General features: G+C 52.6%; 56 protein-coding genes and 1 pseudogene (1 of these 57 only partly in view). 36 read left to right on the forward strand and 21 right to left on the reverse strand.

The window, feature by feature from the left end; genetic code table 11:
• Positions 1-178: 178 nt before the first annotated feature.
• Together WFP70_RS20965 and WFP70_RS20970 are read right to left on the reverse strand one after the other, a co-directional pair.
• On the reverse strand, positions 179-640 hold the full coding sequence (locus WFP70_RS20965; protein WP_097118777.1) for a helix-turn-helix domain-containing protein: 462 nt from the start codon (positions 638-640) through the stop codon (positions 179-181).
• Positions 641-747: 107 nt separating this feature from the next.
• Positions 748-1,206, reverse strand: a complete 459-nt coding sequence (locus WFP70_RS20970; RefSeq protein WP_097118776.1) for an acyltransferase — start codon at positions 1,204-1,206, stop codon at positions 748-750.
• Positions 1,207-1,570: 364 nt separating this feature from the next.
• Here WFP70_RS20970 and WFP70_RS20975 point away from each other — a divergent pair, with 364 nt between their 5' ends.
• From WFP70_RS20975 to WFP70_RS20985, 3 genes are read left to right on the forward strand one after another with little or no spacing between them, the layout of a single operon-like run.
• On the forward strand, positions 1,571-1,819 hold the full coding sequence (locus WFP70_RS20975) for a hypothetical protein (RefSeq protein WP_058961653.1): 249 nt from the start codon (positions 1,571-1,573) through the stop codon (positions 1,817-1,819).
• Entirely contained in the window at positions 1,779-2,153 is a 375-nt protein-coding gene (locus tag WFP70_RS20980) for a hypothetical protein (RefSeq protein ID WP_337024309.1), read from the forward strand. Before WFP70_RS20975 ends, WFP70_RS20980 begins: the two co-directional genes overlap by 41 nt.
• A gap of 59 nt (positions 2,154-2,212) precedes the next feature.
• Positions 2,213-2,914, forward strand: a complete 702-nt coding sequence (locus WFP70_RS20985; protein ID WP_337024310.1) for a GNAT family N-acetyltransferase — start codon at positions 2,213-2,215, stop codon at positions 2,912-2,914.
• A gap of 127 nt (positions 2,915-3,041) precedes the next feature.
• On the opposite strand, the gene WFP70_RS20990 is transcribed toward WFP70_RS20985, so the two are convergent.
• A complete protein-coding gene (locus WFP70_RS20990; RefSeq protein ID WP_337024311.1) occupies positions 3,042-4,211 on the reverse strand; it encodes an ROK family transcriptional regulator in 1,170 nt (389 codons plus the stop codon).
• A gap of 261 nt (positions 4,212-4,472) precedes the next feature.
• Here WFP70_RS20990 and WFP70_RS20995 point away from each other — a divergent pair, with 261 nt between their 5' ends.
• From WFP70_RS20995 to WFP70_RS21015, 5 genes are read left to right on the forward strand one after another with little or no spacing between them, the layout of a single operon-like run.
• A complete protein-coding gene (locus tag WFP70_RS20995) occupies positions 4,473-5,720 on the forward strand; it encodes an extracellular solute-binding protein (RefSeq protein WP_337024312.1) in 1,248 nt (415 codons plus the stop codon).
• Positions 5,721-5,729: 9 nt separating this feature from the next.
• Entirely contained in the window at positions 5,730-6,638 is a 909-nt protein-coding gene (locus tag WFP70_RS21000) for a carbohydrate ABC transporter permease (RefSeq protein WP_182057917.1), read from the forward strand.
• Positions 6,628-7,467, forward strand: coding sequence for a carbohydrate ABC transporter permease (locus tag WFP70_RS21005; protein ID WP_166932540.1), 840 nt, complete (start codon positions 6,628-6,630; stop codon positions 7,465-7,467). Before WFP70_RS21000 ends, WFP70_RS21005 begins: the two co-directional genes overlap by 11 nt.
• A 2-nt stretch (positions 7,468-7,469) precedes the next feature.
• Positions 7,470-8,417 (forward strand): carbohydrate kinase family protein, encoded by a 948-nt coding sequence (locus tag WFP70_RS21010; RefSeq protein ID WP_442956362.1) that lies wholly within the window; start codon positions 7,470-7,472, stop codon positions 8,415-8,417.
• A gap of 3 nt (positions 8,418-8,420) precedes the next feature.
• Positions 8,421-9,503, forward strand: coding sequence for an ABC transporter ATP-binding protein (locus WFP70_RS21015; protein ID WP_337024313.1), 1,083 nt, complete (start codon positions 8,421-8,423; stop codon positions 9,501-9,503).
• Positions 9,504-9,692: 189 nt separating this feature from the next.
• On the opposite strand, the gene bamA is transcribed toward WFP70_RS21015, so the two are convergent.
• Both bamA and WFP70_RS21025 read right to left on the reverse strand, forming a co-directional pair.
• Complete coding sequence (bamA, locus tag WFP70_RS21020) at positions 9,693-12,131, reverse strand: outer membrane protein assembly factor BamA (protein ID WP_337024314.1); 2,439 nt, start codon at positions 12,129-12,131, stop codon at positions 9,693-9,695.
• Positions 12,132-12,336: 205 nt separating this feature from the next.
• Positions 12,337-13,746 carry an MFS transporter gene (locus tag WFP70_RS21025; protein ID WP_337024315.1) on the reverse strand — a complete coding sequence of 470 codons (1,410 nt, stop codon included), beginning with the start codon at positions 13,744-13,746 and terminating at the stop codon, positions 12,337-12,339.
• A gap of 116 nt (positions 13,747-13,862) precedes the next feature.
• Here WFP70_RS21025 and WFP70_RS21030 point away from each other — a divergent pair, with 116 nt between their 5' ends.
• From WFP70_RS21030 to WFP70_RS21040, 3 genes are all read left to right on the forward strand, one after another.
• Complete coding sequence (locus WFP70_RS21030) at positions 13,863-14,717, forward strand: helix-turn-helix transcriptional regulator (RefSeq protein WP_337024316.1); 855 nt, start codon at positions 13,863-13,865, stop codon at positions 14,715-14,717.
• Between the two features lie 245 nt (positions 14,718-14,962).
• Positions 14,963-15,880: an arginase family protein gene (locus WFP70_RS21035; protein WP_034828959.1), complete on the forward strand. Its 918-nt coding sequence runs from the start codon at positions 14,963-14,965 to the stop codon at positions 15,878-15,880.
• Positions 15,881-16,360: 480 nt separating this feature from the next.
• On the forward strand, positions 16,361-16,816 hold the full coding sequence (locus WFP70_RS21040; RefSeq protein WP_337024317.1) for an NADPH-dependent FMN reductase: 456 nt from the start codon (positions 16,361-16,363) through the stop codon (positions 16,814-16,816).
• A 63-nt stretch (positions 16,817-16,879) separates the two neighbouring features.
• Here WFP70_RS21040 and WFP70_RS21045 read toward each other — a convergent pair whose 3' ends face one another.
• Positions 16,880-17,770: a LysR family transcriptional regulator gene (locus WFP70_RS21045; protein ID WP_160867025.1), complete on the reverse strand. Its 891-nt coding sequence runs from the start codon at positions 17,768-17,770 to the stop codon at positions 16,880-16,882.
• A 156-nt stretch (positions 17,771-17,926) separates the two neighbouring features.
• On the opposite strand from WFP70_RS21045, the gene pckA reads away from it, so the two are divergent.
• Positions 17,927-19,546: a phosphoenolpyruvate carboxykinase (ATP) gene (gene pckA / locus WFP70_RS21050; protein ID WP_337024318.1), complete on the forward strand. Its 1,620-nt coding sequence runs from the start codon at positions 17,927-17,929 to the stop codon at positions 19,544-19,546.
• 166 nt (positions 19,547-19,712) lie between these two features.
• Here pckA and WFP70_RS21055 read toward each other — a convergent pair whose 3' ends face one another.
• Together WFP70_RS21055 and ptsJ are read right to left on the reverse strand one after the other, a co-directional pair.
• Entirely contained in the window at positions 19,713-20,432 is a 720-nt protein-coding gene (locus tag WFP70_RS21055) for a type 1 glutamine amidotransferase (RefSeq protein WP_337024319.1), read from the reverse strand.
• 34 nt (positions 20,433-20,466) lie between these two features.
• A complete protein-coding gene (ptsJ, locus tag WFP70_RS21060) occupies positions 20,467-21,795 on the reverse strand; it encodes a MocR-like B6 salvage transcription factor PtsJ (protein WP_337024320.1) in 1,329 nt (442 codons plus the stop codon).
• Positions 21,796-21,864: 69 nt separating this feature from the next.
• Here ptsJ and WFP70_RS21065 point away from each other — a divergent pair, with 69 nt between their 5' ends.
• The 8 genes from WFP70_RS21065 to mazF all read left to right on the forward strand — a co-directional run bounded on the left by WFP70_RS21065 (position 21,865) and on the right by mazF (position 28,321).
• On the forward strand, positions 21,865-22,665 hold the full coding sequence (locus WFP70_RS21065; protein ID WP_337024321.1) for a YggS family pyridoxal phosphate-dependent enzyme: 801 nt from the start codon (positions 21,865-21,867) through the stop codon (positions 22,663-22,665).
• Between the two features lie 4 nt (positions 22,666-22,669).
• Positions 22,670-22,900, forward strand: a complete 231-nt coding sequence (locus WFP70_RS21070; protein ID WP_337024322.1) for a hypothetical protein — start codon at positions 22,670-22,672, stop codon at positions 22,898-22,900.
• Positions 22,901-22,985: 85 nt separating this feature from the next.
• A complete protein-coding gene (locus tag WFP70_RS21075) occupies positions 22,986-23,468 on the forward strand; it encodes a glutathione peroxidase (protein WP_337024323.1) in 483 nt (160 codons plus the stop codon).
• Positions 23,469-23,644: 176 nt separating this feature from the next.
• On the forward strand, positions 23,645-24,289 hold the full coding sequence (locus WFP70_RS21080; protein ID WP_337024324.1) for a Qnr family pentapeptide repeat protein: 645 nt from the start codon (positions 23,645-23,647) through the stop codon (positions 24,287-24,289).
• 461 nt (positions 24,290-24,750) lie between these two features.
• Complete coding sequence (gene proP, locus WFP70_RS21085; RefSeq protein ID WP_160834133.1) at positions 24,751-26,259, forward strand: glycine betaine/L-proline transporter ProP; 1,509 nt, start codon at positions 24,751-24,753, stop codon at positions 26,257-26,259.
• Positions 26,260-26,541: 282 nt separating this feature from the next.
• Entirely contained in the window at positions 26,542-27,630 is a 1,089-nt protein-coding gene (locus WFP70_RS21090) for a mechanosensitive ion channel family protein (RefSeq protein ID WP_097118754.1), read from the forward strand.
• Positions 27,631-27,743: 113 nt separating this feature from the next.
• Entirely contained in the window at positions 27,744-27,989 is a 246-nt protein-coding gene (locus WFP70_RS21095) for an AbrB/MazE/SpoVT family DNA-binding domain-containing protein (RefSeq protein ID WP_058961633.1), read from the forward strand.
• Positions 27,989-28,321 (forward strand): endoribonuclease MazF, encoded by a 333-nt coding sequence (gene mazF / locus WFP70_RS21100; RefSeq protein ID WP_337024325.1) that lies wholly within the window; start codon positions 27,989-27,991, stop codon positions 28,319-28,321. The genes WFP70_RS21095 and mazF overlap by 1 nt, the downstream gene beginning before the upstream one ends.
• A 37-nt stretch (positions 28,322-28,358) precedes the next feature.
• Here the strand turns inward: mazF and WFP70_RS21105 are convergent, their stop codons facing one another.
• The 5 genes from WFP70_RS21105 to WFP70_RS21125 form a co-directional block, all read right to left on the reverse strand.
• A complete protein-coding gene (locus WFP70_RS21105) occupies positions 28,359-28,577 on the reverse strand; it encodes a hypothetical protein (RefSeq protein WP_409566158.1) in 219 nt (72 codons plus the stop codon).
• A 101-nt stretch (positions 28,578-28,678) separates the two neighbouring features.
• On the reverse strand, positions 28,679-29,170 hold the full coding sequence (locus WFP70_RS21110) for a GNAT family N-acetyltransferase (RefSeq protein WP_337024326.1): 492 nt from the start codon (positions 29,168-29,170) through the stop codon (positions 28,679-28,681).
• A 100-nt stretch (positions 29,171-29,270) separates the two neighbouring features.
• Entirely contained in the window at positions 29,271-30,296 is a 1,026-nt protein-coding gene (locus tag WFP70_RS21115; RefSeq protein WP_337024327.1) for a Gfo/Idh/MocA family protein, read from the reverse strand.
• A 119-nt stretch (positions 30,297-30,415) separates the two neighbouring features.
• Positions 30,416-31,597, reverse strand: coding sequence for an NAD(P)/FAD-dependent oxidoreductase (locus WFP70_RS21120; protein WP_337024328.1), 1,182 nt, complete (start codon positions 31,595-31,597; stop codon positions 30,416-30,418).
• A gap of 117 nt (positions 31,598-31,714) precedes the next feature.
• On the reverse strand, positions 31,715-32,656 hold the full coding sequence (locus WFP70_RS21125; protein ID WP_337024329.1) for a 2-hydroxyacid dehydrogenase: 942 nt from the start codon (positions 32,654-32,656) through the stop codon (positions 31,715-31,717).
• A 241-nt stretch (positions 32,657-32,897) separates the two neighbouring features.
• Here WFP70_RS21125 and WFP70_RS21130 point away from each other — a divergent pair, with 241 nt between their 5' ends.
• Genes WFP70_RS21130 through crtB form a run of 5 tightly spaced genes read left to right on the forward strand, consistent with a single transcriptional unit; the run spans position 32,898 to position 38,662 of the window.
• Entirely contained in the window at positions 32,898-33,803 is a 906-nt protein-coding gene (locus tag WFP70_RS21130; RefSeq protein ID WP_337024330.1) for a polyprenyl synthetase family protein, read from the forward strand.
• 14 nt (positions 33,804-33,817) lie between these two features.
• On the forward strand, positions 33,818-35,089 hold the full coding sequence (locus tag WFP70_RS21135) for a glycosyltransferase (protein ID WP_337024331.1): 1,272 nt from the start codon (positions 33,818-33,820) through the stop codon (positions 35,087-35,089).
• The gene (gene crtY, locus WFP70_RS21140) at positions 35,089-36,255 is read left to right on the forward strand and encodes a lycopene beta-cyclase CrtY (RefSeq protein ID WP_337024332.1); all 1,167 of its coding nucleotides are present in this window, start codon (positions 35,089-35,091) and stop codon (positions 36,253-36,255) included. Before WFP70_RS21135 ends, crtY begins: the two co-directional genes overlap by 1 nt.
• Positions 36,255-37,736, forward strand: coding sequence for a phytoene desaturase (locus WFP70_RS21145; RefSeq protein WP_337024333.1), 1,482 nt, complete (start codon positions 36,255-36,257; stop codon positions 37,734-37,736). Before crtY ends, WFP70_RS21145 begins: the two co-directional genes overlap by 1 nt.
• Positions 37,733-38,662 (forward strand): 15-cis-phytoene synthase CrtB, encoded by a 930-nt coding sequence (gene crtB, locus WFP70_RS21150; protein ID WP_160867008.1) that lies wholly within the window; start codon positions 37,733-37,735, stop codon positions 38,660-38,662. Before WFP70_RS21145 ends, crtB begins: the two co-directional genes overlap by 4 nt.
• Here the strand turns inward: crtB and WFP70_RS21155 are convergent.
• Positions 38,601-39,131 (reverse strand): sterol desaturase family protein, encoded by a 531-nt coding sequence (locus WFP70_RS21155; RefSeq protein WP_337024334.1) that lies wholly within the window; start codon positions 39,129-39,131, stop codon positions 38,601-38,603. The two genes, crtB and WFP70_RS21155, sit on opposite strands and share 62 nt — an antisense overlap.
• A 154-nt stretch (positions 39,132-39,285) precedes the next feature.
• Between WFP70_RS21155 and WFP70_RS21160 the strand changes: the two genes are divergently transcribed.
• The 3 genes from WFP70_RS21160 (at position 39,286) to WFP70_RS21170 (ending at position 41,156) form a co-directional block, all read left to right on the forward strand.
• Positions 39,286-39,525, forward strand: coding sequence for a type II toxin-antitoxin system CcdA family antitoxin (locus WFP70_RS21160; protein WP_058962011.1), 240 nt, complete (start codon positions 39,286-39,288; stop codon positions 39,523-39,525).
• 2 nt (positions 39,526-39,527) lie between these two features.
• Positions 39,528-39,836 (forward strand): CcdB family protein, encoded by a 309-nt coding sequence (locus tag WFP70_RS21165; RefSeq protein WP_058962010.1) that lies wholly within the window; start codon positions 39,528-39,530, stop codon positions 39,834-39,836.
• 129 nt (positions 39,837-39,965) lie between these two features.
• The gene (locus WFP70_RS21170) at positions 39,966-41,156 is read left to right on the forward strand and encodes a CynX/NimT family MFS transporter (protein WP_337024335.1); all 1,191 of its coding nucleotides are present in this window, start codon (positions 39,966-39,968) and stop codon (positions 41,154-41,156) included.
• Positions 41,157-41,158: 2 nt separating this feature from the next.
• Here WFP70_RS21170 and sfnG read toward each other — a convergent pair whose 3' ends face one another.
• A complete protein-coding gene (gene sfnG, locus WFP70_RS21175) occupies positions 41,159-42,247 on the reverse strand; it encodes a dimethylsulfone monooxygenase SfnG (protein ID WP_337024336.1) in 1,089 nt (362 codons plus the stop codon).
• Between the two features lie 217 nt (positions 42,248-42,464).
• On the opposite strand from sfnG, the pseudogene WFP70_RS21180 reads away from it, so the two are divergent.
• Positions 42,465-42,893, forward strand: a pseudogene (locus WFP70_RS21180) (GNAT family N-acetyltransferase); the annotation flags it as partial.
• A 4-nt stretch (positions 42,894-42,897) separates the two neighbouring features.
• On the opposite strand, the gene WFP70_RS21185 reads toward WFP70_RS21180, so the two are convergent.
• Positions 42,898-43,791, reverse strand: coding sequence for a LysR family transcriptional regulator (locus WFP70_RS21185; RefSeq protein WP_337024337.1), 894 nt, complete (start codon positions 43,789-43,791; stop codon positions 42,898-42,900).
• A 129-nt stretch (positions 43,792-43,920) separates the two neighbouring features.
• Between WFP70_RS21185 and WFP70_RS21190 the strand changes: the two genes are divergently transcribed.
• Positions 43,921-44,766: an MBL fold metallo-hydrolase gene (locus WFP70_RS21190; protein ID WP_337024338.1), complete on the forward strand. Its 846-nt coding sequence runs from the start codon at positions 43,921-43,923 to the stop codon at positions 44,764-44,766.
• Here the strand turns inward: WFP70_RS21190 and WFP70_RS21195 are convergent.
• From WFP70_RS21195 to WFP70_RS21205, 3 genes are all read right to left on the reverse strand, one after another.
• Entirely contained in the window at positions 44,763-45,113 is a 351-nt protein-coding gene (locus WFP70_RS21195; protein WP_058962005.1) for an ArsR/SmtB family transcription factor, read from the reverse strand. The two genes, WFP70_RS21190 and WFP70_RS21195, sit on opposite strands and share 4 nt — an antisense overlap.
• 87 nt (positions 45,114-45,200) lie before the next feature.
• Complete coding sequence (locus tag WFP70_RS21200; protein ID WP_337024339.1) at positions 45,201-46,142, reverse strand: sugar phosphate isomerase/epimerase family protein; 942 nt, start codon at positions 46,140-46,142, stop codon at positions 45,201-45,203.
• A gap of 8 nt (positions 46,143-46,150) precedes the next feature.
• The gene (locus WFP70_RS21205; RefSeq protein ID WP_097118738.1) at positions 46,151-47,329 is read right to left on the reverse strand and encodes a Gfo/Idh/MocA family protein; all 1,179 of its coding nucleotides are present in this window, start codon (positions 47,327-47,329) and stop codon (positions 46,151-46,153) included.
• Positions 47,330-47,783: 454 nt separating this feature from the next.
• Here WFP70_RS21205 and WFP70_RS21210 point away from each other — a divergent pair, with 454 nt between their 5' ends.
• The 5 genes from WFP70_RS21210 to WFP70_RS21230 all read left to right on the forward strand — a co-directional run bounded on the left by WFP70_RS21210 (position 47,784) and on the right by WFP70_RS21230 (position 53,745).
• On the forward strand, positions 47,784-48,797 hold the full coding sequence (locus tag WFP70_RS21210; RefSeq protein WP_337024340.1) for a LacI family DNA-binding transcriptional regulator: 1,014 nt from the start codon (positions 47,784-47,786) through the stop codon (positions 48,795-48,797).
• Positions 48,798-48,814: 17 nt separating this feature from the next.
• Positions 48,815-49,639: a sugar phosphate isomerase/epimerase family protein gene (locus WFP70_RS21215; protein ID WP_337024341.1), complete on the forward strand. Its 825-nt coding sequence runs from the start codon at positions 48,815-48,817 to the stop codon at positions 49,637-49,639.
• 273 nt (positions 49,640-49,912) lie between these two features.
• Positions 49,913-50,641 carry a gluconate 2-dehydrogenase subunit 3 family protein gene (locus tag WFP70_RS21220; protein ID WP_182057999.1) on the forward strand — a complete coding sequence of 243 codons (729 nt, stop codon included), beginning with the start codon at positions 49,913-49,915 and terminating at the stop codon, positions 50,639-50,641.
• A gap of 18 nt (positions 50,642-50,659) precedes the next feature.
• Entirely contained in the window at positions 50,660-52,429 is a 1,770-nt protein-coding gene (locus WFP70_RS21225) for a GMC family oxidoreductase (protein WP_337024342.1), read from the forward strand.
• Positions 52,430-52,431: 2 nt separating this feature from the next.
• Positions 52,432-53,745 (forward strand): cytochrome c, encoded by a 1,314-nt coding sequence (locus tag WFP70_RS21230; RefSeq protein WP_337024343.1) that lies wholly within the window; start codon positions 52,432-52,434, stop codon positions 53,743-53,745.
• 220 nt (positions 53,746-53,965) lie between these two features.
• On the opposite strand, the gene WFP70_RS21235 is transcribed toward WFP70_RS21230, so the two are convergent.
• Positions 53,966-54,430, reverse strand: coding sequence for a heme-degrading domain-containing protein (locus tag WFP70_RS21235; RefSeq protein ID WP_034830236.1), 465 nt, complete (start codon positions 54,428-54,430; stop codon positions 53,966-53,968).
• Between the two features lie 93 nt (positions 54,431-54,523).
• The gene (locus WFP70_RS21240; protein ID WP_337024344.1) at positions 54,524-55,537 is read right to left on the reverse strand and encodes a LacI family DNA-binding transcriptional regulator; all 1,014 of its coding nucleotides are present in this window, start codon (positions 55,535-55,537) and stop codon (positions 54,524-54,526) included.
• 199 nt (positions 55,538-55,736) lie between these two features.
• Between WFP70_RS21240 and WFP70_RS21245 the strand changes: the two genes are divergently transcribed.
• On the forward strand, positions 55,737-56,811 hold the 5' portion of the coding sequence (locus tag WFP70_RS21245) for an L-talarate/galactarate dehydratase (protein ID WP_337024369.1). The gene runs 122 nt beyond the window's last position; the window shows 1,075 of its 1,197 coding nt (coding positions 1-1,075); the start codon lies at positions 55,737-55,739; its stop codon lies off the right edge, out of view.

Genomic DNA, 56,811 nt, shown 5'->3' on the forward strand with positions numbered 1-56,811 from the left:
CTACAATAACTGGCATCCCCATAAAGGGCTGAAAATGCAGTCACCAAGGGAATACAGAAGTTCGCTGCTGGCTATAAATTAACCGTGTCCGTTTTAGCGGGGGCAACTCCACAGACGCAACAGATATATCAATAATACTGCCCGTGTAACGCGGGCACCGGATAAGGCGAGTGAGTCATTAGTAAAGACCGAGTCCTTGGCTTAAGTCAGCCAACTCCTGCATAGCATTATTACTTTCACTTTCGCGCTGAGCTTTATAGCGCATCAGGTCTGCAAAAAGCACGCGGCGATGGCGGCCAGTTTTATGATATGGCAGCTTCCCCTCTTCCAATAGTTTCACCATATGAGGCCGTGAGACATTGAGGATATTGGCTGCTTCCTGTGTGGTTAATTCAGCATGAACCGGAACGACCTGCACCGCATTTCCAACGGCCAGTTCTCCCAACACCTTCATTAGCAACGTTAAAGCTGAGGTTGGCAACTCGATTTGGTGAGTTTCGTCGTTTGCATCCTGAATGGATATGACTTGTGTCTCCAGCTTTGTGGAGAGAAAAGTCGCCAGTTCTCTTTGTCCACGTAGAGCGGCCTCAATTTCCTTCTGAGCCGGAAGGCTGACATTGTCCAGAATTGAGTTTGTCATGAGTTTTCCAGTTTCTTAGTTCGTGAATTACAGCGCTCTAATACTAATCGAAACAAACGAAACAAACAACATCCGAAATAAACGAAACAACCAGTCTGTTCCTTGTACTATAGCAACCGCAGTAAACGCGCCGGGTTTCCGGCGTAAACGCCCTTCTGCGTGATGTCTTTCGTCACCACACTGCCCGCGCCGATGACCGCGCCATCGCAGATGCTGACCGCCAAAATACTCGCGCCACTGCCGATTGAGACGTTGTTACCCAGCGTGATGCGCGCCCAGCTTTCTCGATCGGCATTGGGTTTGCCATCCCGGAACATATCGTTGGCGAACATCACGCCGTGACCAATAAAGCAGTTTTCGCCCACGCTAACGTATTCGCAGATAAAGGTGTGCGACTGCACTTTTGTGCCTCTTCCAATCACCGTATGTGCCTGGATTTCGACAAACGGACCGATGAAGACATCGTCTTGCAGGGTGCAGCCATAAACGTTCGCAGGCTGGTAAATCGTAACGTTACTACCGATTTCAACGTTTTTGACTGCGACTTCGCGTAGATTTGGCTGCATTTTAGCTCCATTTGTTTTGTTCTGAAGATTCTCGTCCGAGATATATTTTTAATAATGTGACTGAATCTACTTACACGTTTTAACAACACATACTCTCGGTTTTGGAAACTGTAAAGCTAACAAGTTGAAAATTAAAAATCGAGACATATATGGCCATAAAACAGTATTAAATCTCGTTACCGAAACCATTAACAATATGATTTAAATAGAAATTATTTTAACACTTCGACCATTTAAATATTGCACATTGCTCAGCGGATGATAAACTCATCGCGAATTGTTTATCGGCTTGTCGCTAAAACTGCATAAAAGGTGTAATTTCTGTCATCTATAATCGAAGATAGTTTCTTGATTGGGAGTCTGTATGTTTAAATTTGACATGCAAATAGAGCAGAATTACGCCTCATTCTTTGATGCTGAGAGCGGCAACGCCGTCTTTGTCGATTCATTTGATAATGAAGAGTTTGATGTCCGGATGGGAACGCTAAGCTACAGCGCCCATGTTGCGACCGTTCATGCACTCTCAAATGAAGAGCTCAATCGCAAACTGAGCGAGGTTGCTGCGCAGCATTATGACCATAACGGAACAACAACTCCTGGATTTGGAAGCTGATATCAATGACATCCTCGCTGAAGACTGCGCCAGAATTCATTTTACTTTCCATGCCGCATTTGAACGACTAAACGATCCGCGTAATAAACCATCCATCACATTACATGAACTGGATAACGTATTTCAGACATTCATTCAAACACACCTTTCTACGATAATTGATTATGATGAAGGTACGCGTTTTGTATTAAAGTGCAATAAAACACATTTACATTTTCCGTGTGCAATTACCCATGACAGACAAGTCGGTAAGTTATGGGTGGTACAAAATGTCATTACGGTAATGCGTAAAAAAGATTTTAAATCGCCCGATAATTTTCTTGTTATAAACTGAGTGTATTATGGCGACACAGTGCCTTTGCACATAATGTGCAACTCAGCCAGGGAAAGACGATGACGCAACTAAATCAATATGGTCAGCCAGTGGGTGAAGCTTTGCCAGACTGGCAACCACTGCCCTCGCCAACTGCGATTCCGCTTAACGGCCGCTTTTGTACGCTTGAACCGTTAGATATTGCGCACAGTCACGCTTTGTTTGCCGCCTTCTCAAGCGCACCAGACGATCGGGACTGGACCTGGCTGGGCGCGACACAGCCCGCCTCGTTGGCAGAGATGGAAAGTTGGATCAATGGAAAATGCCAGGACAGCGGATTGGTGAGTTACGCGGTGATCGACCACCGCACTCAGCAAGCGGTTGGTGCGGTATGCTTCGCCAATATTGACGTTCAAAACGGTGCGATTGAAATCGGTCATGTTACCTGGTCACCGCTGATGCAACGCAACGTGCTGGGCTGTGAAGCGATCTACTTGTTATTGCAGCAAGCATTTGGATTGGGCTATCGCCGGGTGGCCTGGCGTTGCGACTCCACTAACCTCGCCTCACGTCGGGCAGCGGAACGTCTTGGCTTCACTTATGAAGGGCGTTTCCGCCAGGCAATGACACGTAAACAGCGCAATCGCGATACCGACTGGCTGTCGATAATTGATGGTGAATGGCCGCAGGTGAAGCATGCGATATCGGCCTGGCTGGCGGCGGATAATATGGATGAGCACGGCCGGGAGCAGCAAAAGTTGAGCGTATTTTTCGCAGGTTAAATCCTATCAAGTCACCTGCCTCAGCGCAGGCGCCAGGAACAGTATTCTGGCAGATGGCAAGTCAGGATTTCCGTCGTTTTAACGTCATTTAAGGGCAGGAATGGGTCTTGCCTGCGCATTGTTGTCCTTATTTCATCAACACCTGAAACTGCGGATTAAACTCGTCAAATATCGGCAACGCTGCGGCACCCAATGCCGCAGTATCACTGCCGGTCATGCCCGTTTTCAAACGTGAGCCGGTGAGATAACGCCCGCGCACCGACTGAAAGAGCGGCGGCAGGCGCTGAATGATCTTATCCAGCAGCGCGGCGGGCATCATGCCGCCGATGATCACGCTCTCCGCATCGAAAATGCACTCCAGCATATTGATGCCCTGACGCAATGGCGTCAGCACGGTATCAATCCAGCGATCAAATACTGCAGGATCGACGGCCAGCAGATCGTCCGGCAACGCGGTCATCGGGTCCAGCCCACAGAATTCATAGGCCGCCTGCAGTGATACATAGCGTTCGAGGCAACCGTGATTGCCGCAATAGCATTCACGTCCGCCCGGTTCCACCACCACATGCCCGATTTCTCCGGCGTTGTGCGCATGACCGCTGTAAACATGGCCATCCATGATGATGCCAGCGCCTAATCCAGTGCCGATGTAGAGATAAATAAACGAGTTGAGATGGCGCGCAACGCCGTGGAAACGCTCCCCAATCGCCGCGACCGTGGCATCGTTCTCCAGCGTGACCGGCACGCCGCTCATTTCGGCCAGCCTTGCTTCGATATCGACCGACTCCCAGCCGTGCAAGGTAGTGGGACCCACCGAGGAAATCCCCTCAACGCCAAACGGACCCGGCATCACTACGCCGATCCCCAGGACTTTCTGCCAGCGGTGACCGAGTTGTGTTTTGATCTCTGCCAGCACCTCCGCAATGCGCGCTAAAGTGGCATCGGGCTGGGGTTTTTGCACCAGAATAAGGCGGCGGAAATGAACTTCACCGGTGAGATCCACCAGCACAATCAGCAGGGTTTGGTGGTCGAGATGAATGCCGATGGAGAACGCACTGGCTGGATTGAGGATTACCGGAATCGCCGGTTGCCCACGCCCCTGCTTGCGCGGTTGGCGGCTGGTAAGCAGTTCGGCGGCTTCCAGTTCAGCCACGATATTGGAGACGGTTTGCGGGGTTAAGGCGGTGAGTCGCGCCAGCTCAGCCCGCGTCAATTCACCGTGCAAGCGGATCGCTTCAATGATCACACGACGGTTGTGCGCGCGCGCATGCTCCAGATTGGTTCCTGATGTTTTCATCCCGCTTCCCTCTTTTCACGCCCGCGACTGCCAGCGCATCAATATCTATGATCGGCGACACAATTTACAACCTGTTTACCTGACAGCAGCAAAAATCTGTGGAGAGTAGTGTCCAGCGGCAAACGAGATTTATGCCCTGGCACGTCACTTGCTTTAGTTCATTGATGTCAGCTGCAGCAACCTGACAACCTGTGCGCGTTATTAAATCAATCAAATTGATTTAATTAAACACCCTCTTCTTGCATCAAGGCGGAAAATGTTATGAAAATCCGGTTTTCGACCACATTGAAAGGCTGTGCCATCGCGGTCATGTTAGCCAGCGCCGGTAGCGCGGCAGCCGCAACCACCCTCAATGCGCTGTTTATGACTCAGGCGGCTTACAGCGAAAATGATATTCGCGCCATGACGCAGGAGTTCCAGAAAGCGCATCCGGATGTGCAGGTGAATCTGGAGTTTGTGCCGTACGAAGCGCTGCACGACAAAATTGTCGCGGCGCGTGGCGCAGGCGGTAACGGCTATGACGTGGTGCTGTTTGATGCCATCTGGCCTGCGGAATTCACCAAGTTTGATCTGCTGCAGGACGTCAGCAGCCGTATCGCCGCAGACGAAAAAGAGAAGATCTTCCCCGGCGCAATGAACACCGTGGTCTATAACGGCAAAACCCTTGGCATGCCGTGGATCCTGGATACCAAATATCTCTATTACAACAAAGCGATGCTGGAGAAAGCCGGGATCTCCACCCCGCCGCAAACCTGGCAACAGGTGATTGATGACTCACGCATCATCAAACAAAAGAACATCGTCAAATATCCACTGGTGTGGAGCTGGTCGCAGGCGGAAGCGCTGGTGTGTGATTACACCACATTGGTATCTGGCTTTGGCGGCAAATTCTATAACAACGGCAAGCTCGATTTCTCCAGCCCGGCCTCATTGCAGGCGGTCAAGCTGATGAAGAGTTCGCTGGATGAAGGGCTGAGTAACCCAGCATCACGCGAATATCTGGAAGAGGATGTGCGCAAAGCCTTCTCCAACGGCGACGCCGCGTTCGCGCTGAACTGGACCTATATGTACAACATGGCTAACGATCCGAAGCAGAGCAAAGTGGCCGGTCAGGTCGGGATCGTTCCGGCACCAGGCGATGCACCGGGTAAATTTGGTGCGGTGAACGGTTCTATGGGGCTCGGCATCGCCAAAGGCAGCACCCACGGTGACCAGGCGTGGCAATACATCAGCTACATGACTTCGCAACCGGTTCAAAACAAATACGCTACCCTGAGCCTGCCCATCTGGAAAAGCTCATATCAGGATCCGGCGGTATTGAAGAACCAGGAAAGCCTGATCGCAGCGGCTGACAAATCACTAAACGTGATGCTGTCGCGCCCGGAAACCGCTGATTATTCCCGTCTTTCCAACACCTTGCAGCAGCAATTGCAGCAAGTGCTGGTGGGCAGCGCCGCGCCAGACGCGGCCATGCAGGCCGTGGATAAAAGTGCGGCGCGTTTGCGTTAAGGGGTTAGCATGCTGAGTTTGCGTCAACGCGAACAGCGGCAGGCATGGGTGCTGTTAGCACCCATGTTGCTGGTGATGCTGTTGCTCACCGCCTGGCCGCTGCTGCGCACCATCTGGCTGAGTTTCACCGATGCTGCCCTCATTGGCAGCGGTGAAGCACCAGCCTGGGTGGGTGTGGAGAACTATTTGTTCGCCATCACCGATCCCGATTTCCAAACTTCGCTGTGGCGCACGCTCTACTTCACCGTGGTCTCGGTGGCGTTTGAGGGTGTGATTGGCGTGCTGGTGGCATTGTTACTGAATCAGAAATTTGCAGGACGCAACATTTTGCGCGTACTGGTGATTCTGCCCTGGGCGCTCCCGACGATCGTCAACGCCATGATGTGGCGTCTCAACTTTAACCCCGATTACGGCAGCATTAACGCCTTGCTTACACAACTCGGCATTATTGATGGCTATCGTAGCTGGCTGGGATCGCCGGATTCGGCGCTCAACGCGGTGATGTTTGCCGATATCTGGAAAAACTATCCGCTGGTGACGCTGCTGGTGCTGGCTGCGCTGCAATCCATCCCTGACGATCTGTTTGAAGCGGCGCGTCTGGATGGCGCATCCGCCTGGCGGCGCTTCCGTGCCATCACCTTTCCGGCGATTGTCGGTCCGCTGAGCGTTGCGCTGGTGTTGCGTACCATCGATGCCTTCAAGATTTTCGACATCATCTACGTGATGACGCGCGGTGGTCCGGTCGATAGCACTAAAACCCTGAGTTTCTACGTTTATCAGGAGTCGTTCAGCTATCTGCGCGCGGGCAGCGGTGCCGCCTATGCCATGTTAATGACATTGCTGTGCGCCGTGCTGATCACGCTTTACATGTTGTTATTGTGGCGTCAGCGCCGCAAAGGGAGCGCGTATGAAGGCTAAATTACGCAGCACGGCCAAATATGCCGCCGCGCTGCTGGTGGCGATTTCCGTACTCGCGCCGATGGGCTGGCTGTTTCTGATGAGCGTCAGCGCCACCAGCGATCTCACGCGAGTTCCGCTGGAATGGTTGCCGCGCCAGTGGGACTTCAGTCGCTACGGCCGATTGATCTCACTGGAACCCGGCCAACCCGGCACGCTGTTCCTTCATGCGTTGGGTAACAGCCTGTTAGTGGCAACCGGGGCGACGATTATCTGTCTGCTGCTGGCCATTCCAGCGGCATTCAGCTTCTCCCGCTACCGTGGTCGCGATGGCTGGCTGTTTGCCTCGCTCGCTATATATATGGTGCCGCCAGTGGCGTTTGTGCTGCCACTCTACTTCCTGCTGCAACAGTTTGATCTGCTTAACACGCGCCCCGGTTTGATCATCGTTTACTGCTCGCTGATCCTGCCGTTTCTGACGTGGATGCTGAAAAACCAGTTCGATGCCTTACCGCAGGATATTGAGCAAGCGGCGCGGCTGGATGGCTTGCGCGTCTGGCAGGTGCTGCTGCGCATTACCCTGCCACTGGCGAAACCAGTGCTGGGTGCAGCGGCGCTGTTTGGCTGGTTGCTGGCGTGGGATGAGTTTTTCTATGCGCTATTGTTCACCAGCAACATTGCGGCACAAACCTTGCCAGTGACGATTGCGGGCTTTACCGCCGGACGCGCCACCGATGATGGTTTGATCGCAGCGGTCGGCATTCTGGCATCCGTGCCACCGCTGTTTATTGCTATCTGGCTGCAGAAAACGCTGGTGAGCGGCCTGGCCAGTGGCGGGAGCAAAGGATGAAGATGAACATGGACACTACCGCCACGCTGTATGTGGTCGGCAATATTAACGTCGATTTGATTATGGGCACCCTCGACCACTGGCCGCAGCGTGGCACCGAAGTGATGATGAATCACAGCGAATTGCGTCCCGGCGGATCGGCGGGCAACTGTGCGTTAGCACTGGAAGCAATGCAGGTGCGCCATCGTGCAGTGGCAAATCAGGGCGATGACGGCCTGAGCGCCTGGCTGGGCAGTTACTTTCCACACAGCGTCGCCCACTGGACGCGCTATCACTGTGAAACCTCACTCACCGTGGGTGTGACGCACTCCGATCACGAGCGATCCTTCCTCAGTAATCTTGGCCATATCGTGCGGCTCACCGCCGAAGATGTGCTGAATCAACTGCCGCTGCGTGCCAATGAAGGCGATATCGTGCTGCTGTGTGGCACCTTCCTGTGCCTGCATCTTTACAACGAATACCCGCTGTTACTGAGTGAGTTGCAGCAACGCGGATTTACCACCGCCGTGGATACCGGATGGCCGCCGCAGGGTTGGACCGAAGAGGTTCGCCAGCAGATGACGCAGTGGTTGCCGCTGTGTGACTGGCTGCTGCTCAATGAGGTCGAAACGCTGGGCCTGATGGACGCGGAGGATCTCAACATGGCCGCCACCCAACTCGCACAACGACTCAGCGGGCGTGGTGGTTGCGTGGTCAAATGCGGTGCGCAAGGCGCAGGTTGCTGGCAATCACATCAGCACTTCAATCAACCCGCTAAGCCGGTCACGGTAGTGGATACCATTGGCGCAGGCGACAGTTTTAACGCCGGTTTTCTCACCGCACTGCTGCATCAGCAGAATATCACCACCGCGCTGCAATGGGGCATCGCGGTGGCGTCACTGGCAATCAGTACCCAGCCACGTCGCTATCCCGACTGGCATCAACTGCAACTTTCCGCACAGGAGCGCTAAATCATGGCCAGTGTTGAACTCGTAAAAGTGGCCAAGCGCTACGGCAAACAATCGGTTCTGCATCCGCTCGACCTTAACATTCCCGACGGCAGTTTTACCGTACTGGTCGGTCCGTCCGGCTGTGGTAAATCCACCTTATTGCGTCTGCTGGCGGGGCTGGAGAGCCTGTCGGATGGCGCAATCATGATGGATAAAGTGGCAATCAACGATCGCGATCCCGCCGATCGTGATATCGCTATGGTGTTTCAAAGCTATGCGCTTTATCCACATCTGACGGTGGCAGAGAACCTCGCGTTTCATATGCAGGTGAAGAAAGTGAAGCGCGAAGAGCAGCAGAGCAAAATCGAACGCATCGCCGGGATTCTCGGCATTGATAAACTGCTCGGGCGCTATCCGCGTGCGTTATCCGGTGGGCAGCGCCAGCGTGTGGCGATGGGCCGCGCGATGGTGCGCAATCCGCAAGTGTTCTTATTTGATGAGCCGTTGTCCAACCTCGATGCACAGCTGAGGATGGAGCTGCGTGCCGAGATCAAATCCCTGCATCAACGCTTCAAAACCACCATGGTGTATGTCACGCACGACCAGGTGGAAGCCATGACCCTGGCCGATCAGATTGTGGTAATGAAAGAAGGTCGCATTGTGCAGCAGGGTGCCCCGCTGGCGATTTATGACCGACCAGCGGACACGTTTGTGGCGCGTTTTATCGGATCACCGCCGATGAACCTGTTACCCGCACAGTTAATCACGCGCGAGGGCATTCCGGGTGTGCAGTGCCAGGATTTATGGCAACCGCTACCTCTGCGCTGGCAAGCGGCGGCACGTGAATGTGATGGAGCAAAGGTGACGCTGGGTGTGCGTCCTCACGATCTCATCGAGGCTGACACGCGCGCGCTCGCCACGGTAAAAGTGGTCGAAATCACCGGTGAATCCACGTTATTGCATCTCGAATGGCACGGCCATGCGATGCACATGCAGATCGCCGGTCGTCATGCTGCAGTGAGTGGTGATCAGATTCGTATTGGATTCAACGCCGAGAAGATTCATCTGTTTGATGCAGAAAGCGGATTACGCCTGAGCGAAGGTTAAATAATATAAAAAAGCCACCCAAATGGGTGGCGAAATATATTGATAGAAAATGCATAACAACGATGGTGGCAGGCACTCATTCCATAAGCACCGTACCCTGACTATTTTACGCAAACGGCTATTTTATTCTGTTCTCTCTGTTTAAAGATAACGTAAATCTTACTTCTTTCTTTAACAGAGAAATACCCACTACCAGGTTTTCCCGATATTAAACTGGAACTGTTCAGACTTATCGCCTTCATATTTTTTGATTGGCAAGGCATAGGAGAACACCAGTGGACCAAGCGGCGATTGCCATTGCAGCGCCAGACCGCTGGAAACACGGATTTCACTTGGATCACCATAATCCGGAATGCCTGCCGCGCGCGTTGCCGCGGTATTTTCCCATTTGGTATCCCACACGGTACCGGCATCGACAAAGAATGAAGTACGCAGTGAATCCGCATAGCGATCGCTGACAAACGGTGTTGGAACAATTAATTCCGCGCTCGCTACTGCCATGGCGTTGCCGCCCACTGCGTCATCTGATTTAGATACCGCGCAATTACCGTAGCTGCTTTCACTGCCAGCACAGCTGTAATAAGCCGCTTTTGGACCGATGGTATTGGATGAGAATCCGCGCACGGAGCTGGAGCCGCCGGCGTAGAAGTTGTCGTAGAACGGCACTTCTTTGCCACCGAACCCATCCGCATAGCCCGCTTTGGTGCGGCCCATCAACACCCAGCGATGGTCACTGCTAAGCGGTAAGTATGCGTTGGCACTCAGCGTACTTTTGTAATAGCTGTTGGTCGATCCCGGGATCGTCACTTTGGTGTTGAAACCCGCTGCAACCCCCGAGGTTGGGAAGAAGCCGCGATCTAACGAATTGTAGTTCCAGCCAATGTTCCAGAAGAAGTCATTAGCGACAAACTTCTCATCGCTGGTGGCGTAATCGTCATCATCATCTTCATTAGTGGTGATGACTTTCGGATGGATGCCCTGCGATCCCAGATAGCGCCACATCGAGACCTGTGGTGCCATATTACTGACGCGGTTGTAGGTGTAATCCAGCCCTGAACTCAGATTACTGTTTTCGCTGATCGGGAAGCTTAACGTACTGCTGGCACCAAAACTCTTCAGCGTGTATTCAGACAGGTCATTATCTTCGGCGCTGTAGTCGTTGTAGAACAGTTTACCGCCAAGACTCACGCCATCCACGGTGAAGTAAGGATTGGTGGCAGCAATCTCAACATAGGTTTGATAACTGTTTTTAGTGCCGCTAAAACTCACGGTATTACCGGTACCCATCCAGTTATCCTGGCTGACGCCAAGCTGGTAACTGATGCCGCTGTCGGTGCCGTACCCAAGACCCACGTTGAAAGTGCCGGTGTTACGCTCTTTCACCTTATACACCACATCGACCTGATCAGGGCTGCCGGGCACACGCTGGGTATCAACATCGACGCTTTCGAAATAGCCGGTACGATTGAGACGGGCCTTACCTTGATCAACCGCATCGCTGGCTAACCACGACCCTTCCATCTGGCGCATTTCGCGACGTAACACCGAATCCTTAGAGGTGTCATTGCCGCTGAACTTCACCTGACGCACGTAGAAACGATGCCCTGCTTCAACATTCACATGCAGTTTAACGGTTTTGTCTGCATCGTTAATTTCAGGCTGAGAACTGACTTGCGGGAAAGCATAGCCGTAGCGACCGAGCAGCGCTTTGATCGCGCCTTCGTTCTCAGTAATTTTGGCACCGCTGTATAAAGCCCCTGGCGGTATATGGGCCAGTTTCTCAATTTCGGCGGAGTGTCCCGCCATATCGCCGTTCAGGATAACATCGGAAATATGGTAAACATCGCCTTCATGAATATTGACTGTCAGATAAATACTTTTCTTATCGGGTGTTAAACTCACTTGCGTTGAATCAATATTAAAACGTGCAAAACCGCGATCGAGATAATAGCTACGCAGTGTTTCTAAATCGCCGGACAGTTTTTGTTTCTGATATTTCTGATCGGCAATAAAATTCCACCACGGCACATCATCACGTAACTGGAAATGAGAAATTAATTCATCAGAGGAGAAGGCGTGATTACCGACAATGTTGATCTGCTGAATTTTCGCCGAGACGCCTTCGGTAAACACGAACTTCAGATCGACACGATTGCGTGGCAACGGCGTGACCACGGCTTTGACGCTGGCAGTGTATTTGCCCGCGCTGTAGTAGAAATCTTCCAGCCCTTTTTCAATATCCGAAAGCGTGGTGCGATCCAGCGCTTCACCGACTCGCACACCGGTAGCATCGAGATTTTGCTTCAGCTGATCTTCTTTGATCGCCTTGTTGCCGGAGAAGGAAATGCTGGCAATGGCCGGACGTTCTTTCACACGAATGAGCAGCGCATCACCATCGCGCAGCACTTGCACATCTTCGAAGTTGCCAGTGGCAAATAGCGCACGAATGGTGTTGCGAATATCGTCATCCGAGACGCGATCGCCCACGCGTACGGGCATACTCAGCATTGCTGCACCCGGTGCGACGCGCTGCAAGCCGTCAAAGTGAATATCCCTGAGGGTGAAATCGTCTGCACCAAAGGCTGTGGTGGTTACCATGAAAAGTAACCCGGTTAACATCTTTTTCATCTGCTATGAGCCTGCCGTTTTTCCATTCAACGCATTTCTGCCGCACCACAAAAAAACGGGCTGAACACGCGGTTCAGCCCGTTAGTTGCGGCGATATGTTCCGGAAAAAAGACCACTGCGCCAAAGGTAAATTCAGCGCAATCAACGGATTTTCGCTTACCTTACAGTAAGCTGAAAAGCCGCTGCAGAAATCACAGCATAAGGATTACCCTTCCGCCGTCACCGGCTGGAAAGTGCGACGGTTCAGACTGGTCAAAATCACCAGCGTCACCATCATTAACAGCTCCACGCCCAGGGTGCCGGAGATGGCCGCCAGGTGATTACCATGCATGTTAATCTGAGTGAAAACGCCTCCGAGCAGCATCGGACCCAAACCGAGTGCCGATTGCTGTACGGTGGATAACACCGCACTGCCCGCGCCCGCCTGATGATGCGGTACACCGCTCATGCCAATGCGATAGAAGGTGCTGACGATAAACGACTGACCGAAGCCAATCAGGATGGTGGCGGGCATCAGGGTAAAGACGCCAACATCAGGCCAGGCAAACTGGAAAGTCCCGATCAGTGCAATCAAACCGATCATCTGGATGCCGCAACCGGTCAGTAACGTGGTGCGTTTACCAAAGCGTTCCACCATGCGCGTTGAACGCATCGCGCCGATGAAGTAGGCAGCGCCCAGTGCGATAAACGCGTTTCCCGACTGAAATGCAGTTAAGCCAATGCCTGACTGCAGCGTCAGCGCTACCGCGAACATAAAGCCGCTCCAGCAGGAGAAGAACAGCACCGCCAGGGTTAAACCAAAACGAACGCTTGGCAGACGCAGCAGCGAAGGGGGCAGCAACGGCGAACCACCTTCTGCTTCCAGACGCAGTGAACTCTGACGCAGGCGATGCAATAACACCGGGAACAGCACCAGCAGCAGAATGCACGGCCATGACCAGTGCAGCAGCGGACCGAGCGCCAGGGCCAGCATCAAACAGCCAATCGCGCCTGCAAGCAGCAAGGTGCCGCTGACATCCACCGGCACGCGCTGATGATTGTGGGTTTCAGGCACAAAACGTCGCGCGGTGATCAGCACAAACAGGCAAATCGGCAGGTTGATCAGGAACACGCTGCGCCAGCCGTAGCCGCCGATATCCGCTTTGATCAGGAATCCACCTAACACCTGGCCGATGATAAAGGCCAGCCCACCAATGCCGCCGTAGAGACCAATGGCGCGTGCGTGCTCCCTGCCCTTCATGGTGACATGCATAGTGGCGAGGATTTGCGGCACGATGAAAGCCGCGCCGACACCCTGTAGTGCGCGAGCAAACATCAACAGGCCGACGCTGTTGGCGATGCCGCATAATAAAGATGCAATACCGAAGATCCATACTCCCGCCAGGAATATCCGACGACGTCCGTAGTTATCCCCCAGGCGTCCGCCCATCGCCAGGCAGATGGCGAAAGCAATGCCGTACACGGCGACAATCAGCGCCAGCTCAATCGATGTGGCGCGCAACGTATGCGCCATGGCATCCAGCGCCACGTTGACAATGGAAAAATCGATCATGGGCAGCAGTTGCCCTGCCAGCATGACCACCAGTCCCGCGCGTTGAAGTTGCGATGTGTGCATCGGTTTTAACCTTGTTTTTAAGTGCAGTACGGCATAGCATCACCTAACTATTAAACGGGTACCAGTTCTTGTTTATCATGGTATAAATACTACCCGTCTCGTTTGGAGATCTGCTCATGAGCACGGCTACTGCCCCCGTCACGGCTGAACACAACAATCGAAAACTACTTGGCACTTTTTTACGCACGCGTCGTGAAAGTCTCGATCCTAACCGTCTGGGCTTGCCGCATATGCGTCAGCGTCGCACGCCCGGATTACGCCGTGAGGAAGTGGCGCAGTTAGCGGATGTGGGCGTGACCTGGTATACGTGGCTGGAACAGGGACGCGATATCAAAGCCTCGCCGAAAACCCTGACGGCCATTGCCACGGCATTGCAGTGCAACGATGTCGAGACGCAGCATCTGTTTTCCCTTGCCGGACACTCGTTGCCCTCGGTGCGGGTGGCCGCTGCCTGCTGCAAAATCGCGGCACATAATCAGCAGATGCTGGATGCGATTCAGTTACCGGCGATTATCGAAACACCGCGTTTCGATATTCTTGGCTATAACGCCGCCTGGTGTGCATTGATGGGCGTGGATCTTGCGGAGATCGCCGTGGAGGATCGCAACTGCATCTGGCTGGCGTTTAATCATCCCGGCTGGCGCAAAGCGATTAATGACTGGGAAGACGTGATGCCGCAGATGGTGGCGATGTTTCGTGGACAGATGGGCGAACACCTTGGCGATCCACACTGGGAGAGTTTTCTCGCTCGTTTGCTGAATAGCTCGGATGAATTTGCCCAAACCTGGCAACGCTACGAACTGGGCAAGGTGGAAAATCGGCTGAAGCGTTTTTACCGCGAGGAAGTCGGTGAAATGACGCTGCGCCAGAATAACTGGTGGTCTGCTTCACGCAACGGCGACCGCCTGCTGGTGTATGTACCGGATGATGAGCAGAGTGCGGCATCGCTGCAGCGATTGATGAAGTCGTAAAATTGACCACCTGCGCCGCAATGCTCGAGGTCTGGTGATGCAAACGGCTTGAGCGGGCTTCAGGCCGCTGCAGCCGCTTAACCACATCACTATGCCTAGGATTCCGACCTTACCAGCGCTTTTCCGCAAACCAGGCCACCAGCCATTCTGTCAGGGCACTCTTCCACTGCAACCTGTGTCAAATCATCTGTCTCTCAACAAGGTCAGCTAGAGTTAAGCTAATCCGTGTAACCCGAGGCGAAGTGATGAAGAAAATCATTCTTGTTCCGTCCAATCTCGGCCTTAATCCATTGTATGAAGGGCATATTCCAGGCACATTCCGTGCCCCTGAGATCCTGATGCAGCATGGGCTCAGGAACGTCTTCTCAGACTATGAGATTGTGACGGTTCCTTGCCCTCCCTATAGCCCTGAGGCTGAACCCGATACCGACATCCTAAATGGTCACAAGCTCAGACGGCTTAATTTGCAATTGGCGGACGAAGTCGAAGCATCACACCGATTGAACCTTAAACCGATTGTAGTTGGGGGTGATTGCGCTATTTTGCCGGGTGTCATTTTGGGCAGTCGGCGTCAACTGGGACCGCTGGCACTGGTACATATTGATGGCCATAGTGATTTCCGCCATCCTGGAAATTGGGCACGCCCTTACGCCGGGCGACCCGGTGCAGCAGCCGGAATGGATCTGGCGTTGGTCACGGGTCGAGGGGAAGCTTTACTCACTCAATGGCCTGATTTTGAAGGAGCGCTCATTGCAGATCACGCAGTGGTTCAAGTGGGTGAGCGTGAATCGCAGCTTGTCGATTACGAATGGCCAGATATTGCCGACACTGATATACGCCGTATCACTATTTTTGACGCGCTGAAGTTATCAAATCAGCAACTCATTGACAGAATATTCGAACGACTGAATCGCTTTCCTGAAATACCCTACTGGATTCATCTCGATCTGGATGTACTGGATAGTGCCGAAATGGCCGCCGTAGACTGCCCCGGCACACCAGGGTTGACTTCGCAAACCCTGGTGAGTATCTGTCAGGTGCTGTTCAACTCTACCCGCTGTTGCGGCATTACGGTGACTATTTATGATCCTGATTTAGATCCCGATGGGACCGAAGCTAAACGGGTTGTGCGCATTATTGGTGGGATCACTGGGGAAACTTAAAATTCAAAACGAAGATGCGAATTAATCGTTAACTTCATGAAAATTAAAGATTTAACAGGACATATTAAGTGACATTCAAAAGCATATCACTGACAATAGTTCGAATGTGGGCAACTGTTCAATAAGCCATACGCATCTTAAATCATAGGGTATGCAAGGGACGGCTATTTCCCTGGCCAATTTGTCTCCTTGCTGGAAAAATGCTATTTCACCTTGCTTTCGATGCGGGGAAGATGCCTTTAAGTAAAGTTGAGGTTGAAGCGGCGCTGGTATCGTTGCGTAATGAAACAGATGATGACAGGTATCGACTCTCGTAGAGTAAGTTAAGATTTTAAAGAAATAGGCAGTATTTTCTCATTTAGTGTTCTGGCTTATACAGAATAAATTTCAGAGGCGCAGTTTGATGAGTAATGGAAAGTATGTATTAGGCATTTCTGGCAGTCTTCGTGCTGCATCGTTGAACACTGTTTTTTACAGGCCATGTCTCTGCTTAGCCCAGTGGGAATCACATTTGAAATATATGACTCGCTGGATAAACTCCCTCTATTTAATGTTGATGATGAAAATACACAGAATTCAGCAGTTGAGCACTGGAGATATGCACTATCCAGGGCGGACATGGTGTTATTAGTCAGCCCGGAATATGCACATGGTGTCACCGGAGTAATAAAAAACGCCCTTGACTGGATTGTTAGCAGTGGCGAATTTATTGATAAGCCTGTCTCAATGCCTAACCTGTCTGTCAGGGCTCATCTGGCACATTTACAACTCACAGAGACATTGAAGGTTATGGGCGCGTCACTGCCAGAAGCATGTTGCCCGAGGGCAATACTTGAAGCACCTTATGTGTTTTCCGATGCTACCGAGTTTTCATTAATTGAAAATGCTGGAATTTGCTTAAGATTAAATGAGTTATGGGAAATATCGAAATGGTAATGGCACAATAAATAAAATGACTTAAATCTGCCTTTAACATCCTGTTTTAAGACCATACCACCATCAACCCTCAATATTCCGCCCTTTCACATAGCGCCAGAAGCGTTCCGCCGTCAGATTTAAGCGTGCACCTGAGCGATAAACATAAGCCGAAATCTTCAGCGAAAGGCTGTGATCCATGATCGCCAGCCTTCTCTCCTCCAATTCACGCTGAATCGAGTAATCCGGCAGCCAGCCAACGGCATCGCCTTTCAGGATCATTCTCTTCAGCAACTCGCTCATCGATGAAACGAAGGTCAGAATGAAGGTGGTATTGGGTATGCGATCAATAACCTGATTGACCTGACGCCCCATATAACTGTCATTGGCATACTTGACCAGCGGCAGTGTGTCGCCATTGATGGAGAAAATCGGCTTACCGTGCTGGTCACAGGGTGAAACCAGGTGCAGCGCGGAATCGAAAATTTTGTGATTGATAAACGGATAATTCATCAGCTCTTCATTATAAAAGGACAGGATAAAATCACTTTTCCCCTCTTTCAGGTTAAATACGGCATCGTTGACGTTAATCGATTCAACAAAGAAAACTTTATCAGGGCTGTCACGGTAATCCGCCAGTATATCGGGCAGCAGCAGGACGGAAAGCGAAGGCGCCGCATCGATCCGGATACTTTGCTTTAACTTATCTTCACCCTTAATGCGGCTGATCTGGAAGTCCATATCATCGAGCATATTTCTGGCATAGCCGACAAAGATTCTGCCTTGAGGCGTCAACTGCGGCGGATTCACTTCACGATTAAATACGCTGAAACCCAGGTTCGATTCGAGTGCCTGAATCCTTCTGCTAAACGAGGATTGCGAAATATTTCGTCTCTCTGCCGCAAGCGTAAAGCTGCGGCATTCTTCTAATGCAATCACATCATAGAACCACTTCACTTCGAGATTACTTAGCACGTCTTTGCTCCAATTGCAGCCCCCAACTCTATGCATTTTTTACATGACAAATGATTTATATGCAATTTCTGCATCAAAAAGCCAGTGCTACTATCCATCCCCTATTCGGGTCGGCCCTAGCCGCCTCGCCAATCATCCAATGAGTCAGGGTATTTTATGAGCGCAATTAAATCTGTCATGCAACATCTCTCAAGCCTTGGCATCAACGATGTCAGCGAGATCATCTACAACCCGAATTACGAATTGCTATTCGAGCATGAAACGTCAGCCGAGCTTAAAGGCCCGGCGCGCGGAATTGTGACGACGTCTGGTGCGGTGACGGTTGATACCGGCGAGTTCACGGGCCGCTCTCCACGCGATAAGTACATCGTTCGCGACGATGTGACGCGAGATACCCTGTGGTGGTCGGATGCTGGCCTGGGGCGCAACGATAACAAACCGATGTCGACTGACGTGTGGGCGCATCTGAAAACGCTGGTCGCCGATCACCTGTCTGCCAAAGCGCTGTATATCGTGGATGCCTGGTGTGGCGCGAGTGCCGATACCCGTCTGGCCGTGCGTTTTGTCACTGAGGTGGCCTGGCAGGCGCACTTTGTCAAAAATATGTTTATCGCCCCGACCGACGAAGAGCTGGCAAGCTTTAACCCGGACTTCACGGTGATTAATGGCGCCGGTTGCGTCAATCCGCAGTGGCAGGAGCAAGGGTTAAACTCGGAGAACTTTGTTGCCTTCAACCTGACAGAGAATATCCAGCTGATTGGCGGGACCTGGTACGGCGGCGAAATGAAAAAAGGGATGTTCTCAGTGATGAACTACCTGCTGCCGCTGAAGGGTATCGCGTCCATGCACTGCTCAGCAAACCGGGGTGAAAAAGACGATGTGGCGCTGTTCTTTGGCCTCTCCGGTACCGGAAAAACCACACTGTCGACCGATCCGCGTCGCCAGCTCATTGGTGATGATGAGCACGGCTGGGATGCTGACGGCGTATTCAATTTTGAAGGCGGCTGCTATGCCAAGACCATCAATCTGAAAGCGGAATCTGAACCGGAAATTTATGGTGCTATCCGCCGTAACGCGCTGCTGGAAAACGTTGTCGTTCGTAAAGATGGCAGTGTGGATTATGCCGATGGCAGCAAAACCGAGAACACACGCGTCTCTTATCCACTGTCGCACATCGAGAATATCGTGCAGCCGGTGTCTCGCGCGGATCACCCTTCACGCATTATCTTCCTTGCAGCGGACGGATTTGGCGTGCTCCCTCCGGTTTCACGTTTGACGCCAGAGCAGATGCAGTATCACTTCCTTTCTGGCTTCACCTCCAAGCTGGCGGGCACCGAGCGCGGCATTACCGCCCCGACGCCGACGTTCTCAGCTTGTTATGGCGCTGCTTTCCTGATGCTACACCCAACGCAGTACGCGGACGTGTTACAGGAGAAAGTTGCACAAAGCGGTGCTGAAGTGTGGCTGGTGAATACCGGCTGGAACGGTGCAGGCCAACGTTTGTCGCTGAAAGATACGCGCCAGATCGTCAACGCCATCCTCGAAGGGGAAACTGGCGCAATGCGTGAAGAAACACTGCCGATCTTTGGCCTCGCCATTCCGCAGGAGATTGCTGGCGTCGATGTGAACACACTCGATCCGCGTAACGGCTGGGCATCCCCGGCAGAGTGGCAGGAAGCGGCCGAGAAACTGGCACAGCTGTTTATCAATAACTTCAAACAGTACAGCAACAACGAGGCCGGTGCGCGTATTGCGCAGGCAGGTCCGCAGTTGTAATTTCGCTGACGTTTAGCAGAGTGCCATTCAATGGCACTCCTTCACCGCTAATTAAGTGCTGATATCTGACTGAAATAACGCTGCCCCGCGTAAAATCGCCGGGCAGCGTTATTAATTAATAGAGCAGAAAGAATGCCAGGCACAGTTAGCCTGAAGTATTCAGTGCTTATGCTGATTTATAACGAGCTTCTAACTTATCTAAAAAGCCAAATAGCACTTCATTCATCTCGCTGTAGTCGTGTGCACGAAGTTCTTCTGGCGTGTTAACAAAGCGGTATTCAGCTGCACGGCTCAGGTCATTCTCAGAATGCGCGATCAACATTTCAACGACCTCCCGCGTTAATTCCATATGACACTGGAAACCATAAACGCGATCGGAATAGGCAACGATCTGGCGCGGGCAACCTTGGCTATAAGCAATGATTTTTGCCTCTGCCGTCAATCCCGGCATGTCGTTGTGCCAGTGCCCTACTTCCAGCGTGCTGGCAAAGTGAGTGAACATCTCATCCTTGCTACCCTCTTCCGTCAGTGTGATTGGGTATTTACCAATCTCTTTTTCAGGGCTATGTGCGAACGGCGCGCCAAGCGCTTCACCAATCAGTTGTGATCCCAGGCAAATACCGATAACGGCTTTACCGGTTTGAATCGCCGAAACAATCAACGCCTGTTCACCTTTCGCATCAAAGTGCGGGCATTCAGCTAGTGTGGTGGAGGGATCTTGTGGCCCTCCCATCACAATCAGAAAATCGATACCTTCCGCGTCTCCTGGCAACTTATCACCGGCGTAAACCCGCGAGTAAGACACATCATGGCCGTGATTAATGGCCCATGTTTCGTAGGCGCCGGGTGTTTCAAAATCTTCATGTACGATGAAATGTACGCGCATTGCAGAGAACTCCATGAGTAATGTTCTGGCCTGTTCAGACCTTATTGGTAGCCTGAATCTGACCCTGCTGTGACAGAATCCCGGCCAGGGATTTTGCGATTAATTCAGTTTCGGGTGCATCAAGCTCAGAGACGGTGATCCGTAACCCTGAACGCGTGCTGTCCAGCATGAACCCTTCTCCGCCCCGAACCAGCCAGCCGCGTTGTGCCATTTGCATCACCGTTGCCGCACTGTTGTGCGCTAAAGGAACCCACACGTTTAAGCCGTCGTGATGTTCTGAAACAGTGACGCCGTGCTGTTTCAACGCGCTGACCAGCAATTCTCGTTGGCCCAAATAGCGCCCGCGTGCGGCCAGAATGGATTGCTGAAAGTCAGGCGAACGCATATGGCCCGCAGCCATATCCTGCAGAATATGGCTGACCCAGTTTGTCCCGGCATTCAGGCGTTGACGCAGACGTTGTGACGTTTCTTCATCGCTGGCAACAAAGGCCATGCGCATATCAGGACCAAGAAACTTCGACAGGGAGCGGATGAGCACCCAGTTACGGGTATTTGCCGGAACAATATGGTGATAATCCTGGGTTGAGAGCAGAGAAAAGTGGTCATCCACAATCACCAGTACCTGCGGATAACTTGCCAGCAAAGAGCGTATGCCCTCAGCCCTGCCAGCGCTCAGGCCAAAGCCAGTTGGATTTTGGGCGCGTGGGGTAATGATCACCGCTTGAACCCCTGCAGTCAGTTGGCGTGACAGCGCCTCAATCTGCATTCCTTCCGCATCCATGGCGACAGGCGCAGCCTGAAGCCGGTTGTGCCGCAAGGTACTGATGCTGCTGAGGAAGCAGGGATCTTCAACCGCCACGCGATCGCCCGCGATCAGGTAACTGGCAAGCACCCTCTCAACCGCATCAACCGCACCGTTGGTCAGATTTAATTCAAAGGGAACATTGAGATCGGGTTGTAGCCATTCGAGACCTGCCGCCTCAAGTTCAGGCCGGATTTCCGGTTCGCCGTACAAACCCGGTGTATTTTGAATATGCGTAACAAGTTGGTTAACAGAGGGAAGAACCGAAGCTGCAGGATTGCCACTGGCGAGATCGCGTATCGCCAGGCCCGGTGCGCTGCCTTCAATATCAATCGTCGCGAACAGTTCACGCACAATGGTGCCGTTTCTGCCTCTGGACAGGACAAAACCTGCATCCGTGAGGCGCTTATAAGCCAGAGCAACCGTGTTGCGATTAATGCCCAACTCACCGGCTAAATCACGTAGTGTAGGAAGCATCGTGCCGGGCGCGAGTTCACCCGCCTGAATCTTTGCGCGGATCTGATCGAAAATATCACCCGCTGTTTTTCCGTTTATCTTCATTGATCTGGTACAAATAAAAGTTTAGCCTAGGTCAATGTTAATTGACTGCTGAGCGCTTGTCTATACGCCATGAAAAACACCGAAATCAAAACCTTAAATCCTGACACTCAGCCCCGTCACGACATGCATAATCGTTGGCCGCGCGCAGAGAGTGTGCAGGATTTCATCGACAATTTGGCCGCCGTGCAATCCCGAATCGATGCAGCTTGCCTGCGCGCGGGGCGTGATGTATCTGACGTTCGCCTGCTACCCGTCAGTAAAACCATGGATGAAAACCATATCCGTCTGGCGCATCAAGCCGGATGTAAGTTGCTGGGTGAAAACAAAGTGCAGGAAGCATGGGGGAAATCGCAGGCCATGTCAGATCTCACTGACTTGAAATGGTCTGTGATTGGTCATCTTCAGTCCAACAAAGCCAAACTGGTTGCCAGATTTGCCAGTGAATTTCAGGCTCTGGACTCACTCAACACGGCAGTGATACTGGATCGGCGTTTACAGCTTGAAGGCCGCACGCTGGAGGTGTTTGTGCAGGTGAATACATCTGCTGAACCGAGCAAATATGGTTTGGTTCCTGAACAGGTGGCGAACTTCATGTCGCACATAAGTCCGCTCAAGAATCTGCATATTAAGGGGCTGATGACATTGGCAGAATTCACCTCAGATGCCGATCGTGTGCGGGCCTGCTTTATCCGTTTGAGGAAACTGCGCGATGGACTTGCTGATGTGTATGGCCATTTGCAGCTGTCGATGGGGATGTCGGGTGATTTCGAAATCGCTATCGAAGAAGGCGCCAATGTTGTGCGCGTAGGTCAGGCCATTTTTGGTACCCGCTCGCTCCCAGATGATCACTTCTGGCCAACAGGAAACTAAGGCAATGATCACGACACACCGCCTCAGCGTGTACCTCAATAACAACCTGGTCGGTAATCTTGACTGTGAAAGTCATCAGGCCGATGCACTCATCACAAAAATTCAGAACGCACTATCTGCCGAAGAGGGATGGTCTACTGTCAGATGGGTTTCGGATCAGGAAAAACGTATTCTTGAGAGTAGCCCTGCGGGTATCAAACTGATAAGCAGTGAAAAGCTTTTCCGCCAGGCATAAATCTATCGCGTCAATCGACACGCAGTGCCTTCAAGCAACGTGGTAATGTCGACGTCGAACTGTTTTCTGCTTTAAGGAAGCCAACATGACCACTTTCCATCAACTTACCGCCACCAGCCTGAGCGGCCAGCTTATCTCCATGGCTGATTACGCTGGCAAACTGGTTTTGGTAGTGAACACCGCCAGCCATTGCGGCTTCACGCCACAGTACGCAGGCCTTGAAGCGCTTTATAAGAAGTATGCCGCCCAGGGGCTGATGGTGCTGGGGTTCCCTTGCAATCAGTTCGGTAAGCAGGAGCCCGGCGATGCCGACGCGATCTCGCAAACCTGCCACATTAACTACGGTGTAAGCTTCCCGATGTTCGAGAAGGTGGAGGTCAACGGAGCGGCTACGCATCCGGTGTTTGGTTATCTGAAAGACGAATTACCCGGCTTGCTGGGCGGTTGGATAAAGTGGAACTTCACTAAATTTCTCATCGGACGTGACGGCAAACCTATTAAGCGTTTTGCACCGTTCACCACGCCAGAGAAAATGGAATCTGCGATTATAGCTGCACTTGAAATCTAATCATTCCTGAGCGTCATTCGCGCTGAAAAAGATTAATCTAAATAATATAGTTCCCTACTTCTTTCAGCGCAGACAATTCCAGTGTTGCTGCCGGTGAGTCAGATTTTGTCGTTTGACGCACGGCTATAAATCAGTTTAACATCCACACCACTGTATAAAAAAACAGGATCAGCATCATGACCCTAACTCTGGTTGGCGAGAAAATTAGCAAGAATCGGTTTACCGGTGAGAAAATTGAAAACAGTTCTTTTTTAAACTGTGATTTTTCTGCTTCAGATCTTAGCGGTACTGAGTTTTCCGGCTGCAGTTTTTACGATCGTGAAAACCAGAAAGGATGTAATTTCAGCCGAGCCACCTTAAAGGATGCCATCTTCAATAGTTGTGATCTGTCTATGGCGGATTTTAGAAACATCAGTGCTCTGGGTATCGAAATTCGCAGCTGTATGGCTCAGGGAGCGGATTTTCGCGGTGCCAGCTTTATGAATATGATCACAACCCGCACCTGGTTTTGCAGTGCATATATCACCAAAACCAACCTCAGCTACGCCAATTTATCCAAGGTGGTTTTAGAGAAGTGTGAACTCTGGGATAACCGCTGGATTGGCACTCATATTCTGGGTGCAACGTTCAGTGGATCAGATCTCTCAGGCGGTGAGTTTTCTTCATTTGACTGGCCTTCTGCCAATTTCACTTATTGCGATCTGACAAACTCGGAGCTAGGTGAAATCGATGTGCGTGAAGTTGATATGCAGGGCGTGAAGCTGGACAACTACCAGGCCTCATTAATATTGCAGCATCTTGGCATCTCGGTTGTTAATTAATAAGCTGCATGTTAACCACTCATTTTAAATTTATCGCAGTGCCTGAGTGAATGAATACGGACTGCCAGTAAACAACATATTATGGCAATACCGCTAGTCATCAGCACAAGGTCGATTATCTGGCATGCTCGACCAAATACTATTCACCCCATCGTGTTGCCTTCACTACTGTCACGGAATGAAGGCGCAGTGACGATGCCTAGGGGCCTGTGAGCTTAACCAGCATCAGTGAGTCCGTCTTGCCCACTGAGTACGCCCGTCCTTACGTCTTAAATCTTCGCGATCAAGCCCAAACGCCCAGCCTAAAAAACACCGCTAAATCGGGGTTTCTCCCGGCAAATTGTAAATTTATGTCTATGCTGTATCAGGATCATCAGCTTTTGCTGGGTTCACTATGACGTTTTACTGTTTGTTTATAACTAGATATCAATCAAAAGAAATTGATTTTTAAGGGAATGGTAATGCTTAGTTTAAGACGTAAAAAGGTTAAACCGATGCGGTTGAAGGACGTGACAATCATTGATGATGCTCGTCTCAAGAAGGCGATTACCGCCGCCGCTCTGGGTAATGCCATGGAGTGGTTCGATTTTGGGGTATACGGCTATGTCGCAGCCGTTTTAGGCAAAGTTTTTTTCCCGGGTGCCTCGCCTGGCATTCAGATCATCGCCGCTTTGGGCACATTCTCGGTTCCGTTCATCATTCGTCCGCTAGGGGGAATGTTCTTTGGCGTATTGGGTGATAAATACGGCCGTCAGAAGATTCTCGCCATCACCATCATATTGATGACCTTCAGCACCTTCAGTATCGGACTTATTCCTTCCTATGCCACCATCGGCTTCTGGGCACCGGTCTTGCTGCTGATTGCAAAAATGGTTCAGGGATTCTCGGTGGGAGGCGAATATACCGGTGCTTCAATCTTTGTGGCGGAATACTCACCCGATCGTAAACGCGGATTTTTAGGCAGCTGGCTTGATTTTGGTTCGCTGGTTGGCTTCGTCTGTGGCGCCGGTGTGGTTGTGCTGCTCACCACGATCCTGGGCCAGGAAACCTTCAATGACTGGGGCTGGCGCATTCCCTTCTTTATGGCATTGCCATTAGGTTTGGTCGGCCTCTACCTGCGTCATGCGCTCGAAGAGACCCCAGCATTCCAGAAACATGTGGATTCACTGGAAGAAGGTTCCAAACAAGGTTTGAGTGAAGGCCCTTCTGTTCCTTTCAAAGAGATTGCACGCAAACACTGGCGAAATCTTATCTCCTGCATCGGCATCGTTATCACCACCAACGTGGCTTATTACATGCTGCTGACTTATGTGCCGAGTTACCTGACCCACAATCTGCACTATTCAGAAGACCGTGGCGTTTTAATCATTGTCGTTATCATGCTGGCGATGCTGTTTGTGCAACCGGTGATGGGATTACTCAGTGATAAATTTGGACGTCGTCCCTTTATCATTATTGGTAGCGTGGCAATGGTGCTGTTATCCATTCCATCCTTTATGCTGATTACTCATCACAGTTTAGTCGCACTCTTTTTCGGACTCCTCATTCAGGCCGTTATACTCAACTGCCTGATAGGCGTAATGGCTTCCACTCTGCCCGCGCTATTCCCGACAGAAGTGCGTTACAGCGCGTTGGCCAGCACCTATAACATCTCCATTTTGGTTGCGGGTATTACCCCTACCCTTACCGCCTGGTTAGTGGAAGTGACAGGCAACCTTTATATGCCGGCATGGTATCTGATGGTAGTGGGTGCGATCGGTGTGGTGACCGGTTTTACCGTGAGGGAAACCGCTAACAAACCGCTCTATGGTGACACCCCAGCTGCCTCCTCGCTTGAAGAAGCCAAAGAGTTGCTGCAGGAGCATCATGATGGCATTGAGCAGCGCATCGAGGATATTGATGAACAAATTGAGGAGTTGAAAAATAAACGCCGCAATTTAGTCGCTCAACACCCCGAAATAACGCAATAAATATTAACCGCTGCCTAAGGGCAGCGGATTTCCCCCTCAATCGCCCTTCCTGACACAGAACACTTATTATCGTCTATACTTTCAGTGAGTTGGTTTATTCACTATTTTTAATTAAAACTCGATAATGATGATGAAATTGTTTTCATCAGAATCAATGATGGGCATTAAATTAATCTCATTATTAGCGAATAGATAGTTAGCAGATAATCGGACAGACAACGGTTACTGAATATTTAATTTACCTGACAATGATATATTGTCAGCTGAAAATGAGGGAAAATAATGCCATCGATATTTGATGAGTTATCTGACGCCCCTTCATGGGTGCCTGCTGTGTTACTTGTCACCCTTTCGCTTGTAGCAGGTTTTCTGGCTCGTTTTTTACTGCTTAGATTTATACGTTACTGGCAGGATCGCGACAGGAAATTATTCAAATCACTTGAGAAGCATCTTCGTGGTTCAATGTTTCTGTTTATTCCACTGATGTTAATCAACGTCGGAGCCGAGTATGTAAATATTCACCCCGATTCGCTTTCGTTCATTACCCCCACGCTGAATGTTTTCATAATATTGTCATTGTGCTCGATTTTAATAAGATTGACCAACGTCGCGCAGGACATGCTATTTATTCGCTATGATATTAATCTGTCAAACAACCTGCGCGCCAGGAAGATTCGCACCCAGATCATTTATGTCAAAAAGGTCGCGATCGTCCTCCTTGTGTCATTCTGCCTTTCACTGATTCTTATCAGCATTCCCGGCGTGAGAAAATTCGGTACCACTATCCTTGCCGGAGCTGGGGTGGCGGGCATCATTATTGGTTTTGCATTGCAGAAATCACTGGTTAATTTGTTTGCTGGCATTCAGATCGCCTTCACACAACCGATCAAAATTGATGACGCTGTTGTGGTTGAAAATGAATGGGGCTGGATTGAGGAGATCAACCTGACCTATGTTGTAGTGCGTATCTGGGACCTGCGCCGACTGGTGCTGCCAATTACCTACTTTACCGAGAACGCCTTCCAGAACTGGACGCGCAATAATGCCCAAATATTGGGTTCAGTATTTCTATATCTTGATTACTCGATGCCACTCGAACCGCTGCGTCAGCATTTTGAAAAAGTCCTGAGTGAAACCAAACTTTGGGATCAACAAACGCAGGTGCTTCAGGTGACTGATACTACGGACAAAACCATGACGATTCGTTTATTAATGACCGCACAAAACTCCCCAACCGCCTGGGATTTACGCTGCTATGTGCGTGAGAAGATGATTGAGTTTATTCAACAGAATTACCCGCAAAGTCTTCCTCATGTGCGGGCGACGTTGACCGAGACTGGAGTATCTAATAGCACGAAAACGTTATCTTAGATGATAAGCTTTCCTGCGTTTAAAGGTGGTAGCTCAAGCGGTAATGACGTATCTACGTTGTATCAACCTTAACGATGATATACAGTGTATCGACATTTCGCAGGAGGTTGGTTATGACCACGGTGACGTTAAAAAAATGGGGCAATAGTCCTTCAATCCGCATCCCTGCCAGCGTAATGCAATCTGCTGCGCTCAGTGTTGACGACAAACTGGAACTCAGCGTGGAAGATGGCAAATTGATACTTGTCCCGGTGAGAGAAAAGGAGTATTCCCTTGATGCTCTGCTGGACGGCATCACTGAAGATAACGTCCATGAAAAAATTGATTTTGGACCTTCAGTTGGCAAGGAATTGCTCTAATGGTTTCACGTTTTGTACCCGATGCCGGAGACCTGATCTGGCTGGATTTTGACCCTACACTGGGGCACGAGCAGGGTGGACATCACCCTGCTGTCGTCCTCAGTCCTTTTGCCTATAACAACAAAGTGGGCATGCTGCTTTGCGTACCCTGCACCACTCAGGCCAAGGGTTATCCCTTTGAAGTCATCCTGTCAGGCGCACGGGAGAGTGTCGCGCTGGCTGATCAGGTGACCAGCATTGACTGGCGCGTCCGAAAAGCGGTGAAAAAAAGCCATGTCACATCGAATGAACTGGCTGAGATTCGCGCCAAGGCGAAAGCGCTGATTGGATAAGCACGAAAACTGGCAGCCTGAAGCCGCCAGTTGTTCTTCAGTGCCCACGCCGCGCCCGCATCATCGCCAGCCTGAACTGGCGGACATCTTGTGGCGTCCAGCAGCGGCAGGACAACGGCGCGGTATCGTCAACCGCGGCGGGTAGCGGGACTTTCTCTAGCGTGCCACGATTGCAAATCGCACAGGCTAAAGTGGCGGAGGGCACGCCAAGATAGCGCGCAACCTCCGGCAAGGTCATCAGTGTAGTACGCATCATAACCTCCTCGTTGCATGTGATTTAACTGACATGGTTGAGCAGTTTTCAGCGTAATTTTATGATCGCGATCAGGTGATGAATTATTTTTGGTTAAAAAATAATCACAGCGTCATCAGCATCTCGTGCCACGCCATGCCGCCGTGATCGGACGCCGAAGGTTTGATGTACTGATAGCCGAACTTCTTATACAGATCAACGTGATGGGTTTTGCACATCAAATGGATGGTCTGTTTATCCATCTGCTTCATAAGCTTGATGAACTGTTGCATCATCAGTGTGCTGTACCCTTTGCCCTGATAGGCCGGATCGAGCACCACTGACATAATCACCACGTTAGGTGCTGCAGGATCGTGCCCGATTAACTCCTTAAATTCCTCATCTGACATCACCACATCCCAGGCGCAACCTGCATTGATAAAGCCAATGACTTGACCCTCATTTTCAAGGCACATAAACCCTTGAGGATACTGTGCGATACGGGTTGCGATTTTTTCGCGCGTGGCAGCCTCATCGCCTTCGTAGGCATTAATTTCAATGGCATAGCAGCGATCAACATCGGCTAAAGTGGCACTTCGGAATTTCAGATTCGACACAACAGACCTCTAAACATAACATCTCGTGAGCGCCATATTAGCAGGGTGTCATGGGGAAAGGTTGAGAGAATGGAGCGCTGCATTGCTGCAGCGCTACCGTTTAAATCACTTCCACAACCCGATTTTCACGTGCGCTAACAAAAGCAGCATCCAGTACCGCCAGGACTTCAATCGCCTGCTCTGGCGTCACCGGAGGCTCACTGCCATCGCGCACCGCTTGAGCAAAAGCTTCGTAATAGGCGTGATAGGCACCTTGTTCAGAAGGCACCCGTTCTGAGCCTTGCGGCGTATTGAGTGTGCCCCAGCGCTCAGGCTGCTCATAACCCCATGCATCCCGATCGTCCGCCGGACGCTGGCCCGCAAAAATGGCCTGCGCCTGCACATCCGTCCCTTGTGAAACAAAGCTACCGGCATCGCCATACAGACGAAACTCACGGCAAACAAAGCGATTCAGTTTGGTGGCGGAAAGATAGGATTTAGTCCCGTTTTGATGAGTTAGCGTCAGCACAAAACTGGCGTCGGTCGGCCCTTCCGGCAGGTCGATGATGTCCAATTGAGCATAAACCGATTTTACCGGCCCCAACAGGAACAGCGCCTGATCGACAATATGACTGCCTAAATCACGCAGCAAACCGCCGGTTTCGCCGCCTTCGAGGGTATTGGCATCGTCAAAATCCATACGATTATGCATACGCCACACTTTTCCCACGCGATTTTGCTCAATCAGTTTTTTTAGCGTGCGCACATCATGGTCAAAACGACGGTTGTGATACACGCTCAATACGACGCCTTTCGCTTTTGCGGCATTGGCCAACTCACGCCCCGTTTTCGCGTCGGGTGCAAAGGGTTTGTCGGCAATCACCGCCACACCCGCAGCAATCGCTTCCAGCACCAGTTCGCGGCGTGTTTGCGGTGGTGTCGTGATCGTGACGGCATCGACCCCTGCCGCCAGCATGTCGGTCAGGCTGGCATAGATCGGAATGTCAGGAAAATCCGTTCTCACGCGTGCAATAGTGGCTGGCGCACGCGCCACGATGCCCGCTAACTCCACGCCCTCAGCCGCATTAATGAATGGCGCGTGAAAGTGTTTGCCGCCCGTTCCATAGCCCACGATACCGATTTTCATGCTGCCTCCTTGTGATAGAGAAGAGTTGTTAGGCAATCAGTAATAACATAATCGCAACAACTAAAACTGCTCGCTCACGCAAAAATGGCACAAAAATATCATTTTTAGGAAAAATGGCTTTACTGTGCCGCAGGGAAGTTGCGCTTAATCGGCGCAAAGTCACTGGCGTTTTTGCCTAACAATCGCTGAGGGCGGAAATCTGCCAGTAACTCACTGGCCTGATCCTGCACCAGTTCCTGCGCCACCAGCTTGCCAATCAACGGTGACAATGTGATTCCACTGTGTGTCACTGCCACATACACACGCTGATGAGGCGTGACGTAGCCAATGGCAGGTAATCCATCCGCCGGTCTGGCGCGTTGACCAATCACAATGTTCTCAATCTGCAATTCGCCCGCATCTGCAAACAACGCGTGGTAGCGATCGCGGAACGCCTGCGCAATATCGCCATGGCACGAAGGTGGGGCAGCAGGGTCGGCAAGGTCATCCAGCGCCAGTGCCTGCAACAGCAATCGCCCGCCGCCGTCCGGGCGTACATTAAGCTGAGGAGAGATTAAATTGGTTGCCAGCGAGAGCGGCTGTGGCGCCGTGCGTGCCAGGAAACTACAGGCCACCGCGTTGGGTTTGCGGGTATCGAGCAGCGCCAAATCAAGATTAAGGGTGTTAAGCAGTTGATTGGCCCAGCGCCCGGTGGCAATCACCACGTGATCACCCTGCCACTGTTCACCGTTTACCAGATGCAGCGTGACGCCATCAGCTTGTTCGCTAAGACGTTCAATCGCATGTTGTTGATGCAATACCGCCCCATTGGCACGCGCTTCAGACCAGAGTCGCGAGAGATACAGCGCCGGATGCAATACCGATTCCGTTGGGAAATGCCAGACGCTGCCACTTACCGCCTGTGAACGCAGATCCGGCACTTCACGCTGCAACGCATCCGGTGTCACCTCATGCGCGGGATAACCCAGCGATTGCAGGGAGGTAACACGCTGAAGTAGCCTCTGCTGCGCCTCGCCTTCTGACGCCCACTCCCAGGTACCACAGGTTTCCAGCCAGCGCAGACCATTGGTTTGCGAAAGCTGCAAACGAGTATGTTCTTCCATAGCGAGGGCATTGAGCTGGTGATAACTGAGGGGTTGTTTACCATTGGAGTTGACCCAGGCGAAGGTGGTGCTGCTGGTGCCGGCACCAATATGCTGCTGCTCAAAAATCGTAACCTGTACGCCCTGCAAGGCTAATGCGCGCGCCACCGCTAAACCGATGACGCCGCCGCCCACTATCGCAATCTTTTGAGTTGTCATGAATGGCTCCTGAATGAATAGCCCTATCATAACAACGTTCATCGGCAGAGATTGCAATTGCTATATAACGCTTACTGCGCAGGATATAAGAAAATCCTCTGATGCCAGAGAATAAATTTATATCGTTGTCAGCATTTTCCCATTTGAGAAATAGGCCAGCAAATTCTCCAGCACATTATTCGCCATGCCTTCACGAGTTTCATGGGTGGCACTCGCAATATGTGGGGTTAATAACACATTATCTAATTCACGCAGCGCAGGATGAATAACCGGCTCTTGCGGGAAAACATCCAGCGCGGCGCCTTTTATCACACCCTGCTGCAATGCCTGGATAAGATCGTTTTCATTCACCACCGTGCCGCGTGCAATGTTGATCAGCACACCCGATTTCCCCAACGCCGCCAGCACTTTTGCGTCCACCAGCTGGATATTTTCCGGGCTACCCGGCAGCGCCAGCACCAGGAAATCACTGAACGCCGCCAGCTGTTCAATGTTCTCACAGCGTTGGTAAGGCACATCTTTTTGACTGCGCGCGGTGTAAGCGATCTCCATACCGAATGCCTCAGCACGCCGGGCAATCGCAAGACCAATCGCGCCTAAACCCGCGATGCCCATGCGTTTTCCGCTGGCTTTACTGGAAAGCGAAGTGCCGGTATTTTCCCACGCGCCAGAGCGAGCGAACTGATGATTGGCCACCAGGTTGCGTGAAAAAGCTAAGGTCAGCGTCATGGCTAAATCGGCGACATCATCGGTAAGAATATCGCTGGTGATGCTCACCTGAATATCATGTGCAGCGGTGTAATTCAGGTCGATACGATCGGTTCCCACCCCAAACACCGCAATCGCTTTACAGGCCGGCACCTGTTCCAGAATCGACGTTTCTACACCCACGTCACCGCGCGTCACTATGCCTTGAATCTCTTTGCCCTGGCGCTGAAGAAATAGCGCAGGGTCCTGCTCCTTATATAAACGATGACAATGAAAATGTTGCGAAAGTTTTTCGTCCAGCTGCGGCATCAGTGGCTGAATAATCAGAATATGAGGTTGCGAAGACATCATTATTTTCCCGGATGGATAAGCGTGTCGTTTCAGACTACCGGATGAATTTATGTTACGGCACCCTTGTTACTTTTTTCGCTAATACGATCACGGGGAAAGTGCAATGAATCCTGGTGGAGAATCAGGTTTTATTTCGGATCTGTCTTTACCGTAATGCGTTGAGCGCGCTGGCGAACTCACCTTACGCAGTCTACGGTTAATAAAAAAACCATAACAATTCAACTTACCATGGAAAGCCGCTATGACCGCCCATGTCGACATCACAGCAAGCCAGGAACACGAACTTCACTCTTTGCAGCAATTATTGCAGACGCATCTTGAGCAACTGCTGCCTGCGGGTCAACCGAGCGATCAGGTTCGTGCCGCCATGCGCGCCGGAGCACTGGCACCGGGTAAACGTATTCGTCCACTGTTGCTGCTGTTGGCTGCGCGAGATATGGGCAGCAAAGCATCGCAACAGGGCATTCTTGATCTCGCCTGCGCAGTTGAAATGGTGCATGCCGCGTCGCTGATCCTCGATGATATTCCATGCATGGACAATGCTCAGATGCGACGCGGGCGCCCAACGGTGCATCGCGAATTTGGCGAAAGCGTGGCGATTCTGGCGGCGATTGCCCTGCTGAGCCGCGCCTTTGAAGTGATTGCCGTTGCGCCAGGTTTAGCCGCCCTGCAGAAATCAGAGGCGATTGCCGAACTCTCTTCTGCCGTGGGTTTACAAGGTTTGGTGCAGGGTCAATTCCAGGATCTGCATCAGGGCGCGCAATCGCGTAGCCCGGAAGCCGTCGCATTAACCAATGAACTCAAAACCAGCGTGCTGTTCCGAGCCACCTTGCAAATAGCGGCGATTGCCGCGGAAGCAACACCCGCTATGCGCCAGAAACTCAGCTATTTTGCGCAGGATTTGGGTCAGGCTTTCCAATTGCTCGATGATCTCGCCGACGGCAGTAAACACACCGGCAAGGACATTAATCAGGATCAGGGTAAATCGACGCTGGTACAGATGTTGGGGGCCGAAGGTGCTGAGCGCCGCTTGCGTGAACATCTGCGCAGTGCCGATGCGCACCTCGCCTGCGCCTGCCATCGTGGCATAGCGACCCGCCAATATATGCACGCCCTGTTTAATCAACAGCTGGCGATGTTTCACTGATCGCGGGACTGCCGATGGGGCACTTTGCCGTGATTGCGCCGCCACTGTATAGCCATTTTCACGCGCTGCAGGCGTTGTCACAGACGCTGATTGCGCGCGGTCATCGCATCACCTTTGTGCAACAGGATGATGCACGTCTCCTGCTAACGGATGAATGTATAGGATTCAGCACCGTAGGTGAGCGCAGCCATCCCGCCGGTTCTTTGGCACGGGTGTTACAGCATCTGGCCTCGCCCCTTTCGTTATGGCGGGTAATCAGTGATATCGCCGCCAGCACCGATATGTTGTGTCGTGAACTGCCTGCGCGTTTAACCTCGTTGCAAGTCGATGGTGTGATTGCCGATCAGATGGAAGCGGCGGGTGGCTTAGTGGCAGAAGCGTTGCACCTTCCCTTTGTATCAGTGGCCTGCGCGCTGCCGGTGAATCGCGAGCCTGGCATACCGCTGGCGGTGATGCCGTTTCGCTTTGGTCAGGATGAAAAATCACTGCAACGTTTTCAGGCCAGTCAGGATATTTATGATCGCCTGATGCAGCGCCATGGCGCGGTGATCAGCCACCATGCGCAACGATGGGGTTTACCCGATCGCCACAGCCTGCATCAATGTTTGTCACCGCTGGCGCAGATTAGCCAACTCGTTCCGGCATTTGATTTTCCGCGCCAGCATCTGCCCAGCCATTTTCACGCTGTGGGTCTGCTGCAGGCATCGAATCCTCCCCGCAGTGCCAGCGCGCCCTGGCCAGAATTGCGACAGCCGGTGGTTTATGCCTCTTTTGGCACCTTGCAAGGTCATCGTTTTCGCTTGTTCCTGCATCTGGCAAAAGCGTGCCGCAACCAGCAGCTCTCGTTGGTGATTGCCCATTGTGGCGGTTTGGACGCCAATCAGGTGCAGCAGCTTGAGCGCGCCGGTGCGGCGTGGGTGACGGATTTTCTCGATCAGCCAGCCGCGCTGCAACATGCGCAGCTGTTTATCACCCATGCCGGACTCAACAGCACGTTAGAGTCACTGGAATGGAGCACCCCGATGCTGGCGCTGCCGCTGGCCTTTGACCAACCCGGCGTGGCGTCACGTATTGCCTGGCACGGTGTCGGTCATCGCGCGTCTCGCTTTAGCCGCGTGCATCAGCTGGAGCAGCACCTGCAGCAACTGTTGACGGATGACGGCTATCGGCTGCGTATCTCGCCGATTCAGGCGCAGCTGCAGCGCTCAGGCGGTTGCGAGCGCGCCGCTGATATCGTTGAGCAGGCATTGGGGCAACACCGTGTTGTGCTGGCGGAGGCGACCTGATGCCCGAGAATTATGACGTGATTTTAGTGGGTGCCGGACTGGCTAATGGCTTGATTGCGCTGAAGCTGCGTCAGCGCCAACCCCAGTTGCGCATTCTGATGCTGGAAAGTCACACGCATCCGGCCGGTAATCATACCTGGTCCTTTCATCAGGACGATCTCAGCCCCCATCAGCTTCAGTGGCTGCAACCGTTGATTGCCTATCGCTGGCACGGCTATCAGGTGCGTTTCCCTACACTGCGCCGCAATCTCAGCGGGGAATATTGCTCAATCACCTCTGCAGATTTTGCCCAACGGCTTTATGAGGTCATGGCGGATGATCTCTGGATCAATACCCCGGTGAATGAGGTGCGCCCCACTCAGGTCACCCTGGCCGACCATCGCGTACTGCATGCTGCGGTGGTGATTGATGGTCGCGGCCTGCAACACACGCCACATCTGCAACTCGGCTATCAAGCCTTTATCGGTCAGGAGTGGCATCTGGCGAGGCCTCACGGTTTAACACAACCGATCTTGATGGATGCGACAGTGGATCAACAACAGGGCTACCGCTTTGTTTATACCTTACCGCTGAGTACAGATCGTCTTTTAATTGAAGATACGCACTACATTAATCAGCCCACGCTGACAGAGCACACCGCGCGGCTGAATATCGCCGATTACGCCAAAGCACATCACTGGAGCTTGAGCCTTCTGCTGCGTGAGGAGCAAGGTTCACTGCCAATAACATTGAGTGGCGATATTGATGCCTTCTGGCAACAACAGCGTGATCAGCCGTGCAGCGGGTTGCGTGCGGGCTTGTTTCACGCCACCACGGGCTACTCGTTGCCCACAGCACTGGCGCTGGCTGAACGCATTGCCCAACTGTTGCCCTGTGATGCGACAACGCTCAGTCGCGCCATCGAACAGTTTGCACGCGAGCAGTGGCGAACACAGCGTTTTTTCCGGCTGCTCAATCGAATGCTGTTCTTGGCCGGGCACCCGGACCAGCGCTGGCGTGTCATGCAGCGCTTTTATCGGCTGAATGCCGGATTAATCAGCCGCTTTTACGCCGGGCAACTCCAGCTCGGCGATAAAGCGCGCATTTTATGTGGCAAACCGCCGGTGCCGATTGGCGAAGCGGTGCGCGCACTGATGACGACCTCTTCTAAACCAGGGAAGAAATAATGACACGTACTTATGTGATTGGCGCCGGTTTCGGCGGCCTGGCGCTGGCTATCCGGCTGCAGGCAGCTGGCATTCCTACCACGCTACTTGAGCAGCGCGATAAACCCGGCGGACGCGCCTACGCATGGCAGGAACAGGGCTTTACTTTTGATGCCGGACCGACAGTGATCACCGACCCGACAGCGATTGAAGCGCTGTTTACGCTGGCCGGTAAATCGCTCAGTGATTATGTTGAATTGATGCCGGTTACGCCTTTCTATCGCTTATGCTGGGAAGACGGCAAACAGCTCGACTATGACAATAATCAATCGTTGCTGGAGCAGCAAATTGCCCGCTTCAACCCGGCCGATGTCGCAGGCTATCGGCAGTTTCTCGCCTATTCACGCGAGGTGTTCAAAGAGGGTTATCTTAAATTGGGGACTGTGCCTTTTTTGCATTTCCGTGACATGCTGCATGCTGGCCCTCAGTTAGGCCGCTTGCAGGCCTGGCGCAGCGTTTACAGTATGGTGGCAAAATTTATACAGGACGATCACCTGCGTCAGGCATTCTCTTTTCACTCGCTGCTGGTTGGCGGTAATCCTTTTGCAACGTCCTCGATCTATACCTTGATTCATGCGCTGGAACGCGAATGGGGCGTATGGTTCCCACGTGGCGGCACGGGAGCGCTGGTGCAAGGCCTGGCTAAGCTGTTTACCGACCTGGGTGGCGAATTGTTGCTCAACGCCGAAGTGAGCCAGCTGGAAACCCAGAGTAACCGCATAACTGGCGTACAGTTGAAAGATGGTCGCCGGTTTGCAGCTAATGCGGTGGCGTCGAATGCCGATGTGGTGCATACCTATGATCGGTTGCTGCGTGGGCATCCTGCCGCCAGCAAACGTGCGGCCTCGCTGAAACGTAAACGCATGAGCAATTCGCTGTTTGTACTCTATTTCGGTCTGAATCACCCGCATTCACAGCTGGCGCATCATAGCGTGTGCTTTGGCCCGCGCTATCGTGAGCTGATCGATGAGATTTTTAACAGCAGCCAGCTTTCAGACGATTTTTCGCTTTATCTGCATGCACCCTGCTCCAGCGATCCATCACTGGCTCCGGCAGGCTGTGGCAGTTTTTATGTATTGGCACCGGTGCCGCATCTCGGCACGGCGGCGATCGACTGGCAACAGGAAGGACCGCGTTTACGCGATCGCATTTTTGCTTATCTGGAGGAGCACTATATGCCGGGACTACGTCAGCAACTGGTGACGCACCGCATGTTTACGCCGTTTGATTTTCGCGACACGCTGCATGCCCATCAGGGTTCAGCGTTTTCGCTGGAACCGATTTTGACGCAGAGCGCATGGTTCCGCCCACATAACCGCGATGCGGATATCGCCAACCTCTATCTGGTTGGTGCTGGCACACATCCCGGCGCCGGGGTACCCGGTGTGATTGGCTCGGCGAAAGCCACTGCGCAACTGATGCAGGAGGATCTCGCTGGATGAATCGCCAACCCCTGCTAGAGCAAGTGACTCAGACCATGGCGGTGGGCTCAAAGAGTTTTGCCACCGCCGCGAAACTGTTCGATGCGCCCACGCGGCGCAGCACGTTGATGCTATACGCGTGGTGTCGCCACTGCGATGACGTGATTGATGGACAAACGCTGGGCGAAGGCGGCACACAACATGTGGTGGAAGATGCCGAAGCGCGCATGCTGCATCTGCAAATTGAAACCCGCCGTGCTTACAGCGGTGCGCACATGGATGAACCCGCGTTCAAAGCATTCCAGGAGGTGGCGTTAATTCACCAGTTGCCGCCACAGTTGGCGTTTGATCACCTGGAAGGCTTTGCGATGGATGCGCGTGAGGCGCGCTACGTGACGTTCGACGATACTCTGCGCTACTGCTATCACGTCGCGGGGGTGGTGGGCCTGATGATGGCTCGTGTAATGGGCGTTCGCGATGAAGCGGTGCTGGATCGCGCCTGCGATTTGGGGCTGGCCTTTCAGCTCACCAACATTGCGCGTGACATCGTTGAGGATGCGCAGAATGGGCGCTGCTATCTGCCGCAAAGCTGGCTGGATCAAGCGGGCTTAACCGGCCAGAATCTGGCCGATCCGCAACATCGCGCTGCCCTGGCACCACTGGCCGCGCGACTGGTGAGCGAAGCAGAACCCTATTATCACTCTGCTCGTTCCGGCTTACCCGGATTGCCGCTGCGCTCCGCATGGGCTATCGCCACCGCACGCGGCGTCTATCGTGAGATTGGGGTGAAAGTGCAACATGCGGGTGAGCACGCCTGGGATGCGCGACAACGCACCAGCAGCGGCGAAAAACTGGCGCTGCTGGTGAAAGGTGCTGGCTTGGCGCTTACTTCACGTTTGACTCGTCCGGAGTCGCGTCCTGAGGGGTTGTGGCAGCGTCCGCGTTAACGGATTTATGCCGCTGTCGCAGCGCCGCCTGCAACTTAGGTAACGGCGGCGCATAGAGAAAGCCGAAAGAAACACATCCTTCCCGTCCTCGCACCGCATGATGCATGCGGTGCGCCATATACAGACGCTTGAGATAGCCTTTGCGCGGGATATAGCGGAACGGCCAGCGTTGATGCACCAGCCCGTCATGTACCATGAAATAGAGTGCGCCGTACAAGGTTACGCCCGCACCAATCCATTGCAGCGGCCAGTAGCCGTTTACGCCGATGTAGATCAGCGCAATCGCCATCAACATAAACACCACGGCATAGAGATCGTTGAGTTCAAATTTGCCGTCGTGCGGTTCATGGTGTGATAAATGCCAGCCCCAGCCCCAACCGTGCATGATGTACTTATGCGACAACGCCGCCACCACTTCCATCACCACCACTGACGCCAGCAGGATCAGCGTATTCCATAACCAAAGCATCGTGCATCCATTTGTGTTGAACAGAGGCTTTAAAAGTGGACGCGGATAGGTCGAGAGGCAAGTCAATAACGTTTATTTTTGTTGGATTGATGGCAGTTGAGTTTTCATCCATACTCATCGACATTACTACACGTGTAGTCCACACGGGGGATTTATGCCTAATACCAGTGTAAACCAGAAGAAAACCGTCAGCGTCACCGTCGAACCCATGCTATTGCAACAAGCCAGAGAGGCCGGTTTAAACTTATCCGCGATTCTTGCTGAGGCTTTGCGACAAGAAATACGGGTAGCCGCTGCAGAAAAATGGAAACAAGAAAATAGTGCCGGTTTACAGGAACTGAACCGCATAACTGAAGAGCATGGTTTATTGTCGGATGAACACAGGACGTTCTAAATATGCAGTACATGATTTATAACAACACCAGTAAAAACAGTGCTTACCCTTATCTGGTCGATGTTCAAAGCGATATCATTGATCAGCTCACAACGCGTATTGTCATTCCTTTGTACCCTATGAATCGACTTAAGGCTGGTCAGGTAAAACGGCTTAACCCCGTCATCGAAATTGAGGGAGAAGGCTATCTCGTCATGACCCATGAAATGGCAAGTGTGCCCGCATCTCTGTTAGGAAAACAAGTGATGGATGCGCGCCCTTATCGCCAGCAAATCAAAGATTCTATTGATTTTATCTTTGATGGATTTTGAAACTTTACATGTCAAACGTCCCTCGTTAGTATTCCCCTCCTCAGCGGAAATGAACTGCTGCGTAAGCGTTAACGTCAATCAACGCACCATATGCAGAATCGTTCTGCCTCAACTCTATGGTGCGCAAATATGTCCCATACCACTATTGCCCAAAATCCAGCCCTGCGACGCGCGGGTTTTTTCTTGTTTCTGTTGCTGCTTACTGCTGCTAACCTGCGCACGCCGATCACCGCCACCGGCCCCATACTGGAGAATATCCGCGCCAGTTTTGGTCTGAGCGTTAGTGCCGCAGGCGTAATCAACTTTTTACCGCTGCTGATGTTTGCCACGCTGGCACCGCCTGCCGCCTGGTTTGGTAATCGCTTTGGCCTGGAACGCAGTTTGTGGGGCTCGCTGCTGCTGATCACGCTGGGGTCGTTGCTGCGCATTACCGGCAGTGAAAATGCCATGTGGGCGGGCACGCTAATTCTGAGCTCCGGTATTGCCGCCGCTAACGTGCTGTTGCCACCGCTGATCAAACGTGACTTTACTGAGCACACGGCACGCTATATCGGGTTGTATGCCATGGTGATGGGGATTTCAGCCAGTATTGCATCAGGCATCGCGGTGCCGCTGGCTGAAATCAGCTCCGCAGGTTGGCGTCTTTCGCTCGCGGTGTGGCTGGTGCCCGCGTTTGTCGCGCTGTTCGCCTGGCTGCCTTACCTGAAAAAGTCGGGGCCGCAGGTGCACGCAGCAGCAACACACAGCGTGACGCGATCGCCCTGGCGATCAGCATTGGGCTGGCAAGTTTCGCTGTTTATGGCCAGTCAGTCACTGCTGTTTTATACCCTGATTGGCTGGTTCACCCCGTTTGCGCAAGACAACGGTATTAGCCAGATTGAGGCAGGCGGCATGCTGTTCGTCTATCAGATCGTCGCCATCGTCTCTAATCTCGCCTGCATGAGCGCCCTTAAACGACTGCGCGATCAGCGCGCTATTGGCTTTGTCGCTTCATTCCTGATTTTTGTTGCGGTGGGCGGCTTGCTGCTGCTGCCTTCATGGTCACTTTTGTGGCTGATTCTGGCTGGATTGGGCGCGGGCGCATCGCTGGTGATCAGTCTTTCACTGTTTAATCTGCGCACTCAGGATCATCGCCAGGCATCAAAACTCTCCGGCATGGCGCAGTGTGTCGGTTACGGGCTGGCGGCACTTGGCCCGCTGTGTTTCGGTATGCTACATGATGCCAGCGGTAACTGGCTGGTGCCGCTTATCATGTTACTGGCGGTTACCGTGGTTCAGATGGTGATGGCGTTACTGGCGGGCCGCGCCCGCCATATTTGATATCAGGCGGAGACCCGACTTTCCTGACGTTCCAGTTCACGCACTCGCGGCATCACCTCGCGGCCAAAGAACTCAACGTCCTCATGGAAGTGCAAAAAGGCCAGCAGCAATAAATCGACGCCTGCCTGCTTCAACGCCATGATGCGCTCAGCGATCTGTTGTGGGGTGCCAATTAAATTGGTCTTAAAGCCGTCGTTATACTGCACCAGATCTTCAAACGACGATTTTGCCCAGTTGCCCTCACCTTCCGGTGACGCACTTCCCGCGTTTCTTACTTCATGCTGGAAACCTTTAACGGCATCCGGATTGGCTTTTGCGATGATTTCCTGCAGGACGGACTGTGCTTCCTGTTCTGTATCACGGGCGATGACAAAACCGTTTATACCAATTTTAACCTGATGTCCGTGCGTGATGGCTTTCACCTGAATGTCTTCAATTTGCTGCTGAACGCCCTCCGGCGTATTGCCGTTGGTGAAGTACCAATCCGACACGCGTGCCGCCATATCACGCGCTGCACGGGAACTGCCGCCCTGGAAGATTTCAGGTAAAGGTAAAAGAGGTTTGGGTTTTAATGCGTAATCGCGGAAGCGATAGAAGTCTCCGGCAAAGGTGAAGCTGTCTTCACGCCAGATACCTTTAAGGCAGCGGATAAATTCTTCAGACCGTAGGTAACGCTCTTCATGATCGAGCCAGGGTTCGCCAATCGCTTTAAATTCGCCCCGAAACCAGCCGCTGACAATATTTACGGCGATACGTGGACCGTAAAGATGGCTGATGGTAGCGATCTGCTTGGCGGCCAGCACGGGATTCCATGGGCCGGGCAGCAGCGCGGCAATCACTTTGAGCGTTGAGGTATGGCTCAGCAAGTCCTGTGAGAAGGTCACCGATTCATGCTGGTTATCTGCACCGTATCCGGCAGTAAATCGAATCTGCGTCAGGGCATAGTCGAATCCTGCCTTTTCAGCGATTTTTGCCAGTTCGCGATTATACTCCGCGTCCCAACGGGTGCGCTGTTCAATTTGACTGATCACCAATCCACCGGACACATTGGGCACCCAGTAAGCAAATTGCAGGGGTTTCTTATCTGACATCGGCTTCTCCTGTCGATATATAGCTTAAAAATATGAATTTCAATCAAGTTCAATCTTTTCGATATATAAAGGGTAATGCAGCAGCTGTGCCAGATTTTCATGAATTTAAGCAGTTGATTTTATTGAGATGGGAGCGTTACTTAACGGGTGAGAAGTTGCAAATACAACAGCCTTTGTAAAACGCCCGTCGCCATTGCAACAGTGAGAGGAGAAGAGATTGAATCTGCGCGTTGAAACCATCACCCCGTATGTCCCCGGATTTTCGTCACTCAAAGCGGAGAGCATCGACCTGGGTTTCAATATGCTTCGCAGGCTCGATGATAATTGGCGCAACGGCACCAATTGTTTCGATCTCCCTGGCGAAAAGCTATTGGGGCTGTTTTCATGCCATCAACTGATTGGTGTTGGCGGGCTGAATCAGGACCCATTCATGACAAATTGTCGGGCTGGCAGGGTACGTCATCTCTATTTAGGTCAATGTTATCGCGGCATGGGGCTGGGAACGTTGTTACTGCAACAGATCATTCAGGATGCGGTCATCCATTTTGCTCTGATCAATACCCATGCACCGCACGCAGCGTATTCCTTCTATGAACGGTTGGGTTTTCATTGCTTAGCGGATCAGGAGATCAGCACGCATCGGCTACAACTCATTGCCGTGAATGAGTGGGCGTCTGCCTCTTCTGTAACGCGCAGATCAAATCCTGAATCAGCGGCCTGTTATCGTCCTTCCGCCACACGGCATACAAGGTGATCTCCAGCGGTAACCACGGCAGCATCACCAGTGAAACGGTATCTGCGACCCGACTCGCCAGGCTTTGTTGAATGAAGGTAAACCCCAGCCCCGCTTCCACGCAGGCCAGGGCAGCCAGCGGCCCGTTCACCTCAAAGGTAATATCCGGCTGGAAACCCGCTTGCTCACATGCAGCCAGTAAGCGGGCGCGCGCAGCTGGATTGAGGTGCGCATGATCGGCGATCCAGCGCTGTTTTTGTAAATCTGCCGGTGTGGGTGTAGCGATGGTTTGTGCTTTTGGCATGACTAACAGAATCGGTTCCGTCAGCACTTTTTTCTGCAAAAACCAGTCGCCCTTTTCGGGAGGGGTATGCAGTAGCGCTACATCCAGCGCCCTTTCCTCAAGTAATTCGCGTTGTTGCTGGGATCGCATCGCGTGCAGATGGATAGCGGTGCCGCTTTGCTGATCAATCCGGGCAATGGCATCTGGCAGTATGCGCGAATGTATCGCCGCCTCAACATAACCAATATCCAGACGCCCCCTGGCCGTCTGCGTCAGGCTGCGGCCATAATCGGTGAGACGCGCATGATGTTGCAGAAAAGGCGTGACCTCATCCAGAAATTTTCGCCCTGCTTCCGTCAATCGCAGACGCTTTTTCTCACGATGAAACAGCGTGACGCCGAGTTCACTCTCAAGTTGTTGAATTTGCCTGCTCAGCGGGGATGCCGAGATATGCAGCTTTTCCGCCGCCTGACCGACATGTTCCAGCAGCGCCACAGTAGCAAAAGATCGCAATAATTTAATGTCCACAGCTTTTTCGGTCTCAACTCAGTCGAAAAGGATGATAGTCACACCCGCCGGTTCCCTGCAATATTTCATTGCTGATGCAGCTTAATGATTAAACAGCGTTTTCTCTTTCGGTGAAGAACAAAGGCGGTAATGATGGTCAAACATTTCTCCTCACAACGCGTGGGTCACTATCTGGTCACGGCTATCAGTGATGGCACCATGAAAGCCAGCCTTACGCTGCTCTCCGGCATTGATATCCCCAGCGCAGAGTCAATTCAAGCGCAATCGGGTATCGATGTGCCGGGTGATATTCATATTTACTGTTATCTGATTCGCGGTGAAGGACGCACGATCTTGATTGATAGCGGCATGGGCGCCGTCAATCATATTGGCGGGGAATTGCAGCCTAATCTGTTAGCGCTGGGTGTTAACCCCGACGCCATTGATACTCTGTTGCTCACGCATTGCCATCCCGATCATATTGGCGGCTTACTAACAGCCAACGGTCAACCCGCCTTTGTTAATGCGCAACTTTATCTCTCTACGGCTGAAGCGGCATTTTGGCGGGATGATGAAAAGCTTGTGACAGCCAACGAACGCACTCAGAGAAATGCCTTGCTGGTGCGTCGTACGCTCGAGGCCTATCGGCCCAGCCTGCACCTGATTGAGCAGAATAATATCACTGCGGATATCCAGGCTATCAGTCTGCCAGGCCATACGCCGGGGCATACCGGATATCTGATTGATTCCGACAATGAACGTCTACTGATCTGGGGCGATATTGTGCATTACCCGCATATCCAGTTAGCCCGACCAGACGTTTCCATTTCCTTTGATAACGATCCGGCACTGGCTGAAACCACGCGCAAAGCGATTATCGAACAGGTTTCAAGGGACAAAACGCGGGTAGCAGGCATGCACTTTGGCGCATCCGCATTTGGCTATATTGAGGGTGATGTGCGCTCCGGCTATCTGTTGCGGCCAAAAACGGATTAAGACGCTGAGCTGTGAAAGTCGTTGACGGTACCACGCGTCAGACCATCCTGCGTGGTCGCCGTAAGAAATGCGTCCAGCAGCCCGGGGAAGCGTGCGTCCAGGTCGTCACGACGCAGTGACAAGAGGTTTTCACGGCCTGAAGGTTTCTGCCAGATGACGCCACTGTCGCGCAGCACGCGCCAGTGATGCGTTAGAGTGGATTTGGACACGCCCTTCAGCAGCGATCCGCACGTGTGCTCACCCCCCTCAGCCAGGATAGCGACCACACTCATGCGCAGGGGATTGCCGAGCGCGGCCAATACATTTTCCAGACGGATTTCATCGCGCTGCGGGTGATTTTCCAGCATAGGCTGCCTCATGATAGTTCGTATAAACACGAAGTATCGGGCAGCGGATGCGGGATGTACAGCGCGGCAGCACACCGCGCTCAACGCCTACTGACTGATGGTCTGTTTCAACGCGGCAATCGATGAGGTGATGCCCGCTTCCACCGACATGGTGAGATCTTCCATTTCCAGTGAGACCCAGTCGTTGTAGCCCATCATACGGACCACCGAGAAGAACTCCTTCCACCACTGCAAATCCTGGCCGCAGCCCACAGCAACGTAGTTCCAGGCGCGGTTTGCCACATCCTCCACCGGTTTGGTTTCCAGCAGACCGTTGATATTGACCAGACCCCGTTCCATCCGCACATCTTTACCATGGCAGTGATGAATCGCCGGCCCCAGCGCCCGAGCTGCGGCAATCGGATCGGCGCCCATCCACAGTAAATGGCTGGGATCAAGGTTCAGCCCTACCATGTCCCCCACCGCATTGCGTAGCCGGAACAGGGTCTCTGGATTCCACACCAGCATGGAGCTGAAGTTCTCCAGCGCAAACTTCTCGACCCCACTTTGCTTCGCACGCGCCACCAGCCCTTGCCAGTAAGGGATCGCCACTTCATTCCATTGATAGTCGAGGCAGTTTTTCAATGTTGGCGGCCAGCTCACGGTATAGGTGATCCAGTTGGGAATGGTGTCATGCGGGCTGGCAGGCGGTAACCCACTCATCATGACGATTTTCTTCACCCCCAACTCACCCGCTAACGTCAGGGCATTTTCGGTATCGCGTTGATGCTTTTGACCAAGTTCACCGGGATCCAACGGATTACCCGATACATTCAGAGCGGCAATTGACATCCCGCGGCTTTCCAGTGCTTTCAACAGGTTCTGACGCTGTGTGGCACTGCCCAGTAACGCTTCTGTCGGCAAATGTGGCGCAGAGGACCAGCCACCCGTCGTCATTTCAACGCCGTAAACACCCAGTTCCAGCAGTTTGTCCAGCATTTGCTCAAACGGCAGATGCCCCAGGCTGTCGGTACAAAAAGAGAGTTTCATGGCAGTCCTTATTGGTAGTTGACCCAGGTCGCGCCGTTGTCGGCAGAACGAACACAGTTTTCAATCCAGCGCACGCCTTCCAGCCCGGCATTAATGTCGGGATAGATCAGGTTATCAAGCGTGTGCTGATCGCCACGCTGGGTGGCACTGATAGCGATGGCGAATTTCAGGTAGATGTTGGCCCAGGACTCGGCCAGGCCTTCAGTATGCAATGCACCCAGACGCTCATCCGCCAGTGCACTTTCATGCAAATACGGCATACCGTGATGCATCAGTTGATTTGGCTGGCCCTGGACTTCGTATTTCAATTCGCCCGGGTTGTAATCACTCCACTCCAGACTGGCGCGTGAACCGATAATGCGGATACTTTGGCTGTCCATTGAACCGGCGTTGATCGATGACGCCCACATGCGCCCAACCGCCCCGTTGTCGTAATGCATCAGCACCATCGCGTTGTCTTCCAGCGGTGCGCGTGAGGGAATAAAGCTTTGGCGATCGCACAGCAGCGATTTGACTTTCATCTGCGGCAGCACCAGCTGCGAGATGTAGAAGGTGTGAGTGGAGATATCGCCCAGTACAAACGAGGGACCAGCGATTTTTGGATCGACACGCCATTTCTGTGCTTCGCTAAATTTATCGGCACTGTCATTGGCGCTGAAGCCGTGGGTATATTGCAGCTCCACCATACGCACTTCGCCGATCTCGCCGTTGGCGATCATGGCTCGCATCTGCATCAACAATGGATGGCCGGAGAAGCCGTATGTCACGCCGACGATGAGCTTTTTCGCCTCTGCCAGTGCTTTAATCTCCTGCGCTTCCGCGCTGGTGAAGAACAGCGGTTTTTCACAAATCACATGAATACCGGCATTCAGCGCCGCTTTCGTGATCTCATAATGGGTGCCATTGGGGGTGGCGATTGATACCACTTCCACCCCATCGTCACGCTTTGCCTCTTCCTCAAGCAATTGCTGGTAGTTGTCATAACAACGTTCCGGCGCAAGTCCAAGATTGACGCCAAATTCGCGCCCACGTGTAGCATCAATATCAAAGGCGCTGGCGACCATCTGGTAGGCGGTATTGTCACGCAAGGCACCGGACCGATGTTTATAACCCACCTGACTCAGGCGGCCGCCACCGATCATTGCCCAGCGGAGCGGGCGTGGAATGTGTTTTTCACCATTTAACATAGTCACTCCTGTTTTTGCACCCGGGTGCAAATTAGGTTGAGGGTAGATGTTCTTATCTGTTACTGCTGATTCTTGTTATTTATTCACGCACTGGAATCCATTGCACTGCACGTACTGCCGTACTTCACGAGATGCTACCGAGTGCAAATCGCATCAGAATCGGGCATAAAAAGGATGATTCTTGTGCTTACAAGCGCTGAATGTCAGCGATGCCGACTTTTTAGTCAATCTGGCAACATGCAATTCAGCGAAGAAGATCACAAAAACCATTAAATTTGCACCCGAATGCAAAACCCATTGCAATCGGGTGCAAAGATCAAACATAATCGTAACATCATAAAAACAGGGTTATTCGATGTCATTTGCCTCATTTGCCTGCGCTTAGGTGTTTATTTTCAGTTGGCTTTCACGTTCAATGCAGGGGACTCCGCCTTTTTATCCCTACGCAGGTGCTATGAATAAACCAACAAAGAAGCCCCACAAAGCCACAGCAAGTGATGTCGCACGACTTGCCGGCGTCTCAAAATGGACCGTATCCCGCGCTTTCACGCCCGGTGCATCCATCTCTGACAAGGCGCGTGAACAGATATTGAAAATCGCGGTGGAGCTGGGCTATCGCCCTAACCTGCTGGCGCGCAGCCTGTCGCAGAAGAAAACGCACATTATCGGCGTGGTGATCGATGAGATGAAGAATCCTCACTCGATGCTGATGCTCGACATGGTCACGCGTCAGTTGCAACAACGCGGCTATATGGCGTTGTTGCTAAATATTGGTAGCGGAAAAAATTACAGCGCCGTGCTGACGCTCGCCGATCAGTTGCAAGTGGATGGCCTGCTGTTTCTCGGCACCGTGTTAACCGACGAACTGATTAGCGTGGCGCGCGAGATGCATCAGATTCCGCTGGTGCAGGTGTGCCGAAACAATGACGAGCCCGATATCGATGTGGTGAACGTTGACGGTTTACGCGCGGGTAAACAGCTGGGCGAACTGTTGCTGGCACAGGGCTACACCCGTATCGGCTATATGATGGGACCGGAAACCAGCAGCCATCATACCCAGCGCCTGGATGGCCTAAACCTGGCACTCCAGGAGGCTGGATTGACGCTGGAATTACTGCTCACTGCAGGCGAGTACTCTCGTGAGCGGAGTTATGAAGTGCTGAGTGATTATCTCAACTCGCACGCCCCTCAGCAGCGGGTTGACGCCCTGTTTTGCGAGAACGACATTTTGGCACTCGGCGCATTGACGGCGCTTAAAGAGCATGCAGGCAACCGTTTTATGGCGGTGGTGGGTTTTGATGATATCGATGAAGCCAGTTTGTCCAGCTGGCAACTGACCACGTTTAGCCAGCGATTGGATTTAATTGTCAATGAAGCCCTCAACCGCTTGATTGACGGAAAGGCCACTCCAGGTGGTGTTTGGTCTCAGGGAGAATTGCGCTTACGACGCTCTCACCTGAAACCCTGAGGTAACAAGGAGGAGAGATGAAGTTGTCACTGCATGGTGTTTCTGTCTGGTACAGCAATGCCGTCACTCAGTTACGCATCGCCCACGAAACAGGTTACAGCGGACTGGAGATTCTGCCTGAACATCTGTATCGCTATCTGGATAACGGCGGCAGTTACGCAAAATATCGTGATCTGCTGGCGAAGTATCAGATTGAGATCACCTGCATTAATGCTTTGAAGCGGATGGGTCGTTTCCAGCCAGAAGAACGTGCCGCCCTGCTGCGTGAAGCGGAGAAAGTGGTGCAGGCGGCCGTGGAACTGCGCTGCCCGGTGGTGCAAATTATGGCGTTAACCGAATTAGATCATCTGCCAGACGCCGCACGTGACGCCATCTTGCTGGAAAACCTCTGCGCCATCGCCGATATCGGCAAGCCACATGGCATTAAATTCCAGATAGAAGTGGTGGCCTTCACTGCCTTCAATTCACTGCAACACGCGCTGGATCTGATTAAACAGAGTGGCAAAGATAACCTTGGCGTGGTGGTCGATTTCTGGCACCTGCACGCCGGCGGTGGCACCACACCGGATGAAGTGGCGCGCATGGACAAGGATTTGATCTACGGTGTGCATTTCTGTGATGGTCGCGCCGCCTATCCGGGCGAAGCCTGGGACGAATGGGTCCAGCGCAATTACGCGCTCGGTGAGGGAGATGTTGATATTCCAGCCTGGGTGGCGGCAGTGAAAGCCACGGGATACAACGGCGTATGGTCACCGGAATTATTGAGCCCGCGCAAGTGGGAAGATGATCTCTGGGATATTGCCCGTCACAGCATCGACGACATGAAAAAATATATTTATTAAAAATAAAGGAGGCCCGAATAACGGGTTTTCCGTGAAGACATTTGGCAATGGCGGGAAAAATCCAGCCTACGGAATCGCGTGTTGATTAACAACACGCGCATAACGTCTTTCAATACTTTCTGAGAAATCATAATAACGAACACGGATTCGTCGTGGACGGCTGCGCGCTAATTAACGTGTGGCCGGTCTATGTCTGAATGTCCGGAACGTCGTGCTCTGTCAATATTAATCTGCCGTGTCCATCAGACGATGGAATGATTAAGGGAAAGAAGTATGAACCGAAGAGAAGCGCTCTTTTCGCTGAGCGGTATTGTCGCCTCACTTGCCGTGGCACCGCAACTGCGCGCCAAAGAGTTGCACAATGTGCCGCTGGAAACACAGCTCAGTGCCGACCATTTGCCACAGCCAGCGTGGCAAGACGGTTACCAGGTGCTCACCAACCCACTGGATCGCCAGAATCTACAAGCCATTTTTGATCGTTTAATCCCGGCCGATAAGCTAGGGCCTTCAGCTACTGAAGCGGGCTGTATTGAGTTCCTCGATAATCAGTTAGCGGGGGATTACGGTTCAGGAGCAGCGCTTTATTTGCAGGCTCCACTGCATCCTGAAAACGAAGAGAAAATTATGGGCAGCCCTCAATTTCTCTCCGCACCAAAGGAACGTTATTTAACGGGTTTAAAAGCGCTGGAAAACTGGGCACAAAAAAAATATCAATCCTCCTTCCATGCGTTAAATGCTGAGCAGGTTGATGATTTCCTCACAAAAATGGAAGACGGAAAAATCGATTTGGGGGCAGAGGTGAATAGCCAGGCCTTCTTTGAATTAATGCTACAGAACGCCCGGGAAGGTTATTTAGCCGATCCGATTTACGGCGGTAATAAAAACATGGTGGGCTGGAAGATGATTGGTTTTCCTGGTGCCCGCTATGACTACCGCCCTTATATCGAACGCCGCAATGAAAACCTGGCGCTTATTCCTGTCAGTCTGATCCCCAACGATTAATACCCCGGAGCTGAGTCAATGTCATTAGAGAGAAATAAGGCTGACGTGGTGATCGTTGGTATGGGTTGGGCCGGTTCGGTGATGGCGGAAGAGTTAACCCGCGCCGGGCTAAATGTGGTCGGTATCGAACGTGGCGCGTGGCGAGACACTTCTACCGATTTCCCCGTGGCGATTGATGCCGATGAACTGCGTTTCCACACCCGCCGCAAAATTTTACAGCCGATGAGTGTCGAAACCACCACGTTCCGCAACCGCAGCGACCAACTTGCCGCACCGGTGCGCAACTGGTCCGCGTATCAGTTTGGCTGGAACGTGGGCGGAGCAGGCACGCACTGGGCAGGCATGTCCTGGCGCTTCACACCGTGGGATTTTGAAGTCGCGACACAGACGCGTGAGCGTTACGGCGCGAAAAAGATGGCTGGCTTACAGTTGCAGGACTGGGGCGTGACCTATGACGAAATGGAACCTTTCTACGATCGCTTCGAGCGCATCGCTGGCACCTCGGGCTACGCCGGAAATCTGAACGGTGAAAAACGCACGGGCGGCAACGTCTTTGAGGGCGCACGCAAACGGGATTACCCAACGCCACCGCTCAAAGATACCCATTGGATGAGCAAGTATCGTAAAACCACCGAGAACATGGGTTATCACCCCTTCACGGTACCCGCTGGCAACCTGTCTCAAGCTTATGTTAACCCACTAGGCGTTAGCATGGGGCCATGCACCTATTGCGGTTTCTGCGATTTCCACGGCTGCGGTAACTTCTCCAAATCGTCGCCACAGGCCTGCATTTTGCCGGTGTTAATGCGCCGTCCAAACTTCACCTTGCTGACGGAGACAGAAGTCCTGCATGCCGTGAAGCATGAAGATGGCAAAACCGTGAAAGGCGTGAAATTTGTCACTCAGGATGGCGTGGAAGGTTTCCAGCCTGCCGATGTCGTCTGCTTCACCGCTTACCAGATGGATAACGTGCGCCTGATGCTGCTCTCCGGCGTCGGTGAGAAATACGATCCGCTCACCGGCCGCGGCACCATCGGACGCAACTACAACTATCAGACGTGTTCAAGCGTGACCGGTTTCTTCGATAACGAATACATGAACCCGTTTATCGGCGGCGGTGCTTTAGCCGTGCAGATCGATGATTTTAACGGTGACAACTTCGATCATAGCGACCTCGATTTTATTGGTGGCGCGGGAATTATGGGCTTCTCCACCAATGGCCGTCCGATTCAAAACATGAACGGCCTGCGTCCTGGCACCAAACGCTGGGGCAGTGAATGGAAGGCGGGTTATGCGCGTGATTACCAAACGGCGGGCACCATCTTCTGTCAGGGCACGTCGATGCCCATGCGCGAAGCCTATCTCGACCTTGATCCCAACTATAAAGACCGCCACGGCCAACCCCTCCTCCGCCTGACATTCGACTGGAACCAAAATGATCAGCGTATGGCGAAATTTGTTACCGATCGCGCGATCAACATCATGAAAGAAGTCGGCGGTCAGCACATTGTGGTCGATAACCAAGCCGAGAAAAGCTGGAACCCTTACATGCAGCACAGCTCGCACACCATTGGCGGCGCAGTCATGGGTGCCGATCCGAGTACTTCCGCGCTCAACACTTACTTGCAAAGCTGGGATGCGCATAATTTGTTTGTGGTCGGTGCCTCGGCCTTCCCCAACAATGGCGGCTACAACCCAACAGTCACCGTGGGGGCGTTGGCGGTGCGTGCGGCGCAAGCTATCCACCAGAAGTACATCAATAATCCGGCACCGCTGGTGGGAGCATAATCATGGCGAAGGCAAAGAAAATTACCTATACCCTCGCGGCGTTGGCCGTGGTCGCCGCCATTGGCGTGACCGGCAGAATGTGGGTGGTGATGGACAGCTCACGTTCAAATGTGGCTGATGATAAGGTCAGGTTAGCCGATTTCCACAGCAGTGATGCAGATGCCATTAAGCGTGGCGAGTATGTGATGCGCCTGGCGGATTGCGCGGCGTGCCACAACGCGGACTTTTCCGGCGGCTACAAGATCGACACCCCCTTTGGTGCACTGCAAACCTCCAACATTTCACCCGATCGTGAAACCGGCATCGGCAACATGACGGAGCACGATTTCTTTAATGCGGTCCGTCAGGGACGCGGCGAACACGGCTTCCTTTATCCTGCGATGCCTTACACCGCTTATACGCAGATGAGCGATGCCGACATGCACGATCTCTGGGCCTATTTCTCTGTGCAGAAGCCAGTGAAAAATGCCATCGACGAAAACGCAGGCATGAACTTCCCGTATAACATTCGTCTGGCGATGGCGGGTTGGAACCTGTTGTTCTTCGATAACAGTGCGTTCAAGCCTCAGAGTGCGCAGAATGATGCCTGGAACCGTGGTAAGTACATCGTTGACGGCCCCGCGCACTGTAGTGTGTGCCACACCGCACGTAATGCGTTAGGAGGAGAGATCAGCAGCCAGTATCTGCAAGGTGGCAACTTAGGGACATGGTATGCACCTGATATCTCGCCGAATCCTCATGCTGGCATCGGAAAATGGAGCGATGAGCAGATCGCGGATTACCTGAAAACCGGCTCCAACGGGGAGAGTGTTGCGGCCGGTCCGATGGCAGAAGCGGTTGAGCACTCAACGCAATATTTCAATGATCAGGACCTGAAAGCCATTGCCACCTATTTGCGCAGCCTGCCCGCTTCTGCAACGGCTAAGCCAACTGCATTTGTGATGGATAAGACGAAACACGATCAGGCGGCACTGCGCTATGAGGTGGACTGCTCAGCCTGCCATGGCTTGTCGGGAGAAGGTATCACGGGTATGGTGCCGGCTTTTGCGGGTAACACCGCGATGCAGAATGATCCTACCAACATGATCCATGCGCTGTTGGATGGAGCGCGAGCGCCGCACACCGAAGGACGCCCAACGTCTGCCGGTATGCCTGCCTTCTCATGGAAATTGAACGATCAAGAGATGGCAGATGTGCTCAACTACGTGCGCAATTCATGGGGCAACGAGGCTGCCGAGGTGAAAGCCAGCGATGTTGCCACGCTGCGCAAAGCCACAGATGCGGGGGATAAACTGAAACTACCAGCAGGGAAGTAACGGCTTCTCGTTGGTAATCAATGCGCCGCTATTCCTGTCTATGCAAAGAATAGCGGCGCAAACTTTCGGGGTTCACTTCAACTTTTGCGCCGCTTAGGTGCTCACTTACAGCAGGCTTTCTGTATCACTCCCCTCATCCAACAGTCATTAAACCGGAAGGCAATTTCGATAAACCGGCTTCCCAGTTTTGTGCACGCTGACGTCTCTCAATGGGGCGAGATTAGCGCAGCAGTTGGTTAATTCCCCACAGCGCTAACGCGTGATCGTCTTCTGAAGGTAAACCGCTGATGCTGACGGCACCGATGATCGCGCCCTGCGGGCTGAGCAGCGGGAAGGAGCCACCGTGATCGGTGTAATCTTCCTGGCGAATGTTACGCTGCTGCGCCATACGTTCGCCCTTCTGCTCATTAGCGAACCCTACATACATCGAAGAGTGGCCGGTCAACAGCACCGTGTTGCGTTTACGACGCATCCACTCCAGATTTTCGGGCGCGGAACCGGGTAACGCCGCCAGAAACAGCACCTGCCCAAAAGCATAAACTTCGATAGCAATAGGCGCATTCATTTCGCGGCCACGCTGTTGAATGCCTTGACCAATTTGCCAGGCCAAATCGAAATCAAACTGCGGTAAACGGTGCTCAGCTTCCTGCTGTAGCAGGGTTTCTAATGAAGGCAGTGCTGACATTGATAGGATCCTCTCAAAATGAAATTTATTTTCCACTTTTTATAACATGGAAAATATTTTTCGCATGTGATGAGGATCGCAGTTCAGTTTGGGTTAACCCGAATCACGCGACACCATGGTAAACCCCATATCAATAATCAGATTTTCCACCGTCTGATGTTGTAGACGCTTTAACAATTGCTCTGCAGCAAGTTCACCCATGCGGTGCCGGTCAATGCGAACCGTTGAAATCGCCGGATAATTTGCCGCTGCGAAATCCAGGTCGCCAAAACCAATCACCGCCAGCTGCTGCGGAATGCTTAAACCACGCGCCTGCGCCGCCATCAATGCGCCCTGCGCCAGCGTGTCTGAACTGCACACCAGCACATCGACATCCGGATGTTGCTCCAGCAATTGCGAACTGGCTTCGCGACCGCGTGCCATTAGCGCCGGGAGTTGAACGGGCACATCAGCCAGCGGTTCTATATCCAATGACATTAACGCATCCAGCAAGCCCTGTTTACGCTGCAATGCGCGGCGGTCATCTGTCCATATCAGACCCGGCTTTTGATAACCGCGCTCGGCAAGGTAGGTCGCAACGCGAGCACCGATTTTCTCATGAGAAAAACCCACCAGCATATCGATAGGCGTGGGCGTCATATCCCAGATTTCGACCACTGGAACGTTGGCTTGTAACAACACTTTTTTCAGCTGCACGCTGTGATGAATTCCGGTGAGCACGATGCCATCCGGGCGGCGAGACAACAGCGTGGCTACGGTTTCCGCTTCTGTTTCCGCTTCATAACCAGTGACACACAACAGCATGTGATAGCCCTGCGCACTCAGGCTGTCATTCAGGCTCTGAATGGTGTCCACGAACATGTTGTTATTGATTTGCGGCACCACAACGGCAATCAGGCGACTACGATTGCTCGCCAGACTGCCCGCTTGCGCGTTGGGAATGTAGCCGGTGGCGCTGATTGCCGCTTTGACTTTGGCGACAGTCGCCGGTCGAACCAGATGCGGGGAGTTGAGCGCGCGACTCACCGTCATCGGCGATATTCCCGCGACGCGGGCGACATCTTCCAGCGTAGGGGCAGCATTGCGCTCGGGGTTGCGTAGTTTCATGGCGGCTCAGGGTAGAAGCAGATAGCGCTAGCATAGCAGGCCGCCCTATCAAAGCCAGCGCAAAACGCTGCGAATGTTAGGGCTATCATTTAAATCCCCGAATTGTCCATTATGTGATCTGCTCTGCATTAAAGCTCAACGTTATTGGCGCATAGTCTTCTCCGATTCAAAATGTTAGCGCAATCATTTACAGGAGAACATCATGTCGAGTGTGAATTCCAGTGCCGTAAGCTATGCCAAAACAACAGGAGCCGGTAATGCCTCCGAGAGCGGTGACCGCATCGTTTGGGTCAATCTGTCACTGGCGTTTTTGCCGCTGGCCACGCCGGTGAGCGATGCCAAAGTGCTGACTGGACGCCAGAAGCCGCTGACAGAAGTGGCGATCATCGTGGCGGAGATCGAAACGCGTGACGGCTTTCAGGGCATCGGCTTCAGCTATTCCAAACGCGCGGGCGGCCAGGGCATTTACGCCCATGCTTGTGAAATTGCCGATGCGCTGATCGGTGAAGATCCCAACGACATCGACAAGATTTACACCAAACTGCTGTGGGCAGGCGCGTCCGTGGGCCGCAGCGGCATGGCGGTGCAGGCGATTTCACCGTTTGATATTGCACTTTGGGATATGAAAGCACGGCGTGCCCAATTACCCCTGGCAAAGCTGCTCGGCGCGCATCGTGATTCCGTGCAGTGCTACAACACTTCGGGCGGTTTCCTGCATACGCCGCTTGATCAGGTGATTAAAAATGTGGCTATCTCGCGTGAAAATGGCATTGGCGGCATCAAACTCAAAGTCGGCCAACCCAACACCGCTGAAGACTTGCGGCGCCTCACTGCGGTGCGTCAGACACTGGGCGATGATTTCCCGCTCATGGTGGACGCGAACCAGCAGTGGGATCGTGAAACAGCGATTCGCATGGGACGTAAGATGGAGCAGTTCAATCTGGTGTGGATCGAAGAACCGCTCGATGCCTATGACGTGGAAGGCCACGCAGCACTGACTGCCGCGTTAGATACGCCGATTGCCACCGGTGAGATGCTCACCAGCTTCCGTGAACATGAGCAACTCATCCTTGGCAACGCCAGCGACTTTGTGCAGCCGGATGCGCCGCGCGTGGGCGGTATTACGCCATTCCTGCAGATCATGGATTTAGCGGCGCGCCACGGACGTAAACTGGCACCACACTTCGCGATGGAGATTCACATTCATCTTGCCGCCGCCTATCCCATCGAACCCTGGCTGGAGCATTTTGAATGGCTCAACCCGCTGTTCAATG

The organism is Pantoea sp. USMM079 (genome assembly GCF_037153115.1).
Taxonomy (GTDB): domain Bacteria; phylum Pseudomonadota; class Gammaproteobacteria; order Enterobacterales; family Enterobacteriaceae; genus Pantoea; species Pantoea communis.

Coding starts and splice junctions, on each gene's coding strand:
- WFP70_RS20965 (WP_097118777.1), bottom strand. CDS start 640: ATGACAAACTCAATTCTGGACAATGTCAGCCTTCCGGCTCAGAAGGAA.
- WFP70_RS20970 (WP_097118776.1), bottom strand. CDS start 1,206: ATGCAGCCAAATCTACGCGAAGTCGCAGTCAAAAACGTTGAAATCGGT.
- WFP70_RS20975 (WP_058961653.1), top strand. CDS start 1,571: ATGTTTAAATTTGACATGCAAATAGAGCAGAATTACGCCTCATTCTTT.
- WFP70_RS20980 (WP_337024309.1), top strand. CDS start 1,779: ATGACCATAACGGAACAACAACTCCTGGATTTGGAAGCTGATATCAAT.
- WFP70_RS20985 (WP_337024310.1), top strand. CDS start 2,213: ATGACGCAACTAAATCAATATGGTCAGCCAGTGGGTGAAGCTTTGCCA.
- WFP70_RS20990 (WP_337024311.1), bottom strand. CDS start 4,211: ATGAAAACATCAGGAACCAATCTGGAGCATGCGCGCGCGCACAACCGT.
- WFP70_RS20995 (WP_337024312.1), top strand. CDS start 4,473: ATGAAAATCCGGTTTTCGACCACATTGAAAGGCTGTGCCATCGCGGTC.
- WFP70_RS21000 (WP_182057917.1), top strand. CDS start 5,730: ATGCTGAGTTTGCGTCAACGCGAACAGCGGCAGGCATGGGTGCTGTTA.
- WFP70_RS21005 (WP_166932540.1), top strand. CDS start 6,628: ATGAAGGCTAAATTACGCAGCACGGCCAAATATGCCGCCGCGCTGCTG.
- WFP70_RS21010 (WP_442956362.1), top strand. CDS start 7,470: ATGAACATGGACACTACCGCCACGCTGTATGTGGTCGGCAATATTAAC.
- WFP70_RS21015 (WP_337024313.1), top strand. CDS start 8,421: ATGGCCAGTGTTGAACTCGTAAAAGTGGCCAAGCGCTACGGCAAACAA.
- bamA (WP_337024314.1), bottom strand. CDS start 12,131: ATGAAAAAGATGTTAACCGGGTTACTTTTCATGGTAACCACCACAGCC.
- WFP70_RS21025 (WP_337024315.1), bottom strand. CDS start 13,746: ATGCACACATCGCAACTTCAACGCGCGGGACTGGTGGTCATGCTGGCA.
- WFP70_RS21030 (WP_337024316.1), top strand. CDS start 13,863: ATGAGCACGGCTACTGCCCCCGTCACGGCTGAACACAACAATCGAAAA.
- WFP70_RS21035 (WP_034828959.1), top strand. CDS start 14,963: ATGAAGAAAATCATTCTTGTTCCGTCCAATCTCGGCCTTAATCCATTG.
- WFP70_RS21040 (WP_337024317.1), top strand. CDS start 16,361: ATGTCTCTGCTTAGCCCAGTGGGAATCACATTTGAAATATATGACTCG.
- pckA (WP_337024318.1), top strand. CDS start 17,927: ATGAGCGCAATTAAATCTGTCATGCAACATCTCTCAAGCCTTGGCATC.
- WFP70_RS21055 (WP_337024319.1), bottom strand. CDS start 20,432: ATGCGCGTACATTTCATCGTACATGAAGATTTTGAAACACCCGGCGCC.
- ptsJ (WP_337024320.1), bottom strand. CDS start 21,795: ATGAAGATAAACGGAAAAACAGCGGGTGATATTTTCGATCAGATCCGC.
- WFP70_RS21065 (WP_337024321.1), top strand. CDS start 21,865: ATGAAAAACACCGAAATCAAAACCTTAAATCCTGACACTCAGCCCCGT.
- WFP70_RS21070 (WP_337024322.1), top strand. CDS start 22,670: ATGATCACGACACACCGCCTCAGCGTGTACCTCAATAACAACCTGGTC.
- WFP70_RS21075 (WP_337024323.1), top strand. CDS start 22,986: ATGACCACTTTCCATCAACTTACCGCCACCAGCCTGAGCGGCCAGCTT.
- WFP70_RS21080 (WP_337024324.1), top strand. CDS start 23,645: ATGACCCTAACTCTGGTTGGCGAGAAAATTAGCAAGAATCGGTTTACC.
- proP (WP_160834133.1), top strand. CDS start 24,751: ATGCTTAGTTTAAGACGTAAAAAGGTTAAACCGATGCGGTTGAAGGAC.
- WFP70_RS21090 (WP_097118754.1), top strand. CDS start 26,542: ATGCCATCGATATTTGATGAGTTATCTGACGCCCCTTCATGGGTGCCT.
- WFP70_RS21095 (WP_058961633.1), top strand. CDS start 27,744: ATGACCACGGTGACGTTAAAAAAATGGGGCAATAGTCCTTCAATCCGC.
- mazF (WP_337024325.1), top strand. CDS start 27,989: ATGGTTTCACGTTTTGTACCCGATGCCGGAGACCTGATCTGGCTGGAT.
- WFP70_RS21105 (WP_409566158.1), bottom strand. CDS start 28,577: ATGATGCGTACTACACTGATGACCTTGCCGGAGGTTGCGCGCTATCTT.
- WFP70_RS21115 (WP_337024327.1), bottom strand. CDS start 30,296: ATGAAAATCGGTATCGTGGGCTATGGAACGGGCGGCAAACACTTTCAC.
- WFP70_RS21120 (WP_337024328.1), bottom strand. CDS start 31,597: ATGACAACTCAAAAGATTGCGATAGTGGGCGGCGGCGTCATCGGTTTA.
- WFP70_RS21125 (WP_337024329.1), bottom strand. CDS start 32,656: ATGATGTCTTCGCAACCTCATATTCTGATTATTCAGCCACTGATGCCG.
- WFP70_RS21130 (WP_337024330.1), top strand. CDS start 32,898: ATGACCGCCCATGTCGACATCACAGCAAGCCAGGAACACGAACTTCAC.
- WFP70_RS21135 (WP_337024331.1), top strand. CDS start 33,818: ATGGGGCACTTTGCCGTGATTGCGCCGCCACTGTATAGCCATTTTCAC.
- crtY (WP_337024332.1), top strand. CDS start 35,089: ATGCCCGAGAATTATGACGTGATTTTAGTGGGTGCCGGACTGGCTAAT.
- WFP70_RS21145 (WP_337024333.1), top strand. CDS start 36,255: ATGACACGTACTTATGTGATTGGCGCCGGTTTCGGCGGCCTGGCGCTG.
- crtB (WP_160867008.1), top strand. CDS start 37,733: ATGAATCGCCAACCCCTGCTAGAGCAAGTGACTCAGACCATGGCGGTG.
- WFP70_RS21155 (WP_337024334.1), bottom strand. CDS start 39,131: ATGCTTTGGTTATGGAATACGCTGATCCTGCTGGCGTCAGTGGTGGTG.
- WFP70_RS21160 (WP_058962011.1), top strand. CDS start 39,286: ATGCCTAATACCAGTGTAAACCAGAAGAAAACCGTCAGCGTCACCGTC.
- WFP70_RS21165 (WP_058962010.1), top strand. CDS start 39,528: ATGCAGTACATGATTTATAACAACACCAGTAAAAACAGTGCTTACCCT.
- WFP70_RS21170 (WP_337024335.1), top strand. CDS start 39,966: ATGTCCCATACCACTATTGCCCAAAATCCAGCCCTGCGACGCGCGGGT.
- sfnG (WP_337024336.1), bottom strand. CDS start 42,247: ATGTCAGATAAGAAACCCCTGCAATTTGCTTACTGGGTGCCCAATGTG.
- WFP70_RS21190 (WP_337024338.1), top strand. CDS start 43,921: ATGATGGTCAAACATTTCTCCTCACAACGCGTGGGTCACTATCTGGTC.
- WFP70_RS21195 (WP_058962005.1), bottom strand. CDS start 45,113: ATGCTGGAAAATCACCCGCAGCGCGATGAAATCCGTCTGGAAAATGTA.
- WFP70_RS21200 (WP_337024339.1), bottom strand. CDS start 46,142: ATGAAACTCTCTTTTTGTACCGACAGCCTGGGGCATCTGCCGTTTGAG.
- WFP70_RS21205 (WP_097118738.1), bottom strand. CDS start 47,329: ATGTTAAATGGTGAAAAACACATTCCACGCCCGCTCCGCTGGGCAATG.
- WFP70_RS21210 (WP_337024340.1), top strand. CDS start 47,784: ATGAATAAACCAACAAAGAAGCCCCACAAAGCCACAGCAAGTGATGTC.
- WFP70_RS21215 (WP_337024341.1), top strand. CDS start 48,815: ATGAAGTTGTCACTGCATGGTGTTTCTGTCTGGTACAGCAATGCCGTC.
- WFP70_RS21220 (WP_182057999.1), top strand. CDS start 49,913: ATGAACCGAAGAGAAGCGCTCTTTTCGCTGAGCGGTATTGTCGCCTCA.
- WFP70_RS21225 (WP_337024342.1), top strand. CDS start 50,660: ATGTCATTAGAGAGAAATAAGGCTGACGTGGTGATCGTTGGTATGGGT.
- WFP70_RS21230 (WP_337024343.1), top strand. CDS start 52,432: ATGGCGAAGGCAAAGAAAATTACCTATACCCTCGCGGCGTTGGCCGTG.
- WFP70_RS21235 (WP_034830236.1), bottom strand. CDS start 54,430: ATGTCAGCACTGCCTTCATTAGAAACCCTGCTACAGCAGGAAGCTGAG.
- WFP70_RS21240 (WP_337024344.1), bottom strand. CDS start 55,537: ATGAAACTACGCAACCCCGAGCGCAATGCTGCCCCTACGCTGGAAGAT.